Raw genomic sequence first — 53,473 nt, 5'->3', positions numbered from 1 at the left:
ACGATGCCATCCTCGCGCAGGGTGTAGGCCCGGGTGGTCTTGCTGGGGCCTGGGAACAGCTGGCCGATGCCCTTGAGCAGGGCCAGCAGCGGCGTGTAGGGAGCGAAGCTCACGATCAGGTGCCGCTCCGCCATCGAGGCCAGGTGGCGCACCATCTCCTCGGCCGGGGCCTGGGGGTAGTGGATGAACACGTCCAGGCAGATCACCGTGTCGTAGCGACCCTCCAGGCTCTCTAGATCGGAGGCCAGGAAGCTGATCTGGCCGGGCTTGACGCCCAGATCAGCAGCGCGGCGCTGCGCTTCTTGCACCATCGCAGCAGAGAGGTCGGAGGCGGCGATGGATCCCGCACCCAGCTGGGCCAAGGGCAGGGTCAGGCTGCCTACGCCGCAGCCGGCATCACAGAAGCTGCGGCTCTCAAGTCCGCCCTGCTCCTGCAGCCAGGCCAGCACGTTGTCCACCGTCTTCTGGTGGCCAATGCGGATGTTGCGCTGCACCCGGTTGACGTCGTCGCTGTCGCTGTAGATGCGATTCCAGCGCTCAAAGCCGGTGGTTTCGAAGTAGCCCTTCACCTCAAGTTTTTCGGCCTGGTTGGCTTCCAGTAGCTGGTCGGGGGGCATGGGGATATCCGGTCGTGGCGCGGATCCTAGGGAGTGACTTCTGCTCCGGGTCGCTGCCAGCTGAGTCCGGCGGGCCCCTCCTGCCAGCGCAGGGTTTCCGCCAGGGGCATGCCCAGCAACATCTGGTCGAGGCTGCGGTCATCGCCCAGCACCCGCCGGGGCAGCACGGTGGCCGCGGCGATGGCCCGGGCCGGCTCACCGGTCCACTGGGCCAGGCGCCGCACCCCCTCCAGCAGCTGCAGGGTGACGCCGGCCAGGGTGCCGTCTTCCAGCCGGCAGCTGCCGTCGGCCACGATCAGCAAGCGCTCATCCCAGCGGTGCTGGCCTTCGCCGAGGCCGTAGGGGGCCAGGGCATCGCTCACCAGCACCACCTGCTCAGGCGCCAGCCGCTGCAGCAGCACCGCCATGGTGGGGGCCACGTGCACCCCATCGGCGATCAGGCCGATTGCCACATCCCCTCGTAGGGCGGCAGCCGCCACCGGCCCTGGCGCGCGCCGGTGCATGTCAGGCATGGCGTTGAAGGCGTGGGTGAGCATCGTCACCCCGGCAGCGAAGGCTGCCTGGGCCTGGGTCTCGCTGGCGGCGCTGTGGCCCAGGCTCACCACGATGCCCCGCTCGGCCAGGGCGGTGATTACGGCGCCAGCGCCCTCCAGTTCTGGTGCCAGGGTCACCAGATCGATGTCGCTTTCAAAGCCGTCAATGCGCTGCAGCAGGGCGGCCAGGCTCGGGGCGGCCAGGTGCTGGGAGGGATGGGCGCCCCGGCGACTGGGCTCAAGGAAGGGACCCTCCAGGTGGGCGCCCAGCAGCTGGCAGCGGCCTGGTCGGTGGGCTGCCCGCGCCTCGGCCAGCACGGCCAGGGCCTGGCGCAGGGGTGCAACGCCGCAGGTCACCAGGGTGGGACAGATCGCTTCGACACCATCGCGCCAGAGCAGCTCCAGCAGAGCTTCCAGCTGGGGAAGATCGGCCGGCGTGAGCTCCGGAAAAGCCAGGCCCAGGCCGCCGTTGATCTGCAGATCCACCCCGGCCGGGCTGAGCCAGTCGCCGTGCCAGTCGTCACCGGCGGCCCGGCTGCCGGCGGGCAAAGGCTCCACCAGGCTGATCAGATCGTCGTCGTCAAGGCCGATGCGCCAGCGCTGGTTGGCGCCATGGCTGCAGCGCTTGGCCTGGGGCAGTCGCACATTGCTGAGCCAGCGCATGGGCAGAAGGGCCGCCAGACGGGACAATGCCATTCTCCGCCTGCGCCTGCGTGGTTGCCATCCCCCCTTCCGATTCGCCCGCGGGCCCCGGTGTTCCCAGGGTCGCGGTGGTGATGGGCAGCGACTCAGACCTGCCCACGATGCAGCCGGCGGTGCAGGTGCTGGAGCAGTTTGGGGTGGTGGTAGAGGTGCGGGTGCTCTCTGCTCATCGCACTCCCCTGGAGATGGTGGAATTTGCCCAGATGGCCCGAGGGCGGGGCTTCAAGGTGATCGTCGCCGGCGCCGGCGGCGCCGCCCACCTGCCCGGCATGGTGGCCGCGCTCACCACCCTGCCGGTGATCGGCGTGCCGGTGCAGAGCCGGGCCTTATCGGGTGTGGATTCGCTGCATTCGATCGTGCAGATGCCCGCTGGTATCCCGGTGGCCACGGTGGCGATCGGTAATGGCCTCAATGCTGGCCTGCTAGCGGCGCAGATCCTGGCCACCGCTGATCCCCGCCTCGCCCAGGAGATCTCGGACTACCGCGATGGGCTGCACGGCCAGGTAACGGCCAAGGACACCCGCCTGCAGCAGCTGGGCAGCCGGGCTTATCTGGAGCAGATGGGCTGATGCTGGAACGGCTCGTTCTGCCCCCCTGGCTCAAGGCCGGCCTGGCCCTGCCCTTGCTGGTGCTCAACCTCTGGGTGCTGCGCCAGCTGCTGCTGCCCCTGGCGCCCTTCCCGGCCCTGTTTGTGGCGGCCGCCCTGATCGCCTTCCTGCTGGATTTGCCCAGCCGCTGGCTGATGGGCCGCGGTCTGCCGCGTTGGCTTGCCTACGCCCTGGTGGTGGGAGTGAGTGTGGGCCTGATCGGCCTGGCCGCCGTCTGGCTGGTGCCGCGGCTGGTCGAGCAGTTGGGCGAGCTGATCACGGCCCTGCCGGGCTGGTTGGCCCAGGGGGAAACCCTGTTGCAGCAGCTGCAGGCCTGGGCGGTGGCGCGGGGTCTGCCCACCGATTTTGGCGACCTCAGCAGCGAGCTGCTCACCCGCACCAGCCAGCTGGCCCGCCAATTCAGCCAGCAGCTGCTCAGTCTGTTGGGCACCACCGTGGGCCTCACGGTCAACACTGTGATCGTGCTGGTGCTGGCGGTGTTTCTACTGCTGGGAGGGGAGGGCATCAGTTCCGGCCTGGCCCAGTGGCTTCCCCTACGGGCGCGCAGCCTGGTGGTCACGACTTTGAACCGCACCTTCCGCGGCTACTTCGCCGGCCAGGTGTTGCTGGCCCTGATTCTCAGCGTTGCCCAGATCGTGGTGTTCACCCTGCTGGGCATTCCCTATGGAGTGCTGTTTGCGGTGGCGATTGGCTTCACCACCCTGGTGCCCTACGCCAGTGCCCTCACGATCGTGGCGGTGAGCGTGCTGCTCGCCCTGGATGATCCCCGCACGGGCCTAGAAGTGCTGGCCGCAGCCATCAGCGTTGGTCAGGTGGTGGACCAGGTGATCCAGCCCCGGCTGATGGGCCGAATTGTGGGCCTGCAGCCGGCCTGGCTGCTGATCAGCCTGCCGTTGGGTGCGCGCCTGGGCAGCCTGCTGGGCCTGGGGGATCTGCTCGGCCTGGTGCTGGCGGTGCCGGTGGCCAGCTGCGCCAAGACCTTCCTCGATGCTTGGGGAGAGCAGCTGCGCTCCGGTGAGGTGCCGGTGTTCAGCTCCCCTGCGGGATCACGCCCTGAGCTGCCAGATAGCTGAGCACCACGGCCACCGACTCCTCCAGGTTTTGGCTGCCGGTATCCACCCTTAGCTCGGGCTGCTCGGGGGCCTGGTAGGGGCTGGAGATGCCCGTGAACTCCTTGATTTCGCCGGCCCGAGCCTTGGCATAAAGGCCCTTGGTGTCGCGCCCCTCGCAAACCTCCAGGTCAGCGGCGCAGTGGATTTCGATGAAGTCGCCGGCGTCCACCAGGGCGCGGGCCTTGTCGCGGTCGGCCTTGAAGGGCGACACGAAGGCGGTAAGCACCACCACCCCCGCATCTAGAAAAAGCTTGCTCACCTCGCCAATGCGGCGGATGTTTTCCTCGCGGGCAGCATCGGAGAAGCCCAGGTCCTTGCAGAGGCCGTGGCGGATGTTGTCTCCATCCAGCACGTAGCAGGAGAGCCCCCTCTCAAACAGGGCCGAATTCACGGCGTTGGCCAGCGTGCTCTTGCCCGAGCCGCTGAGGCCGGTGAACCAAAGGATGGCGCTGCGGTGGCCGCGCTGCAGGGCCCGGCCAGAGCGATCCTCCGAGGTGTGGTGCCAGGCGATGTTGGTCGAGGCCCCCTGGTTGGTTAGTTCGCCGTAGGTGGGGTTGGTGGGAGCGGCGGACATCGGCGCAGGGCGTTGGGACGGATGGGGCCATTCTCCCCTGTGCATCGCGTCAGGCCCTTGAGAGGTGCTTTGGTGCCCGGGGGCTGATTTTGATTCTAGAATTGACAACTATAAGTGCTTTCCGCAATGGCTGTCAGCATCAAGAGCCCTCGGGTGGACGCCCTGCTCGAGCAGCTGCGGCAGCTCACGGGCAGGGGGGTCACGGAGATTGTGCGGGATGCCTTGGAGCTGGAGCTGCAGCGGCAGCGGTGGTTGAGCCGGCGCAGGCGCCTCAGTGCCGAGTTACCAGTCCTGCAGGATCAGGCCATTGAGACGGCCAAACCTTTCCATCCCGATTCGCTGTACGACGAGCAGGGTTTGCCATCGTGATTCTGGATACTTCGCTGCTGCTCGCAATTCTTCAGCGAGAGCCGGGGTGGGAGCGACACCAGCAGGAGCTCGGGGAGGCAGAGGTTTTACGCATGTCCGCTGGCACCCTGCAGGAGCTGCTGCTGGTTGCTCACTGCCGTGGTGTGCTCGAACCGATGCAGACCTTGCTGGATCTGATTGACCCCGATCTGGTGCCGGTGGATGCGGATTTGGCAGAGCGCGCTCTCGGCATCTTCCAGCGTTTTGGCAAGGGCCAGGGCCATCCGGCCCAGCTGAACTTCGGGGATTGTTTTGCGGCGGCCCTGGCTGAGCGTGACCAATTGCCCCTTGGCTACATCGGCGACGATTTCACCAAGGCCGGCTTCTGAGGTTCGTGGCGCTTGCCTTTCAGCCCCCCGCCTGTTTGGGCCGGTAGCCCTCCTTCTCCAGGGCCGCGAGCGCCGGAGCCACCTGGTCGCCCTGCAGTTCGATCACCCCTTCTTTGACGGTGCCGCCTGTACCGGCAACGGCCTTGAGCTGCTTGAGCAGCGTTTTCAGCTCGGCTTCCGGCACCTCAAGTCCCGTGATCGCCGTCACCAGTTTTCCGCCCTTGCCTGCCTTGGTGCGCTGCACTCGCACCCGTTGCTGGGCCTTTGGACTGGGTGCGCCCGCCGGGCCGGCCCCAGCGGCGGTGGGTCTGGCCGTGCTTGCGGCGTTGCTGCTGAATTCCTGCCAGCTGCCCTTCTTGGCCATGCCCAATCCTGCAACGCTGGTTCGGATTCTGGTCGGCGCAGCCTTCCCCCGGATTGCAATGCCCCCGCTTCGGCCCTTAACCCAGGGGTCTCGCCACATCCGGGAATGCAACAAGAACAGCGCGGTCTTCCGTGACCAGCGGCACCCCCAGTTGCTGCGCAGCAGCCACAAACTCGCAGTCGTAGGCACTGCAGCGGCTGCTGTGAGCCAGCTGCAAAACCTGTTCGGACCCCACGGGTTCGTCCTGACCGGCCAGCAGCGCCTCTGCTCGTTGCATCAGTGCCACGGCCTGAGAGAGCAGGAGTAGGTCACGCCGTAGGTAAGTGGTGAGCACATTCCGCCACTCACGGCGCCAGAGCGGCGGTGCTGCCCAGCGGGGTTGATCGAGCAACAGAGCTTCTGCCAACTTTGTTTTGGGCCCTGGCAGCAGCAGATAGGCCAGGACGTTGGTGTCGACAACAATCAAGGCCGACCTTCGCGCTTGAAGGCATCGATCTCAGCCGGATCAAAGCTGTGCTGAGCCAGGCTGTCGCGCAGGGTCCGAATCTCTCCTAGCTGCTGCTCTGCGGCCAAGTGGTCATGGCCTAGTCCGGCCTCCAGGCAAACGATCGCTTCATTGTTCAGGCTGCGCCGGTGCCGCTTGGCCGCCGCGGCGAGCCGGGCATGAAGCGCCTCGGGCAGGTTTTTGAGTGTGATGGTTTTGGCCACGGCAGCCAGTGATCTCAAGGCGATACAACCATTATGGATCCGTTCTGGACCCTTGCAGGCCGTGGTTCTGGATCGCCGTGCGTCGTCCAGCGATGCTCGTGTGCTGGAAGCGCTGCTGCCGGCCGCTGGCTTCTTAGGCTTACAAGATCTGATAGCGCCACCGGTGACAAGCACCGTCTCTCCCAGCTCCGCAGCCAGCGGCGTCGATCCAGCGGCCCTGGAGCGCGCAGCCCGCCCCAACAGCCTGGGCCGCTACGGCCAGTTCGGCGGCCAGTACGTGCCCGAAACCCTGATTCCCGCTCTTGCGGAGCTGGAGCAGGCCGCGGCTGAGGCCTGGAAGGATCCGGCCTTCACCGACCGGCTCAACCACCTGCTGCGCACCTATGTGGGGCGCCCCAATCCCCTCTATGAGGCCGAGCGGCTCACGGAGCACTACCGCCGGCCCGAGGGCGGCCCGCGCATCTGGCTGAAGCGGGAAGACCTCAATCACACCGGCGCCCACAAGATCAACAACGCCCTAGGGCAGGCGCTGCTGGCCCTGCGCATGGGCAAAAAGCGGATCATTGCCGAAACAGGAGCTGGCCAGCACGGCGTGGCCACCGCCACCGTGTGCGCCCGCTTCGGGCTGGAGTGCGTCGTTTACATGGGCGCCGAGGACATGCGCCGTCAAGCCCTCAATGTGTTCCGCATGCGGCTGCTGGGGGCAACGGTGCAACCTGTGACTGCCGGCACTGCCACCCTCAAGGACGCCACCAGTGAGGCGATCCGCGACTGGGTCACCAACGTGGAGAGCACCCACTACATCCTCGGTTCGGTGGCGGGCCCCCACCCCTACCCGATGCTGGTGCGCGATTTCCACGCCGTGATCGGCGAGGAAACCAAGCGCCAGTGCCACGAGGCCTTTGGCCGCTTGCCCGACGTGCTGGTGGCCTGCGTGGGCGGTGGCTCCAACGCCATGGGCCTGTTCCATCCCTTCGTGCAGGACACGGCCGTGCGCCTAGTGGGGGTGGAGGCCGCCGGCGATGGCGTGGCCACTGGCCGCCATGCCGCCACCATCACCGAGGGCCGCGTTGGGGTGCTGCACGGCGCCATGAGCCTCCTGCTGCAGGACGAGGAGGGCCAGGTGCAGGAGGCCCACTCGATCAGCGCCGGCCTCGATTACCCCGGCGTGGGCCCCGAGCACAGCTACCTCAAAACCATCGGCCGGGCCGAATACGGCGCCGTGACAGACACCGAGGCGCTGGACGCCCTGCAGCTTCTGTGCCGGCTGGAGGGCATCATCCCGGCCCTGGAAACGGCCCACGCCTTCGCCTGGCTGGAGAAGCTCTGCCCCACCCTGGCCCCCGGCACCGAGGTGGTGCTCAACCTCTCAGGCCGCGGCGATAAGGACGTGAACACCGTGGCAGAGAAGCTCGGCGACAAGATGGGGGGCTGATCCCAGCCCGCTCTGGCATCAGCCCAGGACTGGGAAGTCGAAACGATTGCCGAAAAGTGAAAAGAGCACCTGCCATAGGTTGGGGTGCTCCTTGATCTCATCGGCTGCCTCGCTCTCAATTGTTTGCAGCTGATCGGGGCTCAGCTCGAGGCCGGTGGCAAGACGGGTCAGGATCTCGCGCTCTTGCTCGCAGATGAATTCATCATCCTGCTGGTGTCTTGAGGCGGAAGCCACCATCACGGCGGTTTTCATGGCCAGTTCCCGTTGCTCCGGATTTATAAAAGCTGCCAGCTCCTCGATGCAGGAGGGATCAGATAATTAATCTTCCCAATTAATAATTTTGGCCTGAAGTTTGTATTGTTTGCTCAGAGAGTCCAGGAGGTTCTCTTCTTCAAGAGATACCCCGCCATCTGCAAGGGCAACCAGATTGAGAATTCTCAGGATCACTCCTGCTGATTGGAGGTCCATTAACTGGTTGAGCTGAAGTTTGAAATCAGTTTATCGGCTTTGGCTGTGGAAATAATCCGCGCTGGGATTGATCGCCAACGGCCCGATCTAGCGCAAAAGCCTTTCCAGCGCCTGGGCCACCGAGCCCACGGCGGCTCGGGCCGTGGCATAGGCCATGCGCATCGGCCCCACCAAGGCCACCTGGCCCACGCCGCCGTCGCCGCTGCGGTAATTGGCCTGCACCACGGCGCACTGGTGCAGGGCCCGGTGGGGATGCTCGGCGCCGATCCAAATGCCCGGCTGGGGTAGGAGCTGTTGGGGCGCATCCTCCACCAGCTCCACTAAGGGGCGCAGGCTGAGGGTCTGGCTAAATTCCGGCTGGGCAAGCAGGCCAGCGAGGCCCATGGCTACAGCGCCCTCGCCCTCCAGCTGGCGCGACTGCCCATGACTAGCCAGCGCTTGGCGCAGCACGGCGCCGCTGCTGGTCAGGTGGGAGGGCAGGGCGGACCAGTCGATGCTGCCGCCCTCCAGTTGGACCGCGACCCAGCGCTCCAGGGACGCCAGTTCCGCTACTGCAAGGCAGGGCAGCCGCAAGTTGAGGCTGCTGGCTGTGGAGCCCCCCTCCACCAGGAACACCAGCAGGCGTTCACCACTGGCCACCAGTCGTAGGGCCTGCAGCTGGGACTGCTGGCGTTGGGGCCTGGTGATCAGGCTGAGCAGGCCCGTGAGATCTGCCAGGCGCCGGCTCAGATGCAGCAGCAGATCGTCGAGGGCTGCCCACTGCAGGCTGAGTCCGGTGAGTTCGCGCTCCAGCTGCAGGGCGGCCGCGCCTGGTGCGGGCAGCAGCTGGTCAACGTAGGTGCGGTAGCCCTGCTGGCTGGGGATTCGGCCAGCGGAGGGGTGGGGCTGGGTGAGCAGGCCACGCTGCTCCAGCGCCCCCATGGCTGAGCGCACCGTTGCCGGGCTGGCCTGCAGGCCAAAACGGCGCACCAGGGTCTGGCTGCCCACCGGCTCCATCGTGTCGACGTAGTGGCGCACGGCGAGCTGCAGTACTTCCTGCTGCCGGGCGGGCAAGGGCCTGGGTGAGGCGGACTGCAAGCGGGCGCCGCTGGAGAGATTCGATCGTACGCAGCCCCGCGGGTGTCAGTAGCGGGGTACGGCCGGATCGACCTCCACACTCCAGGCGTCGATGCCCCCTTGCACATTCCAGACGGCATCAAAGCCGTGTTCCTGCATCAGCCAGCAGCCCAGATGCCAGCTGCGCACGCCGGCGTGGCACAGCACGGCCACAGGGCGGTCGCGGTCGAGCAGCTGGTTGAGTTGGCCAATCCACTCGTTAGATCGGCCCAGGGGCAGATGCACCACGGCATGGGGCAGGCGGGCCAATTCCAGTTCGGTTTCTTCGCGCACGTCCACCAGCTGGATCGCCTCGCCCCGCTCCAGCCGCTCTTGCAGGTCGCGGGCCCGGATTGTCTGCGGTGTCGTCTCGATAGGTGCCATGGCGGGCAGACGGGGTGGCTTGGGGTCAAGATGGACCCATCCTGCGTGGGGCGCATGAAGGCCCGCCCGTTTTTGGCGGTCGTGCTGGCGGTGGCATTGCTGTTGCTGAGCCTGGCGGTGGGTGGCTGGTGGTTGGTGCTGCAGCACTCCCCCCTGCAACTTCAGCACCAGCAGCTGGTGTCGCCCCGGGCGGCCCGCTTTGTGCCCCGTCAAGCCGCCCTGAGTCTCTATTTGCTCAGCGATGGCGAGCAGCCGGTGGGCTACGCCAGGGCGGTGGCTCCCCCCCGCCAGCGGCGCCAGGCGGCTGAGGCGGTCGCAGGTCTTAGGGATGGTGCTTTCGCCGCCGCCGGCCTCGACTATCCCGGCGAGCTGGCCCCTTGGTTGGGCCGCGAACTCGGCTTTGCCCTACTGGCCTCAGAGCCCGGGGCGGCGCCCGATGGCTGGTTGCTGGCCCTGCGCAGTCGCGACGCTGACGGCGCCCGCCGCTTTCTGCAGCGCTTCTGGCAGACCCGCAGTCTTGCTGGCACCGACCTGCAGATCAGCAGCTATCGTGGCATGGGCTTGATCAGTGGCCGTGGTGCTCTGGTGGGCACCAGCCCGGTGCCAATAGCTACGGCGCTGATCGACGACGACCTGGTGTTGATCGCGTCGGGCCGGGGGGTGCTGGAGCAGGCCCTCGACGTCTCCCAGATTGATGAGCTCAACCAAGCGGCCAGCCCCCGCTTTAAGCAGGCGGTTCAACGCCTTGACCAGGGGGCGCTGCTGCTAACAGCCCGTCCAGAAACCCTGGGGCCCTGGTTGGGGTTGCCGGGTGAGTTCACGGCGCCTGGGGTCGTGCAGGAGCTGGTGGCCAGCCTGCGCCCCGACAACCGCTCCTTGGAGCTGGATGCCCTTCTGCAGTTCGCTGCAGATGCCGCAGTGCCGGCTCCCTCTGCGGATGGCATTGGGGAAATTGACTCCACGGGAGCCGCTCTACTAGCGGCCCTGCAGGGCCGCTCAGAGAGCTTGGCCCTGGTACAGCGCCCCGCCGCTTGGCCGGCCTACTGGCAGCCCCTGCTGGCGGCAGTGCTGCAGGCCGAGCCGGGATCGTTCCCGGCCCTGGTGACTGCCGCCGCCGATGGCCCGCTGCTGCGCAGTGAGGCAACTCAGGGCTGGCTGCTCGGCACTGGCGCCGACCAACCGCAGCCGGAGGCCCTCGCTGGGGTGCTGGCCGTCGAGGGATTGATCGCCGCGCCGCTGCCGGTGGAAGGCGATCCCGATCTGCGGGTGTGGACCAGGCTGGAGGCTGGCCAGGCTGGAGGCCGATTCGCCCGCGGCGATGCCAACCAGCTGCAGGCCAGCCTGGAGGGCGCCCGCTCCAGCCAGGGCCGCCTGGCCTGGTGGGGTCAGACCCTCACGGTGCTGCAGGAGCAGCGTGACTCCCGCAAGCCGCCCCGGCTGCGGCTGGAGCAGCTCGCCGGCCTCGATCTACCCCAGGCTCCCCTGCAGTGGGCTATGGCGGCGGGCCGGGCCCAGCCCTTGCTGCAGCGCTGGAGCACCTGGCAGCTTTTGTCCGCCCTGGCCGGCCAGCCCCTGGCCCCGGCCGTGCAGAGCCTGAGCCTGGGCTGGGAAGCGCAGCCTGATGCCAACCTGCACCTCAAGGCCCGCCTTGAATTCGGTTGATGGCTAGAGCTGAGCGCGAACCGGTTGAGAGTGAACTGGTTGCGAGTGAACCAGTCGAGCGCGAACTGCTGCTCTGGCGCCATGGCATCGCCGAAGATCGCCACCCCGATCGCCCTGATCAGGAGCGGGCCCTTACGGCTCAAGGCCGTCAGCGCACTGCGGCCGTGGCGGCGGAGTTGTGCCGCTTGCAGCTCCACTGTGATCGCCTGCTGAGCAGCCCCCTGCGGCGGGCGCTGCAGACCGCTGAAATTGGCGTGGCGGCTGGTCTAGCGCCGGCGCTGGAGTTGGAGGATCGCCTGGCGCCGGGTGGTGATCGGCTGCCGCTGCTCCAGGAGGGCACTTGGCAGCGCCTTGGCCTGGTGGGCCATGAGCCAGACCTGGGCGAGCTGGCCTCGAGCTTGCTGGGGTTGCCGGCGGGCACAATTTCTCTGCGCAAGGCAGGCATCGTGCTGCTGCGCCTGGGCCCAACCGGGGCCAGCCTGGAGGCCCTAATTGGCCCACGGTTGCTGCGGCTACGGCGGGATGGCCAGCGGCAGCCGTAAGTTCGCCTTAGTGAGTGCGGTGGAGAAGCTTGGTAGTAACAGGAGCGGCTACCCCAGCCCCATTTCGGCCGGGTTTGGAAGGGGTGCCGGCTACCCAGTCGTCGATCTGCGACATCGATGGCCAGCGGGGGGTGCTCACCTATCGCGGTTACCCCGTAGACCAGCTGGCATCCAGCAGCTCCTTCCTGGAGACGGCCTACCTACTGATCTGGGGCGAGCTACCCACTACTGAGCAGCTGCAGGAGTTTGAGCAGGAGGTGCAGATGCACCGCCGGGTCAGCTTCCGCATTCGGGACATGATGAAGTGCTTCCCCTCCGGGGGGCATCCGATGGATGCGCTGCAGAGCAGCGCCGCCTCCCTGGGCCTTTTTTATTCCCGTCGAGCCCTAGACAACCCCGAATACATCGTTTCGGCGGTGGTGCGGCTGATCGCCAAGATCCCCACGATGGTGGCGGCCTTCCAGCTGATCAGGAAGGGTCAAGATCCGATCCAGCCCCGCGACGACCTGGCCTACGCCGCCAATTTTCTCTACATGCTCACGGAGCGGGAGCCCGATCCGCTGGCGGCCCGCATCTTTGACGCTTGTCTGATCCTGCACGCTGAGCACAGCCTCAACGCCAGTACTTTCAGCGCCCGGGTGACGGCCAGCACCCTCACCGACCCCTATGCCGTGGTGGCGTCAGCGGTTGGCACCCTGGCGGGCCCCCTGCACGGCGGTGCCAATGAAGATGTGCTGGAGATGCTCGGCCAGATCGGCAGCCCAGATCAGGTGGCGCCCTGGCTGGATCGGGCGATTGCCGGCAAGCAAAAAATCATGGGTTTTGGCCACCGGGAATACAAGGTCAAGGACCCCCGGGCTGTGATTCTCCAAACCCTGGCGGAGCAGCTCTTCGACCAGTTCGGTCACGATCCGATGTACGACCTAGCCCGCAAGCTGGAGGAGGTCGCGGCCGAGCGCCTGGGGCCTAAGGGAATTTTCCCCAACGTCGACTTCTATTCAGGCCTGGTGTACCGCAAGCTCGGCATCCCTGAAGACCTCTTCACGCCCATTTTTGCTATCGCCCGCACGGCTGGCTGGCTGGCCCATTGGAAGGAGCAGCTGGGGGCTAATCGCATCTACCGGCCCTCCCAGATCTATACCGGTCAGCCCTCCCGTGACTGGCAACCCGTGGGGGCCCGCTAAGTTGCCCTCATCTGAGCTGCCGCCATGCTGACCACTACGGCTCCGGGCCTGGATCTAGAGGCCAGTTTTGAGCAGGCCCTGCAGGGCTTCGGCCTTAGTCCTGCCGCCGCCCACCTGTTGTGGCTACCCCTGCCCATGGTGCTGGTGCTGGTGGCGGCCGTGGTGGGCGTGCTGGTCAACGTCTGGCTGGAGCGCAAGATCTCAGCAGCGGTGCAGCAGCGCATCGGTCCTGAATATGCCGGCGCCCTCGGCGTTCTCCAGCCGATGGCCGATGGCCTCAAGCTGGTGTTTAAGGAAGACATCATTCCGGCCCGGGCTGACGGCCTGCTGTTCACGCTCGGCCCAGTGCTGGTGCTGATTCCGGTGATCCTCAGCTGGTTGGTGGTGCCCTTCGGCCAGCACCTGCTGATCAGCAATGTGGGGATCGGTATTTTCCTTTGGATCTCCCTGAGCAGCATTCAGCCGATCGGCCTGCTGATGAGCGGCTACGCCTCCAACAACAAGTATTCGCTGCTGGGCGGTCTGCGGGCGGCGGCCCAGTCGATCAGCTACGAGATTCCCCTGGCCCTGGCTGTGCTGGCCGTGGTGATGATGAGCAACTCGCTCAGCACCGTTGACATCGTCAACCAGCAGACCGGCGCTGGCATCCTCAGCTGGAACATCTGGCGTCAGCCGGTGGGCTTCGTGATCTTCTGGATCTGCGCCCTGGCCGAATGTGAGCGCCTGCCTTTCGACCTCCCCGAGGCGGAAGAGGAGCTGGTGGCTGGCTACCAGACCGAGTATTCGGGCATGAAGTTCGCCCTCTTCTATCTGGGAAGCTACATCAACCTGGTGCTCTCGGCCCTGCTGGTGTCGGTGCTTTACCTAGGCGGCTGGGGGTTCCCCATCCCCGTTGAGTGGCTGGCCAGCTGGCTGCACCAGCCGATCGATGCACCCTTAGTGCAGCTGATCACCGGCTCCGTAGGCATCGTCATGACGGTGCTCAAGGCCTACCTGCTGGTGTTTCTGGCGATCCTGCTGCGCTGGACCACGCCTCGGGTGCGCATCGACCAGCTGCTCGATCTGGGCTGGAAGTTTCTGCTGCCGATTGCCCTGGTCAACCTGCTGATCACGGCAGCGCTCAAGCTTGCCTTCCCGGCTGTGTTTGGCGGCTGACCGCGCCTGAACCCAGCTTTTCTCCAGACCAGCCATCATGGGCTGACCCACTCAGACCGCCTCCCCCCAGAGCCAACTCCATGTTCGGGTTTCTCAAGAAAGTCGGTGACTACACCCGCGATGCGGTGGGTGCGGCCAACTACCTGACCCAGGGTCTGGCGGTGACCTTTGATCACCTGCGGCGTCGGCCGATCACCGTTCAGTACCCCTACGAGAAGCTGATCCCCTCGGAGCGCTATCGGGGCCGTATCCACTATGAATTCGACAAGTGCATCGCCTGTGAGGTGTGTGTGCGGGTCTGCCCGATCAACCTGCCGGTGGTGGATTGGGTGATGAACAAAGCCACCAAGAAAAAGGAGCTGCGCAACTACTCGATTGACTTCGGGGTGTGCATTTTCTGTGGCAACTGCGTGGAGTACTGCCCCACCAACTGCCTGTCGATGACCGAGGAATACGAGCTGGCAGCTTTTGATCGCCACAGCCTCAACTTCGACAACATCGCCCTTGGTCGCCTGCCTACCAGTGTCACCAGCGATCCGGCCGTAGTTCCCCTGCGTGAGTTGGTCTACCTGCCCAAGGGAGTACTCGATCCTCACGATGTGCCGGATACGGCGCCGCGGGTGGGCAAACTGCCCGAGCAGGTGCTCGAATCCCTGCCTAGCGGAGACGCGTCATGACTATCTCCTCCATTACCCAGCTGATCTGCTTCGTTGCTCTCTCCGCCACCTTGGTGCTGGGAGCCCTCGGGGTGGTGTTGCTGCCCAACATTGTTTATTCGGCCTTCCTGCTGGGCGGAGTATTTCTTTCGGTGGCGGGTCTCTACCTGCTGCTAAATGCCAGTTTCGTGGCAGCGGCCCAAGTGCTCGTCTATGTGGGCGCCGTCAACGTGCTGATCCTGTTCGCGATCATGCTCGTCAATAAAAAGGAAAATCTGGCGGCCATTCCCGGGCTTGGTCTGCGGCGTCTGCTCTCCGGCGCTGTCTGCGGTGGCTTGTTTTTGCTGCTGATTCGGGTGGCCTTCACTACCCCTTGGCCCCTACCTGGCCCAGAACCCGTGGGCGAGGAGGCCACGATTCGCATTGGCGAGCACCTCTTCAGTGACTATCTCCTGCCCTTTGAGCTGGCTTCGGTGCTGCTGCTGATGTCGATGATCGGCGCCATCGTTTTGGCCCGCCGCGATGTGCTCAGCAGCGATGTGATCACAGGTGAGGCAGTCGATCAGGGCCTGATCGAGAAGGAGCGCACCCCCCTGTTGCTGGAAAACTCTCCTCGCTAGCGGGCGTTTCAGCGCCCTCTCAGCCTCACTGCCACCCTCATCATTGCCACCGCCATCATTGCCACCGCCATGGAGTTCACCATCCCCACCACCATCCCCCTGCAGGCCTACCTGGCCCTGGCGGCGGTGTTGTTTTGCACCGGTGTCTGGGGATTGATCAACAGCCGCAATGCTGTGCGCGTGTTGATGAGCATTGAGCTGATGCTTAATGCCGTCAACATCAACCTGATGGCTTTCTCCAACTATCTCGATGGCCAGCTGATCCGCGGCCAAGTGTTTGCCATCTTCGTGATCACCGTGGCCGCGGCTGAGGCGGCCGTTGGTCTGGCGATCCTGCTCTCCCTTTATCGCAACCGCGAAACGGTTGATATGGAGCGCTTCAACCTGTTGCGCTGGTAGCCGGTCCTTTAGCGATGCGGCTTGAGCGGGTCTGGCTGATTTCTAGGTCTGGCAGCCAGGCGGCCCACCGCCAGGCCAAGCGCTGCGCAGAAGATCTGGCGGCCCAGGGAGTGCATGTGGTGGTGGCCTCAAGTGGCCTGGCTCGCAATCCCTTTCCCGGTTTGCTGGCCACGGAAGCCGAGCTGCCCGATCTAGCCCTGGTGCTGGGGGGCGATGGCACCGTGCTCGGTGCGGCCCGCCATCTGGCCCCCCTCGATGTGCCGATCCTCAGTTTCAACGTGGGCGGCCACCTCGGCTTTCTCACCCACGATCGTCGTCTGCTGCGCCTGAGCACCGACGCCCTCAAGAGCGAGGAGGAGAGCCTCTGGGACCGGCTGCGTCAAGACCGCTTTGCCCTGGAGCGGCGCATGATGTTGCAGGCCCATATCGACCGGGGCGACGGCGTTGATGGCTCAGAAATTGCCCATCTGGCTCTCAACGACTTCTATTTCCGGCCCTGCCTCGATGAGGTGTCCCCCACCTGCGTGCTGGAGCTGGAGATCGATGGTGAGGTAGTGGATCAATACCGCGGCGACGGACTGATCATCGCCACTCCCACCGGCTCTACTGGCTACGCCATGGCTGCCGGTGGGCCGATCCTGCACCCGGGCATCGAAGCGATCGTGGTTAATCCGATCTGCCCGATGAGCCTCTCGAGCCGGGCCGTGGTGGTGCCGCCCAGGGCCCAGCTTTCGGTGTGGCCCCTGGGCGAAACCAGTCGCCGGGTCAAGCTTTGGAAAGATGGCGCCCACGCCACCGTGCTGGAACCAGGCGATCGGGCCCTGGTGGAGCGCAGCCCCCACCCGGCCCTGCAGGTGCTTCTTGAGCAAAGCCCCTCCTACTACCGCACTCTCACCCACAAGCTGCATTGGGCTGGCAGCCTCACCGCCATCGAGCCGTCCCACAACTAACCCCCCTGCCCCCCCGCCCCAAATCGCCCCATGGCCCTGGAAATTGAACGCCGCTTTCTGGTGCAGGGGCTGGACTGGCGCCGCCATATCTGCTGGCAAGCCCAGCTGCAGCAGGGCTACCTGGTGGCGAGCGCCGATGGCTTCACCGTGCGGGTGCGCCGTGCCAGAGGTGAAGAGGCCGTAGCCGGTGCCTGGCTCACCCTCAAGGCCCGCAGCGAGCAGCCTCTTGAAGCCCCGGGCCTGCTGCCGGAGGGATTGGTGCGCCAGGAATTCGAATACGCCATTCCAGAGGCGGATGCTGCTGCCCTGCTGGCGTTGGCGCCCCAGGGCCTTTGCAAAGTGCGCTATGGCCTTGATCTGCCAGGTGGGGAGTGGGTGCTCGACGTATTTGAGGGTGCGAATGCACCGCTGGTAGTAGCCGAGGTGGAACTGGAGCCACAGGGGCTGGAGCAAGGCCTGGCCCTCCAGCCGCCCGCCTGGTGCGGGCGTGAGCTAACCGGGCGCCATGAGCTAAGCAATGCGGCCCTGGCCCGCCGGCCCCTGGTTCTCTGGCCAGAAGCGGAGCGCTTGGCCCTGTTCGAGCCTGCAGCTAGCTAAGACTTGCCGGGTTCAATCGAGCAGCAGTTGAAGCCGTCACGGCAGATTTTGCCGTGGTCCATGGCCCAATTCAGCAGGGCTACCCGGTTCTTGGCGCCTGTTTTGGTGAAGACGTTGCTCACGTGGTTGTCCACGGTGCGCTTGCTGATCGTCAGCGATTCGGCGATCTCCTGGTTGGTTAGGCCCTTGGCCACCAATTCAATTATCTCAATTTCCCGCTCCGACAGCTCATGGCGTACCTGGCCGAGGGAGCCTCCCGTGGCGTGATTGGAATCCATGGGCCCAAGCCGAGCGCTTGCTAGCACTGTAGGCAGGGCGCTGTTCCATGATGGTCCTAAGTGGCGCGATTGGTTTGTTGCTTCAACGGGCCCTTGCTAGCGGGCAGCCAGCGCTCACCGCAGAGGTGATGCCACCTAGGGGAGGGGATCCCTCGCGCTCATTGGCGGCCGCAGGGTCCCTGCGGGGCTGGGTCCATGCGGTAAACGTCACTGATGGCAGCCGCGCCGTGATGCGCATGAGCAGCCTGGCCCTATGCCGCCTGCTGCTTGATGCCGGCATCGAGCCGGTGCTGCAGCTGGCCTGCCGCGATCGCAACCGCATTGCCCTGCAGGCCGAATTACTCGGTGCCCATGCCTTGGGCGTGCGCAACCTGCTCTGCCTCACCGGCGATCCCGTGCGGGCCGGCGACCAGCCCGGGGCCCGCCCGGTGAATGAGCTGGAGGCGGTGCGGTTGTTGCAGCTGGTACAGCACTTCAATGGCGGGCAGGATCCGGTGCAAGGTGAGCTGCCCGATGGACCCACCGACCTATTTGCCGGTGCAGCTGCCGATCCCCAGTCGGCTAGTTGGAGTGGTCTCAAGAGCCGGCTGCTGCGCAAGAAGCAGGCCGGTGCCCGCTTCATTCAAACCCAGATGGTGATGGACGCCGAAGCTCTCAAGCGCTTTGTTGGTGACCTCGCCGCACCGCTTGATCTGCCCGTGCTGGCGGGTGTGTTTTTACTCAAATCGGCCCGCAACGCCGCCTTCATCAACCGGGTGGTGCCCGGCGCCAACATTCCCCAGGCCGTGATCGACCGGCTGGCTGCGGCGCCAGATCCGGCGGCTGAGGGCGTAGCTATCGCCGCGGAACAGGTGGGCGCCTATCTCCAGATTGCCCAGGGGGTACATCTGATGGCCATTAAGGCTGAGGAGCGAATTCCGGCGATCCTGCAGCAGGCTGGCTTGAAGCCCCTAACGCTGGGCTAGTTGGAGTTGCTCAGGGCCAGATCGGTGCCCAGTAGTTCGGCCATCGCCTTCTGCTGCGGCGATGGCGACAACACATCCTGCCGGCGCACATCGGTGATCAGCCAGTCGAGGGCGGCCTCCTGTAGGTCGAAGTGGTCGCCGTTGCGGTCAACGCAGTAGCGGCCAAACACCAGTTTCTCCACCAGACGCACTCCAGCCCCGATGCGGGAGTAGTCAAAGATGATCGAGTTATCGATTGTGGCTCCTTCGCAGATGTGGCAATTGGGGCCAATCATCGCCGGGCCAATGATTGTGGCGCCATTTTCAATGCGAGTCATGCCGCCCACATAAATGGGGCCGGTGGTATTGATCTGATCCCAGTCAGCAGCCACGTTGAGGCCGGCAAATACCCCTGGCCGCACTTCCTTGCCAGGGATCTGCACCTGACGCACCTGACCCTGCAAAACGCTGCGGATTGCCTGCCAGTAATCCGGCACCTTGCCGATATCAACCCATTCAAACTCCATCGGCAGGGCGTAGAAAGCTGCGCCGGCCTGCACCAGTTTGGGAAATAGGTCGGAGCCGATATCGAAGGGCTGGTTGCTTGGCACAAAGTCGAGCACTTCTGGCTCGAAGATATAAATGCCGGTGTTGATCATGTCGCTGGCGGCCTCATCCACCGCCGGCTTTTCCTGGAAGGAACGCACCCTGCCGTCGTCGTCTGTGACGACTACGCCATAACTGCTCACCTGATCCTTGGGAACTCGCTTGGTGATCATGCTGGCCATGGCGCCCTTGGCCTTATGGCGACGTACCGCTTCGCACAGATCAAGGTCGATCAGGGCATCACCGCAAAGCACCACAAAGGTGTCGTCGAAGAAGCGCTGGAAATTCTGGATCTTCTTCAGCCCTCCTGCCGATCCCATCGCGTCGCCGATCAGCTCACCGTCTTCGATGCGGCCTTCAAAGCTGTAGGCGATTTCAACACCGAAGCGCTGACCATCGCGGAAGTAGTTCTCGATCTCCTCAGCCAGGTGAGAGACGTTCACCATGATTTCGGTGAACCCATGCTCCCGCAGCAGCTCCAGCAGAAACTCCATCACGGGTTTCTGCAGGATGGGGATCATCGGCTTGGGGATCGTGTGCGTAATGGGCCGCACCCGAGTTCCCTTGCCAGCAGCCAGGATCATCGCCTTCATGGGCGCCAGCTTAGACGTACTGCTCAAGCCGCCAGCGCCTGCTCCGACGCACTGATGGCTGGCACTAGGGGCAGTTGGCGGGTCTCGCCTGGATGGAGCAGGCGCCGCAGATGCAGAGGGCCAAACAGCCCGCCCTGCTGGTCGAGTTCCACCTTGCCCTGGTGGCAGAGAAACAACAGAGCCCAGAAAACCCCCACCCGGTCCCGGTCCAGCTCGGCGTCTGCAGCCTTGGCTTCCACGTGGGCAGCCCAGTCCTGCACCAGCTTGTTGAAGCCGGCCCAGTCGTGGGCTGGATCCCAGCTAAGTAAAAACTGGCTGAGAGCAGCGGTGGTTTCCGGCAACTTCTCGCGGTGCGCCAGGGCCGCCACCTGCTCAATCGCGGCCCTTTCGCTGTAGCGCTTAGGGCGGTGGCGCGGCCGAATCCGACCCTCGTCCGCTTCGAGTCGCTCGGCGATGTCCTCGAGCTGGCGGATCAATTCCCCCAGGGTCACCGGTCGTTGCAGGGGTGGCGGCGCTACGGGCCGGCGCCAGAGGTGCCTTTCCGGTCGCTGAGGCAGGGCCAGGGCGGGGTTCACCAGCCAGCCTTGGCCATCGGCATCGAAATCAAAGCCGATGTCGTCCTGGTCTGGAGCTTCCTGCGCAAAGGTGGCCGCTTCCAGCACCTCGGCTTTGAGGCTCACCAACACCGAGGCCGCCAAAAAGGCCTCACTGGTTTCAGCCAGGTCCTGTTCGTAGCTGCCGCCCCGGCTTGGAGCGTTTGCTACCACCAGGCGGGGCACCTCAATGCGCTGGCGCAGCTGGTCGAGAAAACCATCCACCACGGCGATCACGTCCACATCCCATGGGTCGATATCGCCCCGCTCTGCCGCATCCTGGAGCAGGCGTATGGCCAATCTTGCGCCTCCTTCAGCCAATGGTGCCCCGAGGCCTCCGCTGAGTCATTGGCCGCACGCTACCGGTGCTGGCCATTTCGCACCAGCACCCCTGCCAAAGCACCACCGCTGGGGTCAGCCAACTGACACGGTCACGGCTTCGTCGGCATCGGGACTGGTAGGAGCCGAGCTTTGCCCGGCCGCTGGCAGCAGCCCCAGCTGGGCATCCAGCGTGGCTCGGTAGCGCTGCAGGTCGTTTTCCAGCTCCTGGATGCGCACCTGTTGGGCGGCGAATTCGCCCTGGCTCTGCACCGCTTCCACCTTGCGCACCACCCCGGTCCACACCGCAAACACCCAGGCAGCGGTGGCGCCGATGCCGCCAACTAGGAGCAGCAGGGCGGCTAGGGGCAGGGTGCCGCTCAGTCCTGGCAGGAAGTGGACCGTGGTGGGGGCTGTGTTCTCCAGGGTGAACATCACCATGGCTAGGCCAAAGCTGAAGATCAGCAGAAAGTTCAGCTGTTTCATCTCAGGAGCGTAATTAGGCCAACCCAGGGGTGAACTCACCGCGGGCTATCTGCACAGTTTTGTTACCCAGGGCGGCGGATCAGGCCGGCAGGGCTGGCGCCGAAAGCAGCGGTTGGCGAATCAGATCGCCCGGCGGCGGCTGAATCACCTTGGCCAGGGCTGTGGTCTCCCGTTGCACAAGGGCCTCGATCGAAGCCCGGTAGGTGTCTGTCATCACCCGGGGGTAGAGGCCGATGCCCACGATCGGCACCAGCAGACAGCTGATCACGTAGATCTCCCGGGGCTCCGCATCCACCAGGTGGGTGTGGGAGGCGAGCTCAGCGTTTTCCTTGCCGAAGAAGATTTCCCGCAGCATCGAGAGCAGGTACACCGGGGTGAGGATCACGCCCACCGCCGCTAGAGCCGCCATCACGATGCGGAAGCTGAGCGAATATGCCTCGCTGGTCACGAAGCCCGTGAACACCATCAGCTCGGACACGAAGCCGCTCATGCCTGGTAGGGCAAGGGAGGCCAGGGAGCAGATAGTCCACAGCGCAAACATCTTGCGCATCTTCTGGCCAACCCCGCCCATGTCGTCGAGCTGGAGGGTGTGGGTGCGGTCGTAGGTGGCGCCCACCAGGAAGAATAGGCTGGCGCCGATCAGGCCGTGGCTGATCATTTGCAACATGGCGCCGCTGGTGCCCAGGGCACTGAAGCTGCCGATGCCGATCAGCACGAAGCCCATGTGGCTGATCGAGCTGTAGGCGATCTTGCGCTTGAGGTTGCGCTGGGCAAACGAGGTGAGAGCGGCGTAGATGATGTTCACCACCCCGAGTACCACCAGCAGCGGCGCAAATTGGGCATGCCCCTCGGGGAGCAGCTGCACGTTGAAGCGCAGCAAGGCGTAGCCCCCCATCTTCAGCAAGATGCCGGCCAGCAGCATGTGCACCGGAGCCGTGGCCTCGCCGTGGGCATCGGGCAGCCAGGTGTGCAGGGGCACGATCGGCAGCTTCACCCCAAAGGCGATCAGCAGGCCTGCGTAGGCGAATAGCTGGAACTTCGTTGAGAAGTCCTTGGCCATCAGGTCCGTGTACTCAAAGCTGGGGGTGCCACCGCCGTAGAAGGCCATCGCCAGGCCCACCACCAAAATGAACAGGGAGCTACCGGCTGTGTAGAGGATGAATTTGGTGGCTGCGTACTGACGCTTTTTGCCGCCCCAGATAGCCAGCAGCAGATACACCGGCAACAGCTCCAGCTCCCAGGCCAGGAAGAACAGCAGCATGTCCTGCACGGCGAACACGGCGATCTGGCCGCCATCCATGAGCAGCAGCAGGAAATAAAAGAGCTTGGGCTTGAAGGTCACCGGCCAGGCCGCCAGAGCCGCCAGGGAGGTGATGAAGCTGGTAAGCAGGATCAGGGGCATCGAGATGCCGTCCGCCCCCAGCGACCAGGCCAGCCCCAGGCTGGGTAGCCACTGAACCCGCTCCACTAGCTGCAGTCCTTCGACCGCCGGGTCATAGCCGTTGAGGTAAGCCCCCACGGTGATCAAGAAGGTGATCAGGGTGATGCCAAGGGCATACCAGCGAATCCGCTTGCCGTCGCCGGCATCGGGAATGAAAGGAATTACCAGGGCCGCTGCGATCGGGAAAAGGATCGACGCGCTCAACCATGGGAAGGGCACGAACCAGGCCTCACCGTTTGCCCGGAGTGTAGAAATGCAGTCGGGCTCGGCACTCTGCTGATGGGGGATGTCACACAGAGTTGTGCGTCCTGCCCCCTGCTTCGCTGATCCGCTGGCACGCGCTTTGCGCTCACGCCAGGGGATCAGCGAAGCGGGGGGCAGGAGCCGGTGCGGCAGGGCGCGGCTTGAGGCTCGCTGGTGCGGCAGGGTATGGGCGCGCGGGGTGAGGCTCGCTCGGCTGAGCGGCCGAGGCCGTGTTGCCCGCGCAGCGGGCGTAACGGCCGAACCGCTCAGCCCAGCGAGCCGAACAGAACCACCAGGGCGATGACACCGCCAAACACGATCAGGGCATAGAACTGGGCCCGGCCGGTTTCGAAGTATTTGAGACCCTCGCCGCTGCCCAGGGTCACCAGGCCGGTGAGGTTTACGACCCCATCAACAACCTTGGAATCAACCTCCAGCACCTGGCGGGCCAGTTTGCGGCTGCCCTGCACGAACAACTTGTCGTTGATCGCATCGAGATACCACTTGTTGGCCAGGAAGGCATTGAGGGCGGGGAAGCGAGCGGCTACGGCTTTGCCCAGATCGATTTTGTGCAGCGCGTAGGCCAGCACAGCAACGGTTATACCGGCGATGGAGATGCCGACTGAGGCTCCGGCTAGGGGCAGGAATTCACTCCAGCTGAAGTGTTCGGCCACCTCGGCCGCCTCCTTGGGGTCGAGCAGGTTGCCAAAGCGGCTATTCCAGGGGGTGCCCAGCAGACCTACCAGCACAGAGGGCACGGCCAGCACGGCCAGGGGCATGGCCATCTGCCAGCCGGATTCATGGGGATGGCTGGCATGGCCATGGTCGTCGCCGTGGCTATCGCCCTGGTCATCAGTGGTTTTGCCTGCTTCAGCCAGCAGCTGGGCCCTCATGGTCTGATCATTGCCGCGAAACTCCCCCTCAAAGGTGAGGAAGTAGAGGCGGAACATATAAAAAGCGGTCATGCCGGCGGTGATGAAGCCAGCCACCCACAGCACGGGGAATGAACCAAACGCCACGCCGAGGATCTCGTCCTTGCTCCAGAAGCCAGCCAAAGGCGGAATGCCGGCGATGGCGACGCAGCCAATCAGGAAGGTGCTGCTGGTGATCGGCATGTGTTTGCGCAGCCCACCCATCAAGCGCATGTCCTGGGCGAGCACGGGCTCATGGCCCACCACCTCTTCCATGGCGTGGATCACCGAGCCGGATCCCAAAAACAGCATCGCCTTGAAGAAGGCGTGGGTCACCAGGTGGAACATGCCGGCCACGGGAGCGCCGCAGCCCATGGCCAGCATCATGTAACCCAGCTGGGAAACGGTGCTGTAGGCCAGGCCCTTCTTGAGATCCATCTGGGTGAGAGCAATCGAGGCCCCCAGCACCAGGGTGATGGTTCCCACCACGGCGATCGTGGCCTGCACAGCAGGGAAGGGTTCGTAAACGGGTTGCAACCGGGCCACCAGGAACACACCGGCGGCCACCATGGTTGCCGCGTGAATCAGGGCAGAAATTGGAGTCGGACCCTCCATGGCATCCGGCAGCCAGACGTGCAGGGGGAATTGGGCCGATTTCGCCATCGGTCCCATGAACACCAGCAGGCACAACAGGATCGCCGCCGCGTTGGAAACGCTGCCGCCGGCCACGGCCTCCTGCAGCCGGCTGCCAATTTCCTCAAAGCCGAAGCTGCCGGTGGCCCAGAACAGACCCAGGATCCCCAGCAGCAGGCCGAAGTCGCCAACCCTGTTCACCACAAAGGCTTTCTGGGCGGCATTGGCGGCGCCATCGCGGTCATACCAGAAGCCCACAAGCAGGTAGGAGCACATGCCTACCAGCTCCCAGAACACATATATCTCCAGCAGGTTGGGGCTGATCACCAGGCCCAGCATTGAGCTGCTGAACAGGGCCAGATAGGTGAAAAAGCGCACGTAGCCCTTGTCGTGGGCCATGTAGCCATCGGAATAAACCATCACCAGCACGGCGATGGTGGTCACCAACGACAGCATCACGGCGCCGAGGGCGTCCACCCGGAAGCCCATCTGCAGGTTGAAGGTGCCGGCGCTGGCCCAGTTGAACAGCACTTCGGTGGGCGGTGCACCCGCCAGTTGCTGGGCCAATACGGCGTAGCTCAGAACTGCAGCCGCTCCCACGCAGCTGATCAGCAACCAGGCCACTGGTTTGCGCAGCCGGTTGACGGTGCGGTTGAAGCTGATCAGCCCCAGCCCGGTAATAGAAGCCCCGACCAGGGGCAGCACCGGAATCAACCAGGCGAGTTCGGCGGCTGACGGCATGCGCTGCAAGCTGGTTGGCGCAAGTGTAGGCAGCCAAACAGGTGCATATCCAGGCCTGTGCGGGCTCGCCCATGGGCGGGGGCTTCGCGGCGAGCCGTACTCAGCCCAGCAGGTGGGCCAAGCCTGTGCGAGCGAAGCTCGTTGCGCCGAGGCCGATGAAGCGATGGGCCCACCAAAACACCCCTACGGCAATGGCAATGCCCAGCTGGGCTGGCCTTAGAAATTCGCTGGGAACCAGCTGCTGGCGGCCGGTCAATATCGCCCTAAAGGGAAGGATCGAGGTGCTAGCTCTCAGCTCCTCAAAGGCGCTACCGAAGCGCTTGGCCAGGCGCCGGTCGCCGTTCCAGATAGCGAAGAGATGGTGGGCTATCAGGCCGGCGCAGGTGGCCACCATGAAGCTGCTGCCGATCCAGAGCAGGTGGGTGGCGCACCAGAGGACCTGGCCCACCGCCTGGGGATGGCGGCTGATGCGGATGATGCCGGTGGCATAGAGCCGCACCTGGGGCTTGAGCACCGCCGGGATTTCCAGCAGGTTGTAGGTGGCTGGATAAAGAAACAAAAAGCTGATAGCGGTGCCGGCCCACACCACGGGCACGATCCAGGGCTGGTCCTGGAGATTCCAGAGGCGCACCCCGTCGTAGCGATGGGCCAGGAAGTAGCCGATCACCACCACGGCTGAGGGGATGCTCACCGCAGCAAACAGCAGCCGCCAGGCCCGTTCGCCAATTTTTGCTGCGCCCCACACCCGCAGCGAGGCACCGCCGCTGTGAACTACGGCGAAAGCCAGCAACAGGGCGAGCATTACCCAGCTGCTGTGGTGCGAAGAGCTGGGGGGCACGGGCCGGATGGGGAGTTGTGAAGCTCTCGATTCTCGCTGCCAGGCTTTCCCCTTAGAGTTTTGAACTCGCCAGCTGGCAGGCTCCGGCCGATCCAGGCAACCCAATGGCAGACCTGCCTTTCACTCTTGATCAGCTCCGCATCCTGCGGGCCATCGCCTCTGAGGGGAGCTTTAAGAAGGCCGCAGATAGCCTTTATGTGACTCAGCCGGCGGTGAGCCTGCAGATTCAGAATCTGGAGAAGCAGCTCAGCGTCAGCCTGTTTGACCGGGGCGGGCGCAAGGCCCAGCTCACCGAGGCCGGCCACCTGCTGCTCAGCTACTGCGACCGAATCCTGAGCCAGTGCCAGGAGGCCTGCCGGGCTCTAGAGGACCTGCACAACCTGCGCGGCGGCTCGCTCATCGTTGGCGCCAGCCAGACCACGGGCACTTATTTAATGCCGCGAATGATTGGTCTGTTTCGGCAGAAGTACCCCGAAGTGGCGGTGCAGTTGCAGGTGCACAGCACCCGCCGCACGGGTTGGAGCGTGGCTAACGGCCAGGTGGATCTGGCGATCATCGGCGGCGAGCTTCCAACGGAGCTTTGTGAGCTGCTGCAGGTGGTGCCCTATGCCAGCGATGAGCTGGCCCTGGTGCTGCCGGTGAAGCATCCGCTGGCCCGCCTGCCCGAGCTCACGAAAGATGACCTCTACCGGCTGGGCTTTGTCTGCCTTGATGCCCAGTCGACCACCCGCAAAATGGTCGATCAGCTGCTGGCCCGCTCCGGGCTGGATGTGGGCCGGCTCAAGATCGAGATGGAGCTCAATTCCTTTGAGGCGATCAAAAACGCCGTTCAGTCGGGTCTTGGGGCTGCCTTCCTGCCGGTGGTCTCAATTGAGCGGGAGCTCTCTGCTGGCAGCCTGCATCGCCCCCAAGTGGCCGACCTGCTCGTGCGCCGCCAGCTGAAGCTGATCACCCATCCAGCCCGCTATTGCTCCCGTGCTGCCGATGCCTTCCGCAAGGAGGTTCTGCCCGTGTTTGCCAGCCCCGATAGCCCCCTGCGCCGGCCGTTGCAGCAGCAGGAGGCCCTCACTCAGAACTGATCTGTTTCAGAATTAATCTGATTCAGATGATTCAGAACTGATCGGCTTCGGGGGTGACGCCCACCGTGTCATCAGCCACGCCCTTGGTAAGGAATTTGTTTTGGCTGGTGTCTGTTTGGTAGACGCAGCGCACGATTGGCTTGTCTTTCACTGAGCCGATGTAGGCGAAGGTGTTCATGCGCTGCTTGCACTGGCGCATCTGTTCGTTGGTTACGGCTCCTTCCTTCTGCAACACGCTCCAGTTTTCACGCCGAATAACGCAGCCGGCCTTGAGCTCCGGCTGGGTCACGAAGCTGGAGCTTGGGTTCATGGTGGTGTAGAGCTCAATGTCCATCACGAAGGCACTGGCGCCCCACTGGCGGCAGAACTCCGGATCGGGCACCGCCATGTCGAGCTGCTGGCTGCTGGCGATGTTGCCCTGGTCGCCCTGGGTGGTGCTGGAGATGGCGGTGCCGATGCCGATTCCTACGACCAGCACCCCAGCCAGGATCGCCAGGGTGCCCACGTTGAACTGAAAGGGGCCTGTGCCGCCAGGACCACTTCCACCAGGGCCACTGCCACTAAGACCGCCTTTATTGCCGCCCCCGGCCGGCCGCCTGGGCTCATTGCGGCGACCACCCCGCTCATAGCCATCCTCTGCGTAACGCCCTCCGGGGGGACGCCCCTCATCAGGGCGCTCACCGGCGTAGCGATCTGAGCTGTAGCGGGAGCGGCTCACAGGCTTTCCGTGCTGCGGGGCAGGCCCATGGAGTAATTGATCACCCGGGCATCGGGGTTGTAGCGAAGCTCGCCGGCTTGGAGCAGCTGGCGAATTAGCCCTTCCAGCTCCGAACCGATCTGGCGCAGGTTGTATTCGGTGAGGTCGGCGCCGGCTTGGGCGGCCACCAGCTCGCGGAAGTGGTCTTGCACCTTGGCCAGCACCGGGGCGTCCCAGAGGAACTCATTATCGGGATCCACATCCATGGTGAGCTGGCTGGGATCAGGCAGCAGGTTGCCGTCCTCCACCCGGGCGGTGAACAGCCGCACATGGCGGGTGGTGGACTTCAGCAAGGTCTCTGCTGGGCGGGATTCGGCAGGGAGTGAGTCGGCCATGGGGAGGGGATTGCGGGCACCCGATGCCTCAACTCTAGAAACCTCCCCCAGCCGCAGGGGTCAGGCGCCCCCTTTAAGGTTGCATCTGGATTTTTGAAAGTTGGTATGCGCGTCGTCATTGCCGGAGCAGGGCTCGCCGGGCTGTCGTGCGCGAAGTACCTCTGTGATGCCGGCCATACGCCGGTGGTGGTGGAAGCCCGCGACGTGCTGGGCGGCAAGGTGGCGGCCTGGCAGGACGAAGACGGCGACTGGTATGAGACCGGCTTGCACATCTTTTTCGGCGCCTACCGCAACATGCGCCAGCTGTTTAAGGAGCTGGATATCGAAGACCGTCTGCAGTGGAAAAGCCACTCGATGATTTTCAACCAAATGGAGACGCCAGGCACCTACAGCCGCTTTGACTTCCCCGACATCCCCGCCCCCTTCAATGGTTTGGCGGCCATTCTCAGCAACAACGACCTGCTCACCTGGCCCGAGAAGATTGCCTTCGGCATGGGCTTGGTGCCGGCAATTTTGCGCGGCCAGCAATATGTAGAAGAGTGCGATAAGTATTCCTGGACCGAGTGGCTGAGGCTGCACAACATTCCCGAGCGGGTCAATGACGAGGTGTTCATCGCCATGGCCAAAGCGCTGAACTTCATCGATCCCGATGAAATTTCCAGCACGGTGGTGCTCACCGCCCTAAATCGCTTCCTGCAGGAGGGTGATGGCTCCAAGATGGCCTTCCTTGATGGCAACCCACCGCAGCGCTTGTGCCAGCCGATCGTCGATTACGTCGAAGCCCGTGGCGGGGAAGTTCACTTGAATTCCCCGTTGCGCCAGATCGAGCTCAATGCCGATGGCACGGTGAAGGCTTTCCAGATTGGTGGCATCAAGGGCCAGGAGCCCCGCACGCTTACGGCCGACGCCTACGTGAGCGCCATGCCGGTAGATCCCTTCAAGCTGCTGCTGCCTGAGGCTTGGAAGGAGATTCCCTATTTCAAGAAGCTCGATGGCCTCAATGGGGTGCCGGTGATCAATATTCACCTCTGGTTTGATCGCAAGCTCACCGATATCGACCACCTGCTGTTCAGCCGTAGCCCGCTGCTGAGCGTCTATGCAGACATGAGCAATACTTGTAAGGAATACGAGGATCCGGAGCGCTCGATGCTGGAGCTGGTGTTTGCCCCAGCCAAAGACTGGATTGGTCGCTCTGACGAGGACATCGTGGCGGCCACCATGGAGGAGCTCAAGCGTCTGTTCCCGATGCACTTCACCGGTGATGATCAGGCCCAGCTGCGCAAGTCGATCGTGGTGAAGACGCCCCTGTCGGTCTACAAGACCGTGCCCGGCTGCCAGCAGCTCCGGCCTGATCAGGCCTCGCCGATCCCCAACTTTTTCCTGGCTGGCTGCTACACGATGCAGCGGTATCTGGCCTCGATGGAGGGGGCGGTGCTTAGCGGTAAACAGTGTGCCCAGGCGATTGGTGCGGCGGTCTAGTCGTGGTGGTGTCCTCGCTCCCAAATTTGGAGGAGGCCTATGAGGCCTGCCGGCAGGAGACGGCCGAGTGGGCTAAGACCTTTTATCTGGGCACCTTGTTGATGCCGCCGGCCAAGCGCCGGGCGATTTGGGCGATTTATGTGTGGTGCCGCCGCACAGATGAGCTGATGGATAGTGCGGAGGCACAGGACCGTCCTGTGGCAGAGCTCGCAGATCGCCTAGATGCCTGGGAGGCGCGCACTAGGGGTCTGTTTGCTGGCGAGGTTTGTGATGGTCTCGATCTAGTTATGCGGGACACGATGGAGCGTTATCCCCAGCCCCTGCAGGCTTACTTAGACATGATCGAGGGGCAGAGGATGGATCTGCGCCTGCACCGTTACCCCACCTTCGAAGATCTAGAGCTCTACTGCTACCGGGTGGCAGGCACCGTTGGCCTGATGACTCAGGAGGTGATGGGATTGGATCCTGCCTATACAAGCGCCCCTTGGAGTGATCGGCCGGATACCTCCCACGCAGCTGTAGCCCTCGGCATCGCCAACCAGCTCACCAACATTCTTCGCGACGTGGGCGAAGATCGCTCTAGAGGGCGTATCTACCTTCCCCAGGAAGATCTGGAGCGATTTGGTTACAGCGAAGCCGAATTGCTTGCGGGCACTGTTAACGATAATTGGCGTGCCCTGATGCGATTTCAGCTGGAGAGAGCTCGAATGTGGTTTGCTCGCTCAGAGGCAGGCGTGCGCTGGCTTGCTCCCGACGCTCGATGGCCCGTATGGGCATCGCTGCGGCTTTATAGGGGCATTCTTGATGTAATAGAGGAGCACCACTACGACGTTTTTAACAAGCGAGCCTTTGTGCCTAGGGCTGGCAAGCTATTCGATCTACCTTTTTCCTATCTGGTCGCTCAGGTGCGCTGAGTAGCGCCGCCTTTAATCCACTCCAGCAGAATTGAATTCACCAGCTCAGGTGCTTCGTCGTGGGGGCAATGTCCAAGCCCTGGCAGCACGCGTAGAACCTGAATGCATGAGTATTGCTCTGCCCAGCGGCGCGCTTCGGCTGGATCCTCCCAGGGATCGGCTTCCCCCCAGATCATGCGCACCGGCAGCGCTGATGTGGCGGCGCTTAGGTCGGCCAGCAGATCGGGGGCCAGGTGGTCGTTAAACAGGTTGACGAAGCCGCGAAAACTTTCCGTGGCACCTGGATCGGTGCTGGGCCGGTGCAGCAGGGCTACCAGCTCGTCGTCGATGTGGGCACCACTCGGGTAGGCCCGCGCCAGCACGCTGCGAATGAAGGCCGGCTGAGCCAGTAGGCGAAACAGGGGTGCGATCACCCAGCGCTGCCGCACCAGCTGCTTCACCAGGGGGCGACTGGCCCGTTCCAAGCCCGGCAGCTGGGCCGCCCGTTTGTCGTCGAGGGTGCGCTGGGCGCAGTCGATCAGGATCACCTGAAAGGGTGGGAAACCCTCTGCCAGTAACAGCCTGGCGGCGGTGAGGGCCACCATCGCGCCGATCGAGTTGCCCACCAGGTGCACGCGGGGCTGGGCTGGGCTGCTGCCAGGTTCGGCCAGAAGTAATTGCCTCACCGCGTCGGCTACCTGGCGGCCCCAGAGGTCGAAGCAGTACTGAACAGCGCCCTGCCTTGGCGGCTCTTGAGCTAATCGCGAAACAGGCTTATCGCTGGCGCCAAAGCCCAGCAGGTCGAGGGCGATCACCCGGGCATGGGGAGCGAGGGCCGGCAGGTTGTGGCGCCAATGGCCCACAGACGCCCCAAAGCCATGGATAAGAACAACCCGGTCGGTGCTGCTCGGCGAGCCCGCTGCAAGCAAGTGGATCCGATGTCCCTGCCAGTTCCAGTCGCTGGGGATCGGATCCGTATCAGTAAGTGCTTGGCTCAGACCGCAGCCTTCTGATTAGCCAGCAGGTCCTTGAGCTTGGCCAGTTCGCCGGCCCAGCGGGGATCGGGAGCTTCGCTGTCGACGTTGTCGGCGTGCACAACCTTATTGACGGCCTTGCGGGCAGCGGTGGGAGCCGCGCCGCCGGGGCGACGCTCGCCGGGGGCAGGGCTGCGGCTGTCCTTGCGCTCAGAGATTTCGATACGCATGGCATTGCCGCCGAAATCCTTGCCGTTCAGCTGCTCGATCACCGTTTCGGCAGTCTTTTGATCTTCGACATTTGCAAAGCCGAAGCCGCGGCAAGCGCCGGTGTCGCGGTCGTTGACGGCCTTGAAACGAACTCCTTCACCCACGGCACTGAACAGAGCCTCGAGCTCCTTGGCATCAAAGGTCTGCGGCAGGTTGCCGACGTAGAGGCGAATGCTCATGGGGAAGGGGGAAGAAAAACTTTCTGCAGGCGAGGAGAAGCCTCTCGAAGCGCCTTTACATCAGAAAGTTAATCACGCCGCCGGTCCTCGCCTCCCTCCCGGGCGTGTTGCTGCCACCAGCTTTGTGCCGCCGCCAGCACTTCTGCGCGGGCTTCAGCATGGGCCTCGGGCCCTGCAACCAGGCGCCCGAAAGCTCGCTCGAGGGTCAGGTGTGCGAGCAGTCGCCCCAGCAGGCGGCCTGGGGGAATCGCCAGCTCCTGCTGCAGGCTGAGGCCATCTAGGGGCGGTGCTGGATGGAATAGGGGGTCGCTTGGCAGGCGCCAGCGCTCCAGCAGGCCCGCCGCCGACTCGGGAAGCAGTAGCAGCAGGGCGGGCAGATCGGCCTCTAATTCGCTGCATAGGGCCAGGCGTCCAGCCTCCGGCAGCCCATCCCAGCCACCCACTGAGCCCAGCTCCTGGCGCCAGTGGCGCAGGGCCCGGCTGCGTTGCTGCAGCCTGCGGCTGCTGCGTAGGCCGGCCAGAGCTTCGGGGGGCAGCAGGGCAGTTAGGCGCGCAAGAGGCAGGGCCCAAGAGATTTCTTCGGCTTCCAGGCCCCGATCCTGGGCTTGATCCAGGCCCAGTGCGCTCAGGGCGGTTGCACCCGTCGCAGTTGTACCCGTGATAGTGGCATCGGCGCCCCAACTTCCTAAAAGGCCGCATTCCAGGGCCAGGGCCAGGCCCGTTTCTCCGTAGGCAGCGCAAGCCAATTTCTCCAGCTCCGCCAGCACCCGTTCGCCGGCTACCTGGGCGAGCTGGTTGGCATGGGATTCAATCCAGCGGCGGCTGGTGGGGTCTAGTTCAAAGTTCAGGCAGCAGGCCAGGCGGATGCCTCGCAGCAGGCGCAGGGGGTCGGCGAGCAGATTTGCTTCGCTCACCGCCACCAGCTGGCGGCTGCCCAGGTGGCTGAGACCGCCGGTGGGGTCCACCAGGGCTGCCGCGGCGGCGCCGGCGGCGGGCAGGGGCAGGGCGATGGCATTGATTGTGTAGTCCCGGCGCCTCAGGTCCGCTTCCAGGCTTGAACCTTCCTGGCGGGCCAGGTCGAGGCTCCAGCCCCCCATGACCAGCCGGGCGATGCTGCGCTCCGCATCCAGCACCACGCAGGTGCCGCCATGGTCCCTGGCCAGCTGGCGGGCCAGGGCTAGGGCATCTCCAGGCACAACTACGTCCAGGTCCGGCTTGCGCTCCAGGCTCCCCAGCAGACCATCGCGCACGGCGCCGCCCACCAGGGCCGTGCCAGGTGGCAGGGCTTCTCGGGGCAGGGGCCAGGGCTCGGCCAGCAGGCGCTGCCACAGCTCTTCTGCCACCTCGCCAGTGGGGCGGTGAGCCGTCACAATGGGTTCCTGGCTCAGCCTGGGCAGCATGTGCATCTGCGTGGATTGCCACTGGGTCGACCGCTGTCAGGCCTACCACGCGGTGGAGCGTCAGCACGGTGCACCCCACCTCTGCCTGGAGCCCGATCTCAGCCCGACCGAGCCACGCATTCACGTGCAGGTGCAGGATCTTCCCGCAGGTGGGGTGGGAGTGGAGTGGGACGTGCGCGCCTGCGGCAGTTTTCAGCGGGATGCGGGCCGCTGGCAGCGTCTCTGCCCAGGCGCAGCTCTGCCGCGATGAGGACAAGCTGATGGCTGCCGTTTTGGCCTTGCACAGCTCCAGTGAGGTGCTCGGTGTAGGAGTTCGCTGGCTTGACGGGCCAAGCGCTCTGGCGGGCCGCACTGTGGTGCGCGCCTTTCCCCTCGGCCGCGAGCTCTCCAATCAGCTGTTCAGCTGCATTGAACAGCTATTGCCCGCTGAGCAGTGGCCCCAGCTCAGCCGCCTGGCGGTAGCCACTGGTCCAGGTGGGTTCACCGGCACCCGGCTCACGGTGGTGCTGGCCCGCACCTTGGCCCAACAGTTGCAGTTGCCCCTCGACGGGGTGGGCAGCTTTTTGCTGGTGGCCCGGCGGCTGGGGATTGGCGAGCCAACCTGGTTGGTGCAGGAGCTGCCGCGCCGCGGTGTGGTGGCTGGGCTTTATGCCCCTGCTGGCCCAGATCGCGCCATCATCGAGTTGCAGGCGCCCCGGCTGTTTGCCCCAGATACGCCCTTGCCGCCGGGTCCCCAGCTCTCCGCCGCGGCCCTGCTGCCCAACGACGTTGAGCAGTTGCTTGAGCTAAGCGTGCAGGCGGCAGATAGGGGCCTGGCAGCCCCCTGGCAGCCCGTGTTGCCCTCCTACCCCACTTCGCCGGTTGCGGGGCTCTGATGGTGTCCCAACCCGATCCGCTGCAGCGCCCTCCCCTTCGCCGTGTTCAGGGGCGCTCCCGCAAGCGGCGCTCTCGCCGGCCTCGCCCCAGCCCCTGGGGGCTGGTGGCGCTGCTGCTGGCTGGTGGTTTTCTTTGGCTGTCGCGCGGTTGGTGGTGGCCGGCGCCCCCGCCAGCCCAGATGATCCTGGTGCTGGGCGGCGATCTGGCGCGGGAGCGGGAGGCGGCGGCTTTGGCGGCCCGCCGGGGGTTGCCGGTGGTGGTCAGTGGCGGCAGTAATCCTGAATATGCCCACTGGTTGTTTGAGCAACGCCAGGGCTTGCCATCCCACCAGGTGCAGCTCGACTACCGAGCTCGCGACACCCTTTCCAATTTCACCTCCCTGGTGGACGATCTGCGCCAAGCCCGCATTCGCCACGCCCTGCTTGTCACCAGCAGTGACCACATGGACCGGGCTCTGCTGGTGGGAAGGATCGTGGCCGGCAGCCGCGGCATCCACCTCACTCCGGTGCCGGTTTCCTGTGGTGATAGATGTCAGCCGGAGGGGTGGCGCAAGGTGTGGGGCGATGGACTCCGGGCTGCCTTGTGGGTGCTGAGTGGCCGAGACCTCAAGGACTGGGCGGCAGCTCGCCTGCCTGGCCAGCTGGGCCCAGCTGGCGGCCATTGATCAAACCCTGGTCGAGCAGAGCATTGATCTGGGCCTGACAGGCGGCCGTGGCGACGTCGAGGTCGGCTCTCCGCCGTGAGGCGGGTGGTGCAATTGGCGTGCCAATGCGGATGTGAATGGGCAGTAGCCGTGCCCCCGCTTGCCCAGGCCCCAGGGCCCGGTGGCTGTTGATGATCGCCACCGGCAGCAGGGGCACGCCGGCTCGGGCCGCCAGCAGGGCGGCGCCAGCCTGGGGATCATTCACCCGGCCATTGCTCTGGCGGGTGCCGTCGATGAATACGCCGGTGGCCCAACCCTCGAGCAGGCGGTTGGTGGCGGTGCGGATGGCCTCGCGGTCGCTGGCACCTCGGGACACCGGGTAGGCGCCGCAGGCCCGGATGATGGCGCCGAGTATCGGCACCCTGAACAGCTCTGCCTTGGCCATGAAGGCCACTGGCCGGCCAAGGGCGTGGCCCAGTAGGGGGGGGTCAAGGTGGGAGCCGTGGTTCGCCACCACCACCAAAGCCCCTTGTCTTGGCACGTTGCCATTGCCAGCGGTGCGGCCGCGAAACAACAAGCGGTAAATCGGAAACACCAGCAGATAGCTGATCAGCCGGTAGGTGAGGCTCGGCGGCGGTGTGCGGATCAGGGCCGGCGGCTGGCTTGATTGGCTCATAGGGCCAGGTCGGCGGCGCTGCTGATCTGGGCGGTTTGGATGCCCGGGCAGCTGCGTTTGATTAGGCCGCTGAGCACGGCTCCAGGTCCAATCTCCACAGCGATATCGATGCCCAGAGCCCCGAACTGCGCCATGGTTTCACGCCAGCGCACGCCGGTGGTCATCTGACGCACAAGGCGGGCCTTGAGCGCGGCGGCGTTGGTTTCGGGGCTGGGATCGGTATTGCTGAGCACGGGGATCGCCGCATCGGCGAAGGCCACCGATTCCAGCTCGGTGGCAAAGGCGGTGGCCGCCGCCGCCATGAAGGGGGAGTGGAAGGCACCGCTAACGGCCAAGGGAATCGCCCGTTTGCACTTCAAGCTGCTGCTGACGGCTGCCACCGCCTCGGCGCTTCCGGAGAGCACCACCTGGGCGTCGCTGTTGTCGTTGGCAACAACCACCCCTTCGGTGGCTGCCACCAGGTCATCCAGTTCGCTCCGCTCGAAGCCCATCACCGCCGTCATGGCGCCGCCGCCGGCAGCGGCCATCAAGGTGCTGCGGCTTTTCATCAGCTGCAGACCGGTGGCGAAGTCGAACACCCCCGCCACATGCAATGCGACCAGCTCGCCCAGGCTGTGGCCAGCTACTAGATGGGGCATTCGTCCCTGGGCCTGCAGGGATTCTGCCAGCAGGCTTTCAATCACAAATAGGGCCGGTTGGGTGTTGCGGGTGTCGTTGAGATCGCTTAGGTCGCCGCCACCCGCCGTGCCTGAGCAGATCGCCAGCAGGTCACGGCCCAGCAGGGCTGAGGCTTGCTCGAAACGCTCCCGGGCGCCAGGCAGCAGCAGCACCGGCTCTGCCATGCCCACTTTCTGCGAGCCCTGGCCAGGAAACACCCAGGCAATGCCCATGCCTTCACCCTCAAACTAAGTCGGCAGGAGATTAGGTCTCAGTCGGTGGGGCCCTGCCAGCGCAGGAGAGCTGCACCCCAGCTAAGGCCGGCGCCGAAGCCGCTGCTGGCCAGCAGATGGCCAGGCTGCACCCGGCCGTCCTTGACGGCTTCATCGAGCATTAATGGAATCGTGGCGGCCGAGGTGTTGCCGTAGAGGGCCAGGTTGCTCAGCACCTGGCTGTGGTCTATGGCGAAGCGGTCGGCAACGGCGTCGAGGATGCGCTGGTTGGCCTGGTGCAGCAGCAGCCAGTCGAGTTGCTCGGGGGCGGTGCCGGTGGCTTCCAGCAACTCGCTGAGGATTGCCGGCACTTCTCGCACCGCAAATTTGTAGACCTCTTGGCCGTTCATCTGGATCGGGGCAAAGCCGCCCCGCTGGGCCGTGAGCTCCCCGAGCAGGGGTGCGTGTTTATCCAGCTGGGCAAGAGTTAGGCAGCCGTTGCGGCTGCCGTCGGAGCGCATGCGGAAACCCAGTAGGCCGTTGTCTTGCGCTCCGCAAGCCTCCACTGCCACGGAGCCGGCACCATCGCCAAACAGCACGCAGGTGCTGCGGTCGTCCCAGTCGACCCAGCGACTGAGCTGGTCGGCGCCGATCACCAGAGCCCGCTTCATGGTGCCGCTGCCCAAATACTGGCTGGCGGTGATCAAGGCAAAGAGAAAGCCGCTGCAGGCGGCGGTGAGATCGAAGGCCACCGCGCGTCTGGCGCCTAAGGTCCCCTGCACCCGCGGCGCCGTGCCGAATAAATCGTCGGGGCTTGAGGTGGCCAGCAGGATCAGGTCGACATCGTCTGGGCTCCAGCCGGCATGGTCGAGGGCGGCTTGGGCGGCGCGGCTGGCTAGGCAGGTGAGGGATTCGCTGGGGCCTGCGATCCGGCGGGCCCTAATGCCAGTGCGGGTGCGGATCCACTCGTCATTTGTGTCAACCCTCTCGCTGAGTTGCTGATTGGTGATGCTGGCGGCTGGCACTGCGCTGCCGCATCCAACTAAGGCCATGCCCAGCAGGCCCGTTGCGTTTAGTTCTGGTGTGTTGACTCCGCCGAGCGACACCGGGAAAGGCCCACAGTTGGCTCAGTCAATCACAGGCGACTGGCGTTTCGGGGCTGCCCGCTTCGCTGAGGGCGTGGAGGTTGGCCATCACACCGTGGCTGGCGGCGGAGTGGGCCAGGCGCAGGGCGCTGAGCACCGAGAGAGCCTTGCTGCTGCCGTGACCGATTACGCATACCCCATTAACCCCGAGCAGTAGGGCGCCGCCATGTTCGGCATGGTCGAGGCGTTTTTTAATGCGGCGCAGGTTGTTGATCAGGAAGGCCGAGCCCACCTTGCCGCGGCGGCCCCTGGGCAGTTCCTCTTTGATTACATCCAGCAGCACGCTGCCCACGGATTCCAGGAACTTCAACAGCACGTTGCCGGTGAAGCCGTCGCACACCACCACGTCGAACTGGCCCGAGAGGATGTCGCGCCCTTCGCAGTTGCCGGCGAAGGTGAAGCGCTCTTCTTCTGCCAGCAGGGGGTAGGTGCGCAGGCAGAGCTCGTTGCCCTTGCACTCCTCTTCGCCGATATTCACCAGGCCGATGCGGGGCTGGGCCACCTGCAACACATCGCGGCTGTAGATGTGCCCAAGCAGCGCCCACTGGTGCAGGTAGGCGGGCTTGCAATCCATGTTGGCGCCCACATCGAGCACCAGTACCTGCTGTTCTGTGTCTTTGGTGGGGAATAGGGCGCCGATGGCCGGGCGATCGATGCTCTTGAGTCTGCCCAGCCGGAATATCGCCGCAGCCATCACGGCGCCGGAGTTGCCAGCGGAATAGACCGCCGTGGCCTCGCCCTGCTTCACCAGATCCATGGCCTTGTTGATGCTGGCGTCGCGCTTCTTGCGCACCACCGTGGCCTCTTCGTTCATGCCCACCGAGGGGCCGCTGGCCACAAGCTCGATCAGGCCGCGAGCCACAGCTTCGTTGAGTTCGTCCTGGAGGCCCATGGCGGTCACAGCGGCCTGTAGCAGGGCCGTTTCGGCCACGAAACGCACCCGCAGGGGCAACAATTCCACGGCCCGCAGGCAGCCCTCCAGAATTGGTCCAGGGGCGTGGTCCCCACCCATGCCATCCACCGCTACCCAGAGGCGGTCGGAGTCGTTGATCGGAGTGTCTTCGCCCGGTCCGCCCAGGCCCCGTTGCAGGCGGCGTAGGGGGTCGAACACCAGCGGCTGCAGCACCGTGTTGGCCATGTTGCCGGCCACGCTGGTGGCGGTGCCAGCCACATTGCCAGCAGTGTTGGCGGCGGAGCTGGCGGCAGAAGTGGCGCTATCCACCAGGCTGGTTACCGCCGCGTTGCGGCGATACCAGATCACCAGCCGGCGGATGGCCCGGCTGGGCTTGGCGCGCTTTTCAGGTCCCTTCGGAGGCAACGGCGTCAACGATGCGTTGGAACAAATAACCGGTGCCGCGAGCTGTGAGGATCAACTCGGGGTTGGCCGGATCATCCTCCAGTTTGGAGCGCAGACGGGAAATGTGGACATCCACCACCCGGGTATCCACGTGACGCTCCGGGGTGTAGCCCCACACATCCTTGAGAATTTCACCCCGGCTAAAGGGTTCGCCGCTGCGACTCACCAGCAGCTCCAGCAGGCTGAATTCCATGCCGGTGAGGCGGATGCGCTCATCACCTCGATACACCTGGCGCTTGTTGGTGTCGATGCGCAGTTCGCCCACCGTGATCACCCCGGAATTGGGAGAACCGGCGATGGAGTCCTTCTCCACCCGGCGCAGCACGCAGCGGATGCGGGCTTCGAGCTCCTTGGGGCTGAAGGGTTTCACCACGTAGTCGTCGGCGCCGAGCTCGAGGCCGGTGATGCGATCTGCCACATCGCCTAGGGCGGTGAGCATGACGATCGGCACATCCGATTCCTTGCGGAGCTCCTGGCAGACGCCATAGCCGTCAAGCTTCGGCATCATCACGTCGAGCACCACCAGATCCGGCTGAGTGGTCTTGAACAATTCCAGGGCCTCGATGCCGTCGCAGGCCGTGATCACCTGATAACCGATCATCGATAGCCGGGTCTCCAGGATCCGCCGGATGCTGGCTTCGTCGTCGACAACAAGGATTATTTCCTTGCCGTGATTGTTCCCGAGGGTGGTGGTTGGGGCGGATGCCGTCATCACTGCAGCCGGGCTGCTACATCAGATAACCCCCACTGAAAAGGCGGGAGGGGGCGAAATTTATTCAATGCCACCTTTCTTCATACAGCCCTCTCTCCTCAGCCCTTAGTTCGTGGCCAAGCCCAGCACTTTTTTTGTTTGCACTAGCTGCGGAGCCCAGGCCCGCCAGTTTTTTGGCAAGTGCGCCAGCTGCGGTAGCTGGAACACCTTGGTGGAGCAAAAAGCTGCTCCGGCGGCCGACAGTCGGCGCCGGCGGCCGGTGGCCGAGGCTGCTGCCGCTGAAGCCGTTGTGGCCGGCCAGCCGCGACGCTCCGAGCCGATCCAAGCGGTGGGCGAGCGGGCCTTGCAGCGGCTTAGCAGCGGCTACGGCGAATTCGATCGGGTGCTGGGCGGAGGCTTAGTGCCCGGCTCCCTGGTGCTGGTGGGCGGCGACCCGGGAATTGGTAAGAGCACCCTGCTGCTGCAGAGCGCCCGCGCTATGGCGGGTCGGGCGTCGGTGCTCTACGTGAGTGCGGAGGAGTCGGCCCAGCAGGTGAAGCTGCGCTGGCGTCGCCTGGCCGAGGCGTCTCCTGCTCAACCAGAAGCTGGTCAACCAGAAGCTGGCGAACCCGAAGCTGGCGAACCCGAAGCTGGCGAATCCAAAGCTGGGGCTGATTTTCAGTTGCTCGCCGAAACCGATCTGGAGCTGGTGCTGCAGGAGCTGGAGGCACTGCGGCCAGCGGTGGCGATTATTGATTCTATTCAGGCCCTCCATGACGCCGAACTGGGCAGCGCCCCTGGTTCGGTGTCCCAGGTGCGGGAATGTGCCGCCGCCCTGGCCCGCATCGCCAAGCGCCAGGACACCGCCCTGCTGCTGGTGGGCCACGTGACCAAGGAGGGCGCCCTGGCGGGCCCGAAGGTGCTCGAGCACCTGGTGGATGCGGTGCTCACCTTTGAGGGCGACCGCTTTGCCAGCCACCGGCTGCTGCGGGCGGTGAAAAACCGCTTCGGCGCCACCCATGAGCTGGGCGTTTTCGAGATGCGTGATCGGGGCCTGGCCGAGGTGACCAACCCCAGCGAGCTATTTCTCGGCGGCGATGAACCCAGCGCCGGCACCGCCACGATCGTGGCCTGCGAGGGCACCAGACCCCTGGTAGTGGAAATGCAGGCCCTGGTGAGCACCACCAGTTACGCCAGCCCGCGCCGCAGCGCCACCGGCATCGCCGTTAATCGCTTGCACCAGATCTTGGCCGTGCTCGAAAAGCACCTGGGCCTGCCCCTGTCGCGCTTTGACTGCTACCTGGCGGTGGCCGGTGGGCTGGAGGTGGAGGAGCCTGCGGCCGATCTCGGCGTGGCCGCGGCGGTGGTGGCTAGCTACCGCGATCTCACCCTGCCGCCCGGCACGGTGCTGGTGGGGGAGCTGGGCCTGGGCGGCCAGCTGCGGCCCGTGGGGCAGCTGGAGCTGCGGCTGCAGGAGGCGGCGCGGCTGGGCTTCACCAGGGCGGTGGTGCCGAGGGGCACGGGCCTGGCTAAGGCGGCCGCTGGGTTTGGTCTGCAGCTACTGGAAGCCGGTGGCGTGGCTGAGGCGCTGGTAGCCGCCCTTGGGGTGAATCCGGCCGACGACCGGGGTTAATCCGGTTTAGAAATACACGTCGACGCTGCCGCGGCCACTGGTTTTGAGCCAGTTCTGGGCTTCGATGTAGTTGTTTGGTGCCAGCCGGATCGCCTTGCCCCAGAAGTCGGCTGCCTGATCGAAACAGCGGTCAGCTTCATCGGCATCGCCGCTCTCTTCGGCGATCGAGCCCAAGTGGTGGTGAATCACCGCCATGTTGTTAAGGGCCTGGGGCATCTTGCTGTTGAGATCCAGGGCCTGGCCGTAGAAGTCAAGCGCTTTGGCATGGTCACCGTTTGAGGCAAACACCAAAGCCATGTTGTAGAAGATGAAAGCCTTGTCGTTGGGGTCGTCCTCGAGGGTTAGCGCCTCCTCGTAGTTCTCAAGGGCTTCTGCGTATTCGCCGTCGGCCTGGGCGCTCATGCCGTCGCGGTAGTAGGCGAAGGCCTCCTTGGCGCGACGGTTGGTGGGGAGCACCTTGAGGATCAAGTCGGCCATCACCGTGAAGCTCTTATCGATGAAGTTGTCGTTGCGCTGACTGCGGGGCACGGGCTGGGTCTGCGGACTTCGTGGGCCCATCCTGGCGGATGTCCCTAGCCTGGGCCGACTCCTTTACCTGCTTGGCCTTGCACTCGCTCCAGGAGCCGCCTCTGCTGGAGCCCCTCCTGCTGGAGATCGAGGGGATGAAGTGCGGTGGCTGCGTGCGGGCCGTGGAGCAGCGCCTGCTGGATCAGCCCGGGGTGCGCCAGGCCAGCGTCAACCTCTTAACCCGCACTGCCTGGGTCGATCTCGCCTCTGCGGAAGCGGATCAAGGGATCCTGGTTGAGGCCTTGGCAGAGCTGGGTTTCCAGGCGCGACTGCGCTCCACTGAAATCGAGTTTTCGAGTCGTCGGGAGCGCCTGCGGGCGCGCAGCTGGTGGCAGCAGTGGCGCCAGCTGGTGGTGGCCCTGCTGCTGCTGGTGGTGTCCGTGCTCGGCCATCTGCCAGGGGCGGGGCTAGGTGACCTCTGGATTCACGCCTTGGTGGCCACTGCAGCTTTGGCAGGGCCCGGGCGGCCAATTTTGGTGCGGGGAATCCAGGGAGCTCTGGCCGGCTTGCCCAGCATGGACACCCTGGTGGGGCTGGGGGTATTCAGTGCCTATGGGGCCAGCTTGGTGGCCTTCCTTTGGCCCCAAACCGGCTGGCCTTGCTTTTTCAATGAGCCGGTGATGCTGCTTGGCTTTGTGCTGCTGGGCCGCTTTTTGGAGGAACGGGCCCGCTTTCGCACCGGCCGTGCCCTCGAGCAGCTCGCTGATCTCCAACCTGACACCGCCCTGCTGCTGCTTGGCGATGGGCCGTCACGTCCGGTGCGGGTTGGCGGCTTGCGCCCCGGTGACCGCGTTCGGTTGCTGCCCGGAGACCGGGTGCCAGTTGATGGCGTGGTGCTGGAGGGCTGCTCGGCGGTGGATGTTTCAGGCCTTACCGGCGAACCGCTTCCGCTGCAGGCCGCTGCCGGCAGCGAGCTCGCCGCCGGCAGCCTTAATTTGGAAGCGCCCCTGGTGCTGGAGGTGAGTCGCCGTGGGGCCGACAGCGCCATTGCCCGGATCATCCATTTGGTGGAGCGGGCCCAGGCGCGCAAGGCGCCAATTCAGGCCCTCGTGGACCGGATCGCCGGGCGCTTCACCCTGGTGGTGCTGGCTTTAGCGGTGGCGACGCTGCTTTTTTGGTGGTTGCTAGGCACCGAGATCTGGCCCCAGGTGCTCAACTCCCCCCATGCCGCCGGTCATGCCGGGGGCCACTCCGGCCATGGGGTGCTCGGCACCAGCGCCGAAACCCCCTTTGCATTGGCCCTGCAATTAGCAATTGCGGTGTTGGTGGTGGCCTGCCCCTGCGCCCTGGGCCTAGCTACCCCCACCGCCATCACGGTGGGCACCGGTAGGGCGGCCCGGGAGGGTTTGCTGTTTCGCGGTGGTGATGCGATTGAAACCGCTGCCCGGCTCCAGGCTGTGCTGTTCGATAAAACCGGCACCCTCACCCTGGGGCGTGCCTTGGTGGCGGCGGTGGAGCCCCTCGCTGATCTTGATGCCGATCGGCTGGTGCAACTGGCTGCCAGCCTTGAAGCTGGCAGTCGCCATCCCCTGGGCCAGGCCTTGCTGCAGGAAGCCCAACGCCGTGATCTGGCGCTGTTTGAGCTGGGTGATTCCCACACCACAGCCGGTGAAGGCGTGGCGGGCTTGGTTGAGGGCAGGCGGTTGCGGGTTGGAAGGCTGGCCTGGGTGGAGCCGGCGCCCTCAGCCCCATTGCTTGCCCGCCAGGCTCTACTCGAGTGTCACGGGGCCAGCGTGCTGGCCGTGGCCGACGACCAGCTGGGCCTGCTCGGATTAGTAGCAATCAATGATCAGCCCCGCCCGGATGCGGCGGCGGTGCTGGCAGCCCTGCGGGGCATGGATCTGGAGCTTGGCCTGCTCAGTGGCGATCGGCGTGAGCCGGTGCAGCAGCTGGGCCGCAGGCTGGGTCTGGCTGAGGCCGAGCTGGCCTGGGAACTGCGGCCCGAGCAGAAACTGGAGCGCATCCTGAAGCATCCGGCCTACGGGGCCCTGGCGATGGTGGGTGATGGCATCAACGACGCCCCTGCCCTGGCTGCGGCAGACCTTGGCATCGCCGTCGGCACGGGCACCCAGATCGCCCAGGACAGTGCCGATTTGGTGGTGATGGGCGAGCAGCTTGACGGCATTGTGCGGGCCCTGCTGCTGGCCCGCCGCACCATGGCCAAGGTGCGCCAAAACCTTGCTTGGGCCTTTGGTTACAACCTGATCGTGCTGCCCCTGGCGGCCGGTGTGTTGCTGCCCGGCTTTGGGCTAATGCTCACCCCGCCGCTGGCTGCCCTGCTGATGGCCCTTAGCTCGATCACGGTGGTGGCAAATGCCCTGTTGTTGCAGGATGGGAGGACCCATGACAGCTGATTTCCAGGTGTCAGAGCCGGCAGTGGCTCCCCAAGGCCGGTTCGTGGTGCTTGAGGGCATCGATGGCTGTGGCAAGAGCACCCAGATCGAGGCTGTACGCCGCTGGTTGCCCACTAGTGGCTTGCTGGCACCTGGGGTGGAGCTGCTGGTGACCCGGGAGCCGGGTGGCACTGCCCTGGGGGCCGCCCTGCGTCAGCTGCTTCTGCACCCCCCGGGTGAGGCGGCGCCGGAGCCAATGGCCGAGCTGCTGCTCTACGCCGCCGATCGGGCCCAGCATGTGGAGCAATGCATTCGGCCGGCTCTGGCGGCCGGCCATTGGGTGCTGAGCGATCGCTACAGCGGCTCTACGGCGGCCTATCAGGGCTATGGCCGCGGCCTCGACCTGGCCCGTATCGCCCAGCTGGAGGAGCTTGCTACGGGAGGCCTGGCCCCCGATCTCACTCTTTGGCTGGAGTTGCCCCTGGCCGAATCCCTGCGCCGCCGCGGTGAGCGCACTGCCGATCGCATCGAGGCCAGCGGCGAGGCTTTTCTGCAGCGGGTTATCGAGGGTTTTGCGGCCCTGGCCGCAGGGCGGGGCTGGCGGCGGGTTGATGCCACCGGGGCACCGGAGCAGGTGGCGGCAGCCTGCTGCGGCTTGCTGGCCGAGCTTGCGGCTGGTTCGCCCCCATGACGGCCCTGTTTGAGGACCTGCTTGGTCAGACCAGGGCCGTAGCCCTGCTCGAGGCCTCCTTGGTTAAGGGGCGGCTGGCGCCGGCCTATCTGTTTGCCGGCCCAGATGGCGTCGGGCGGCGGTTGGCGGCGTTGCGCTTTTTGGAGGGTGTGCTGGCAGGGCTTCAGGGCGATGCCGGTATCCGCCGGCGTCTGCAGGAGGGAAACCACCCGGATCTGCTCTGGGTCGAGCCCACCTATCAGGACAAAGGCCAGTTGGTGCCGGCTTCCAAGGCCGAGGAGCTGGGCTTGGCGCGCCGGGCTGCACCCCAGCTGCGGCTTGAGCAGATTCGCGACGTTTCGCGCTTTTTATCCCGCCGGGCCGTGGAAGCCAGGGGCTGTGTGGTGGTGCTGGAGGACGCCGAGGCGATGGCGGAGGGGGCAGCCAATGCCTTGCTCAAAACCCTGGAGGAGCCCGGCGAGGGCCTGTTGATCCTGATCGCGGCGAAGCCAGAGCAGCTGCTCACCACGATTCGCTCCCGCTGCCAGCAGATCCCCTTCACCCGGCTCAGCTCCGAGCAGCTGGCGGTGGTGCTGGAGCGCTGCGGTGAGCCCGCCCCAACGGCCGATCCACCTGAACTACTGGAGCTGGCTGCAGGTTCGCCGGGGGGCCTGCTGCGTTGCCGCCAGGCCTGGGCAGCCCTGCCTGAGGGGCTGGCGGCAAGGTTGCTGGATTTGGCAGCAGCTGCGGAGCCCCTTCAGGCCCTGGCCCTGGCAAGGGATCTGGCCGAGGCCCTTGATGCTGAACAACAGCTATGGCTGCTTGGCTGGTGGCAGCTGGCTTTATGGAGGCGGCAGGCCCCGGCAGCCCAGCTCCAGCGTCTGGAACGCCTGCGTAGCCAGCTGCGCGCCTACGTGCAGCCGCGGCTGGCCTGGGAAGTGGCCCTGCTGGAGTTGGCGGGGATCTGATCAGCTGGCCTGGGCTTGGCGTTCGCTGGGTAGCTCCAGGCAGTAGCCGGCGCCGTACACCGTTTTGATGAAGCGGGGTTTACGGGGATCGGGCTCGAGCTTGGTGCGTAGGTGGCGCACGTGCACCCTGATGGTCTCGATGTCGTCGTCAGGTTCGTAGCCCCACACCTCCTTGAGGATCAGGGAAGGTGCCACGGTTTGGCCGTGGCGCTGCAGCAGGCAGTGCAGCAGTTCGAATTCCAGGTGGGTGAGGCGCACCGGCTTGTCAAACCAGATGGCTTCAAAGCGCTCCGGCACCAGGGTGATGCAGCCGTAGCTGAGGATTTCGTTGTGCTTGGTGGAGAGGGGGGCATGGTCGCTGCGGCGCAGCAGCGCCTTAACCCGCACCATCAGCTCCTCGAGATCGAAGGGCTTAGGGAGATAGTCGTCGGCGCCGGAATTGAAACCGCTCACCTTGTCTTTGATGCTGCCGAGGGCCGTGAGCATCAGGATCGGGATTTTGGCAGTCCGCTCATCGCGCCGTAGCCGCTGGCAGAGGGTAAGGCCGTCCACCTTGGGCAACATCAGATCCAGCAGGATCAGATCAGGGCTGTATTGAAGAGCAAGGGCCTGGCCCTTGATGCCGTCTTCGGCCCGCTGAACGTCGAAGCCGCCATGCTCCAGGTGGCCTGCCACCAGCTCGCGCATGTCGCTGTCGTCTTCGATCAGCAGGATGCAAGGCTTCATAGAATGAGGTGGTGGAGCAATCGCTACTGCCGCAGCGAACTTCAGCGCATTTTCTCCGTTTTTGCCCGAAAGGGCTAGTTCCGGCCGCTGATAGAAGGTTTGCTGAAACGATTCTTTTGGGCTGATCGCGCCCGTTCACCTGACTCAGGCCAGTGGGGGCAAGCCCTGCAGCTGTCATCTTTGGCCGGATCTTCAGGATTTCTTCCTGGTTTTTTGTTGCGGCGCGGGCAATAAAAAACCGCAACCCAAGGGCTGCGGTTTGGTGAATAAGCTCCCCGGGCGGGATTCGAACCTGCGACCAATCGATTAACAGTCGATCGCTCTACCGCTGAGCTACCGAGGAACAAGCCGGATCAAACCGGTTCGAAGACCTTACCCTTCGGCCCTGCCGCCCTGCAAGGGGGCCAAGCGCTGGGCTAGCTGCTGTCCGTTCTGCCAGCTCCCCACTGAGCCGTGCTCCATCAAGGCGGCGCCATCGCAGTGATGCAGCTCCTCAAGCCGGTGGGTGATCCAAAGGGCAGTGAGTGGGGCTGCGGGCCGGTGGGTGAGCTGCCAGAGCAACTGCAAAACCCCGTTTTGGCTGTCGGGATCTAGCAGGGCGGTTGGTTCATCCAGCAGCACTAGATCGGCGTCGCTGGCAAGGGCGCCGGCTATGGCCAAGCGCTGCTTCTGGCCGCCGCTGAGGGTGTGGATCGGCCGCTCTTCAAAACCGCCTAACCCCACTTGGGCAAGGGATTCGGCCACTCGCGAGCGCCGTTGATCGTCGCCTAAATCTGCTGGCAGGCCTAGTTGCAGGTCGCTGGCGCAGCTGGGCAGCAGCAGCTGGTGGTCTGGGTTTTGAAAAACGAGTGCAGCCTTGCCGGCAGCGCTAATACGGCCGCTGCGGGGCTCCAGCAGGCCGGCGATCAACCGCAGCAATGTGCTTTTGCCGCTGCCATTTGTGCCCACCAGCATCCATAGCCCTGGCCTCGGGATCTGCAGGTTGCAGTGACGCAGGGCTGGGCGGCCATTGGGCCAGGCGAAGCTCAGGCGCTCAACGGTGAGAGGAGTCGTCATGACCGGGTGGCTCCAGCGCGATGCCGTGGCAGCTCAGCTGTCGAAGCTGAAACCGGGGCGCTTGCCGCCGCTACCCATGGCTGATTTCTCGTACAGCTGCACCGCCACCACTTCACTGCAAAGCAAGGTGATCCGCTTTTCCTCCTCCTTCTCGCAAGTGAGTTCCAGCAGTCGGGGGCCATCGCCTTCGAGCACCTGCCGCACCTGGTTGTAGAGGACCTGGGCATCGTTCAACTCCTTGCGCTGAACGGCAACAGGCATGGGGCTGAGCTTGAGGGAGAGCTCGACTACGTACATGGAAGGGGGTTGGGCTGGCCCCACTGTGGCGAATCCCGTCCCCCATGGTGCAAGAAGCGACTTGGGTAAAACGCAACTGGCGGCCCCTAGGTAAATCTGCTCAGCGTTGCGGCGGGTTTGCGCACCTGACGGTTGTGACCCGTAGTATTCCGATGTAACGCTTCATGAAGCCGCTCTCATGACGATCGCCTTAGGCCGCGCGCCGCAGCGGGGATGGTTCGACATCCTCGATGACTGGCTCAAGCGCGACCGCTTCGTATTTGTGGGGTGGTCTGGTCTGCTCCTGTTCCCCACGGCCTATCTGGCCTTGGGTGGCTGGCTCACCGGCACCACCTTTGTCACTTCCTGGTACACCCACGGAATTGCCAGCTCCTATTTAGAGGGCTGCAACTTCCTCACCGCCGCCGTCAGCACCCCTGCTGATGCCATGGGTCACAGCTTGCTGTTGCTCTGGGGCCCAGAAGCCCAAGGCGACTTCGTGCGCTGGTGTCAACTCGGTGGCCTCTGGCCCTTCGTTGCCCTGCACGGCGCCTTCGCCCTGATCGGCTTCATGCTGCGTCAGTTCGAGATTGCCCGCTTGGTTGGCATCCGTCCTTACAACGCCATCGCCTTCTCCGGCCCGATTGCGGTGTTCGTCAGTGTCTTCCTGATGTATCCGCTGGGCCAGAGCAGCTGGTTCTTTGCTCCCTCCTTTGGAGTGGCTGCAATCTTCCGCTTCCTGCTCTTCCTGCAGGGCTTCCACAACTGGACGCTCAACCCCTTCCACATGATGGGAGTGGCCGGCATCCTCGGCGGTGCCCTGCTGTGCGCCATCCACGGCGCCACGGTTGAGAACACCCTGTTTGAGGACTCCGACCAGTCGAACACCTTCAAGGCGTTCGAGCCAACCCAGGAAGAAGAGACCTATTCAATGGTCACCGCCAACCGCTTCTGGAGCCAGATCTTCGGGATCGCCTTCTCCAACAAGCGCTGGCTGCACTTCTTCATGCTGTTTGTGCCGGTGATGGGTCTTTGGACCAGCAGCATCGGCATCATCGGCCTGGCCCTCAACCTGCGCGCCTATGACTTCGTGTCACAGGAGATTCGCGCAGCTGAGGACCCCGAATTTGAAACCTTCTACACCAAGAACATCTTGCTGAATGAAGGTCTGCGTGCCTGGATGGCACCGGCTGACCAGCCGCATGAAAACTTCGTCTTCCCTGAAGAGGTTCTGCCCCGCGGAAACGCTCTTTGATCGAAGCCTGGTTTTGATATCCGAAATCACCCTCAGCGCCCCCACGGGGGCGCTTTTTTATTGGCTAAATTTCGCGAGTTCTGTCAGCAGTGATGTGGCCAAGATCTGGACCTTCGGGTGCTGATCCTGCCGAATGCATCGCCGGCTGGCTCCAATCCCCAGAGGAGGAGGTGCCCGTGAGTTCCAGTTGTTTCACCCAGGGTCTGCTGATCGCGGAGAACGCCGGCTGATTTCGGCGCCTGATTCCTGATCAAACGGTTCCGCGCCATAGCGGACCCGGCGAGAGCCCCCGACGAGCCCAGTGCCCGTCGGGGGCATCGTTTTTGGGGGCGCGTGTCATTGTGCGCAGTGGCACAGGCCCAGGTGCTGCTGCTGTGATAAGGGGTGATTATGGGGTTGGCGCATTGCGCCATCTCGTGTGAGGAACCCATGAAACTCTTTAAGCAACTCCTGGTTGCACCTGCAGCCCTTGGTCTGCTGGCCCCCGTGGCCGCTACCGCAGCTGAGCTCAACTTGGACGGCGTCAACAAGTACGCCTCCGAGGAGCAAGTCACCAGCATCTCCCAGTTCTCTGACGTCAAGCCCACCGACTGGGCTTACCAGGCTCTGTCCAACCTGATTGAGCGCTACGGCTGCGTCGCTGGTTACCCCGACGGCACCTACAAGGGAGCCAAGGCCATGACCCGCTTCGAAGCAGCTGCTCTGCTCAACGCTTGTCTCGACCGCGTCACCGAAGTGACCGACGAGCTCAAGAAGCTGATGGCCGAGTTCGAGAAGGAACTCGCCATCCTCAAGGGTCGCGTTGATGGCCTCGAGGCCAAAGTGGGCGAGCTGGAAGCTAACCAGTTCTCCACCACCACCAAGCTGAAGGGTATCGCCACCTTCACCGTGGGCGGTGCTTCCAACGGTACTGTTAACAACTTCGTTGACTCCGACCTCTCGAATGGTTCGGTCCCCACCCTGGGTGCTCGTTCTATTCAAGCTGAGCGCGTCGCCTTCAACTACGACGTCCGCTTGATTTTCGACACCAGCTTTACCGGTAAGGACCTGCTGCGCACCACCCTGCGCGCCGGTAACTTCGGTAACTCTGTGTTCGGTGGCTCTGGCTCTGCAGCCATGGAAGTCGGCTACCAGGAAGAAGGTGGCACCGACATGGTGGCCATCAACCGCCTGTTCTATCAGTTCCCCATCGGCGAGAACTTCACCGGTACCTTCGGTGCCAAAGTCCGTCAAGACGACATGCTGGCCATGTGGCCCAGCGTTTACCCCGCTGATTCGATCCTGGATCGTTTCACTTACGGTGGTGCTAACGCCGCTTACAACCTGAACCTGGGTGCCGGTGTCGGCCTCTGGTACGAAAAGGACGGCTTCAGCATCAGTGCTAACTACGTTTCTAACGAGTACAGCGCTGGTTCTTCCTCCTACTACAACCTCAACGGCGTGAGCTTCGGCGGCGGCTTTGGGGATGGCAGCACCACCACGGTTCAAGTCGGCTATGCCGCTAAGAACTGGGGTACCGCTTTTGCCTACAACTACACCGAGGCTGCAACGTCCTTCGGTTCGCTTAACGTTGCTTCTGGCCAAATTTTTGGCTATGACGTTAGTGGCACCAACAACTACGGCTTCAGCGCCTATTGGCAGCCTGAGCAGGCTGGTTGGTTGCCTTCGATCAGTGCAGGCGTTGGTGCCAGCCAGTTCAACGGTTCCAACTCCTCCGACGACACCTGGTCCTGGATGGTTGGCCTGCAGTGGGCTGACGCGGTCATCAAGGGCAACGCCTTCGGCATCGGCCTGGGTGAGAACAACACCGACCTCAACCAGTTCGGTCTGGAAGTCTGGTACAAGTTCCAGGTTACCGACAACATCAGCGTGACCCCAGCGATCTTCTGGATCGAGAATGGTGGTGCTAACAACATCAACTTCGCGAACGTGTCCAACGAGGACAGCTTCGGCGCAGTGCTGAAGACCACCTTCAAGTTCTGATCCTCAGAACACAACTGGGCCGGATTCCTCACACACCTCCGGTCCTTTCCTCCTCCACTTCTCAACACACACCTCAATCAACCCCGGCTCACCCCGGGGTTTTTTGTTGGGCAGCCGCAGCGATATCCGCAGGCAGTGGTGCGTGAGTTCCTAAAGTCATCAACAATTCCTTTGCTCGCGGAGGCCTCGCCCTGGCTGCTGCTGAACCCACTGCAGATCCTTATCGCGTGCTGGGTGTTTCACCCACTGCCAGCGGCGCTGAAATCAAGGCCGCCTACCGGGCCCTGGTGAAGCAGCACCACCCGGATGCTGGCGGCGATGACCGCACAATCCTGGCCCTAAACGCAGCCTGGGAGGTATTACGCGATGCCGATCGCCGCCGTCGCTACGACCTCAGCGCGCCCACCTCTTTAGATCCTGCTGGCGCCAGCTTTTCCGTGAAGCGGGCCCGTGCTCAGTCGACACGCAGCGCTGCCACTGATGCCGTGTTGCAGCAGTGGTTGCAGCAGGTGTATGCGCCGATTGATCGGCTTCTGGCTCAAGTGATCAACCCATTCCCAGCCCAGCTCAAGGCCCTCTCCGCCGATCCCTACGACGACACCTTGATGGAGTCATTCTGTGCCTTTCTCGAGCAGGGCCAGGCCCGCATCGACAAGGTTGAGTTGATCTACCGCTCTCAGGTATGTCCACCAGGGGGGCAAGCATTTGCCCTCGATCTTTATCACTGCCTCAGCTTGGTGAAAGACGCTCTCACTGAACTGGAGCGCTACACCATGGGCTACGTGGATTCATATCTGCACGACGGCAGGGAGCTTCTGAAGCAGGCTCGACTGCGCCGTCAGTCATTGCAGTCCCAGCGGCGGGAGTTAGCTGGTTGAGTTAATTTAACTTGGTGTGGGTTCAATTTGCGCGGCAATGACTGCCTCTGGAGAAAAGAGGGCCGCCAAAAAACCTCCTAGTACCATTATCAGGAGGCAGAAGTAAAACGCTGCAAATAAAACGGTGTGGGTTGTTAGTGGGAAAAGCATTACCAGTAATGTTGCTGCATAGGGTGCTGCCATTCTTTGTCTTTCGTGGCATGCCAGCGCAAACCAGCGCCAGCCAAGTGCTATTGCTAGCAGGAGGCCGCCAAGGCCAATTAACCCTGTTTCGGCTGTTAGCTCTAGGTAAATGTTGTGGGCATGGGTGGGCTTGTCTCGATGGCCATGGGGAGTGAGCTGGGCATATAGCGGGTAGGCAGGGCGGAATGCATTGATGCCAACGCCGGTAAGGGGGCGATCTTGAATCATTTTTAGCCCTGCGTCAACAAGAAAAGCTCTGTCGGAGGTGAAGCGGTTTAAAGAATTAAACAGTCGCTTGCTTGATTTGGCATCGCTTGGATTTTCGCGTAGCCCCTGAAGTGAGGCGACCATTTCGCTTCCGGAGGAGATCATCCAGCTCGATCGTTGTTGAAGGGTTGGTGCAAATGGATATACAGCAACTACGGTTGCCACCAATATTGCTAAGCCAATTAGGCGGGTGCGCCTACTCCAGAGACTCGATAGTGCGATCAGGCCTAAGCCCAGTAGTAATAGATTATTGCGTTGGCCCGAGAGAGTCACCGTTATTACAATTCCACTTAGTAGGGCAATGGCCCAGCGCTGGCGTTGTTTTAGAGGCTCCCACAGCACCAGTGGGGTCATTGCTGCCACGATTATGCCGAAAATGCCGTTAGTGGTGAACGGCCCATTAATCATTCCTTCTGCTTTTGGCGTGATTCCAAATACATCTGCGCCGGTGAGAGCTTGCAGTAGGCCATCGCCGATCCAAGCGGCAATCACTATCACTAGACCAGTCTGCAGCCAGCTGTGATCTTGCTGGCGGCGGAGCCCGTAGAGCACGCTCAGGCCGGCCAGCCCAACCAATACAACTGAGGCGATTTCACCCCAGCTTTTGCTAGGAGCTAGTGATGTGGGAATTGATAGCAACCCTGGAATCAGTAAACACAGCAGCAGCAAGCCCAGCCGTTTGGCAGGTTCAGCAACCGCTCGCCATTCGCCGCGCCAGGTAAGGGCTAAGCCCAGCAGGGCTGACCCCACCAGTGGCACTCGGTATTCCCCCGGGAAGGGCTGCCAGGCCACCATCAGAAGCGCAAACAACCGGCAAAGGTTGGTCAGAGTCAACGCTCTACCAAGGTTGCCAAAGGTCACAAGGCTGGAAAGTCTGTTCAAGCAGGAAAGACCTCCAGTTGGTCTAGCCGCAGCCACACATCCGGCACCGGGCGTCGCCAGCGCAGCTGGGCATAGTCACCCTTGATGGCCAGGATTTCGCCGGGGCCTTCTGCCAAGTAAGCCGGCAGTGCATCGCTCGCGTTGGCTTCCAGGCTGCCGATGTAAGCAGCTTTGTCTACCCGCACCAGGCTGCCCTTTTTCAGGGGCGTCTGAGCTTGCGTCTGTACTTGCGGCTGGGCGGCAGGTGCTGGGGCGGCGTCAGCCATGTTTCATTTGTCTGTTGGCTCAGCTTAAGGCGCTTCGGGCAGTCCAGACCAGCTCGTCGGTAGCGCCCCTCCGAGTGGTGTAACTCAGGAGGTCCTGTGACCCTTTCCGGAGGGTGAACAGGAGCAGTCAAGAGATGACTGCTTGGAAGCTGATTGCGCAGCTCCGTTCATCCACTATGA

At 64.1% G+C, this 53,473-nt stretch carries 60 protein-coding genes and 1 tRNA gene (1 of these 61 cut by a window edge); 28 read left to right on the top strand and 33 right to left on the bottom strand.

The genetic code is table 11. The annotated features are described in order from the left end of the window. On the bottom strand, positions 1 to 617 hold the 5' portion of the coding sequence (gene bchM / locus KBY83_RS06855) for a magnesium protoporphyrin IX methyltransferase (RefSeq protein WP_255018879.1). Its footprint begins 97 nt before the window's first position; the window shows 617 of its 714 coding nt (coding positions 1-617); the start codon lies at positions 615 to 617; its stop codon lies beyond the left edge, outside the window. A 26-nt stretch (positions 618 to 643) separates the two neighbouring features. Further along, positions 644 to 1,813: an N-acetylglucosamine-6-phosphate deacetylase gene (locus KBY83_RS06850; protein ID WP_255018929.1), complete on the bottom strand. Its 1,170-nt coding sequence runs from the start codon at positions 1,811 to 1,813 to the stop codon at positions 644 to 646. 50 nt (positions 1,814 to 1,863) lie between these two features. Here KBY83_RS06850 and purE point away from each other — a divergent pair, with 50 nt between their 5' ends. Both purE and KBY83_RS06840 read left to right on the top strand, forming a co-directional pair. Continuing rightward, positions 1,864 to 2,421, top strand: coding sequence for a 5-(carboxyamino)imidazole ribonucleotide mutase (gene purE, locus KBY83_RS06845; RefSeq protein WP_255018878.1), 558 nt, complete (start codon positions 1,864 to 1,866; stop codon positions 2,419 to 2,421). Next, positions 2,421 to 3,533, top strand: a complete 1,113-nt coding sequence (locus KBY83_RS06840) for an AI-2E family transporter (protein ID WP_254962259.1) — start codon at positions 2,421 to 2,423, stop codon at positions 3,531 to 3,533. The genes purE and KBY83_RS06840 overlap by 1 nt, the downstream gene beginning before the upstream one ends. Here the strand turns inward: KBY83_RS06840 and cysC are convergent. After that, complete coding sequence (cysC, locus tag KBY83_RS06835; protein WP_255018877.1) at positions 3,490 to 4,146, bottom strand: adenylyl-sulfate kinase; 657 nt, start codon at positions 4,144 to 4,146, stop codon at positions 3,490 to 3,492. The two genes, KBY83_RS06840 and cysC, sit on opposite strands and share 44 nt — an antisense overlap. Positions 4,147 to 4,272: 126 nt before the next feature. Here cysC and KBY83_RS06830 point away from each other — a divergent pair, with 126 nt between their 5' ends. Continuing rightward, the gene (locus tag KBY83_RS06830; RefSeq protein WP_161956159.1) at positions 4,273 to 4,515 is read left to right on the top strand and encodes a type II toxin-antitoxin system VapB family antitoxin; all 243 of its coding nucleotides are present in this window, start codon (positions 4,273 to 4,275) and stop codon (positions 4,513 to 4,515) included. Next, positions 4,512 to 4,883: a type II toxin-antitoxin system VapC family toxin gene (locus KBY83_RS06825; protein WP_255018876.1), complete on the top strand. Its 372-nt coding sequence runs from the start codon at positions 4,512 to 4,514 to the stop codon at positions 4,881 to 4,883. The genes KBY83_RS06830 and KBY83_RS06825 overlap by 4 nt, the downstream gene beginning before the upstream one ends. Before the next feature lie 19 nt (positions 4,884 to 4,902). Here KBY83_RS06825 and KBY83_RS06820 read toward each other — a convergent pair whose 3' ends face one another. The 3 genes from KBY83_RS06820 to KBY83_RS06810 all read right to left on the bottom strand — a co-directional run bounded on the left by KBY83_RS06820 (position 4,903) and on the right by KBY83_RS06810 (position 5,955). Further along, complete coding sequence (locus KBY83_RS06820) at positions 4,903 to 5,247, bottom strand: translation initiation factor (protein ID WP_255018874.1); 345 nt, start codon at positions 5,245 to 5,247, stop codon at positions 4,903 to 4,905. Positions 5,248 to 5,323: 76 nt separating this feature from the next. Continuing rightward, positions 5,324 to 5,713, bottom strand: coding sequence for a type II toxin-antitoxin system VapC family toxin (locus tag KBY83_RS06815; protein ID WP_255018872.1), 390 nt, complete (start codon positions 5,711 to 5,713; stop codon positions 5,324 to 5,326). Next, positions 5,710 to 5,955, bottom strand: a complete 246-nt coding sequence (locus KBY83_RS06810) for a FitA-like ribbon-helix-helix domain-containing protein (protein ID WP_255018871.1) — start codon at positions 5,953 to 5,955, stop codon at positions 5,710 to 5,712. Before KBY83_RS06810 ends, KBY83_RS06815 begins: the two co-directional genes overlap by 4 nt. Before the next feature lie 163 nt (positions 5,956 to 6,118). Here KBY83_RS06810 and trpB point away from each other — a divergent pair, with 163 nt between their 5' ends. Then, positions 6,119 to 7,390, top strand: a complete 1,272-nt coding sequence (gene trpB, locus KBY83_RS06805) for a tryptophan synthase subunit beta (protein WP_255018928.1) — start codon at positions 6,119 to 6,121, stop codon at positions 7,388 to 7,390. A gap of 18 nt (positions 7,391 to 7,408) precedes the next feature. Here the strand turns inward: trpB and KBY83_RS06800 are convergent, their stop codons facing one another. From KBY83_RS06800 to KBY83_RS06790, 3 genes are all read right to left on the bottom strand, one after another. Continuing rightward, positions 7,409 to 7,642, bottom strand: coding sequence for a hypothetical protein (locus KBY83_RS06800; RefSeq protein ID WP_255018870.1), 234 nt, complete (start codon positions 7,640 to 7,642; stop codon positions 7,409 to 7,411). 303 nt (positions 7,643 to 7,945) lie between these two features. Beyond that, the gene (locus tag KBY83_RS06795) at positions 7,946 to 8,854 is read right to left on the bottom strand and encodes a heat-inducible transcriptional repressor HrcA (protein ID WP_255018926.1); all 909 of its coding nucleotides are present in this window, start codon (positions 8,852 to 8,854) and stop codon (positions 7,946 to 7,948) included. 126 nt (positions 8,855 to 8,980) lie between these two features. Beyond that, on the bottom strand, positions 8,981 to 9,337 hold the full coding sequence (locus KBY83_RS06790; RefSeq protein ID WP_255018869.1) for a rhodanese-like domain-containing protein: 357 nt from the start codon (positions 9,335 to 9,337) through the stop codon (positions 8,981 to 8,983). A 54-nt stretch (positions 9,338 to 9,391) separates the two neighbouring features. Between KBY83_RS06790 and KBY83_RS06785 the strand changes: the two genes are divergently transcribed. The 9 genes from KBY83_RS06785 to KBY83_RS06745 all read left to right on the top strand — a co-directional run bounded on the left by KBY83_RS06785 (position 9,392) and on the right by KBY83_RS06745 (position 17,102). Next, positions 9,392 to 10,999, top strand: coding sequence for a DUF3352 domain-containing protein (locus tag KBY83_RS06785; protein WP_255018868.1), 1,608 nt, complete (start codon positions 9,392 to 9,394; stop codon positions 10,997 to 10,999). Beyond that, entirely contained in the window at positions 10,999 to 11,541 is a 543-nt protein-coding gene (locus KBY83_RS06780; RefSeq protein ID WP_255018867.1) for a histidine phosphatase family protein, read from the top strand. Before KBY83_RS06785 ends, KBY83_RS06780 begins: the two co-directional genes overlap by 1 nt. A gap of 14 nt (positions 11,542 to 11,555) precedes the next feature. Continuing rightward, positions 11,556 to 12,725 (top strand): citrate synthase, encoded by a 1,170-nt coding sequence (locus tag KBY83_RS06775; protein WP_255018866.1) that lies wholly within the window; start codon positions 11,556 to 11,558, stop codon positions 12,723 to 12,725. A 24-nt stretch (positions 12,726 to 12,749) separates the two neighbouring features. Next, positions 12,750 to 13,880, top strand: a complete 1,131-nt coding sequence (nuoH, locus tag KBY83_RS06770) for an NADH-quinone oxidoreductase subunit NuoH (RefSeq protein WP_106632671.1) — start codon at positions 12,750 to 12,752, stop codon at positions 13,878 to 13,880. 80 nt (positions 13,881 to 13,960) lie between these two features. Next, positions 13,961 to 14,557, top strand: a complete 597-nt coding sequence (gene ndhI, locus KBY83_RS06765) for an NAD(P)H-quinone oxidoreductase subunit I (RefSeq protein WP_106632670.1) — start codon at positions 13,961 to 13,963, stop codon at positions 14,555 to 14,557. Beyond that, positions 14,554 to 15,156: an NADH-quinone oxidoreductase subunit J gene (locus KBY83_RS06760; protein ID WP_106632669.1), complete on the top strand. Its 603-nt coding sequence runs from the start codon at positions 14,554 to 14,556 to the stop codon at positions 15,154 to 15,156. Before ndhI ends, KBY83_RS06760 begins: the two co-directional genes overlap by 4 nt. A 69-nt stretch (positions 15,157 to 15,225) precedes the next feature. Then, a complete protein-coding gene (nuoK, locus tag KBY83_RS06755) occupies positions 15,226 to 15,555 on the top strand; it encodes an NADH-quinone oxidoreductase subunit NuoK (RefSeq protein WP_106632668.1) in 330 nt (109 codons plus the stop codon). Positions 15,556 to 15,569: 14 nt separating this feature from the next. Then, positions 15,570 to 16,505: an NAD(+) kinase gene (locus tag KBY83_RS06750; protein ID WP_255018865.1), complete on the top strand. Its 936-nt coding sequence runs from the start codon at positions 15,570 to 15,572 to the stop codon at positions 16,503 to 16,505. A 30-nt stretch (positions 16,506 to 16,535) separates the two neighbouring features. After that, the gene (locus KBY83_RS06745; RefSeq protein ID WP_255018864.1) at positions 16,536 to 17,102 is read left to right on the top strand and encodes an adenylate cyclase; all 567 of its coding nucleotides are present in this window, start codon (positions 16,536 to 16,538) and stop codon (positions 17,100 to 17,102) included. On the opposite strand, the gene KBY83_RS06740 is transcribed toward KBY83_RS06745, so the two are convergent. Then, positions 17,099 to 17,380, bottom strand: a complete 282-nt coding sequence (locus tag KBY83_RS06740; RefSeq protein WP_106632665.1) for a response regulator transcription factor — start codon at positions 17,378 to 17,380, stop codon at positions 17,099 to 17,101. The genes KBY83_RS06745 and KBY83_RS06740 overlap by 4 nt on opposite strands. Before the next feature lie 50 nt (positions 17,381 to 17,430). Between KBY83_RS06740 and KBY83_RS06735 the strand changes: the two genes are divergently transcribed. Beyond that, the gene (locus KBY83_RS06735; RefSeq protein WP_396093598.1) at positions 17,431 to 18,345 is read left to right on the top strand and encodes a methylenetetrahydrofolate reductase; all 915 of its coding nucleotides are present in this window, start codon (positions 17,431 to 17,433) and stop codon (positions 18,343 to 18,345) included. Here the strand turns inward: KBY83_RS06735 and KBY83_RS06730 are convergent. The 6 genes from KBY83_RS06730 to KBY83_RS06705 all read right to left on the bottom strand — a co-directional run bounded on the left by KBY83_RS06730 (position 18,342) and on the right by KBY83_RS06705 (position 25,691). Then, a complete protein-coding gene (locus KBY83_RS06730; RefSeq protein WP_255018862.1) occupies positions 18,342 to 19,523 on the bottom strand; it encodes an NDP-sugar synthase in 1,182 nt (393 codons plus the stop codon). The genes KBY83_RS06735 and KBY83_RS06730 overlap by 4 nt on opposite strands. 23 nt (positions 19,524 to 19,546) lie before the next feature. Then, positions 19,547 to 20,437 (bottom strand): segregation/condensation protein A, encoded by an 891-nt coding sequence (locus tag KBY83_RS06725; RefSeq protein WP_255018861.1) that lies wholly within the window; start codon positions 20,435 to 20,437, stop codon positions 19,547 to 19,549. Between the two features lie 93 nt (positions 20,438 to 20,530). Then, the gene (locus KBY83_RS06720) at positions 20,531 to 20,920 is read right to left on the bottom strand and encodes a lipopolysaccharide assembly protein LapA domain-containing protein (protein ID WP_255018860.1); all 390 of its coding nucleotides are present in this window, start codon (positions 20,918 to 20,920) and stop codon (positions 20,531 to 20,533) included. A gap of 79 nt (positions 20,921 to 20,999) precedes the next feature. Further along, positions 21,000 to 22,580: an NAD(P)H-quinone oxidoreductase subunit 4 gene (locus KBY83_RS06715; protein WP_254999022.1), complete on the bottom strand. Its 1,581-nt coding sequence runs from the start codon at positions 22,578 to 22,580 to the stop codon at positions 21,000 to 21,002. A gap of 290 nt (positions 22,581 to 22,870) precedes the next feature. Next, on the bottom strand, positions 22,871 to 24,889 hold the full coding sequence (locus KBY83_RS06710) for an NAD(P)H-quinone oxidoreductase subunit 5 (RefSeq protein WP_255018859.1): 2,019 nt from the start codon (positions 24,887 to 24,889) through the stop codon (positions 22,871 to 22,873). Between the two features lie 100 nt (positions 24,890 to 24,989). Continuing rightward, positions 24,990 to 25,691, bottom strand: coding sequence for an NnrU family protein (locus KBY83_RS06705; protein WP_254999113.1), 702 nt, complete (start codon positions 25,689 to 25,691; stop codon positions 24,990 to 24,992). Positions 25,692 to 25,831: 140 nt separating this feature from the next. Between KBY83_RS06705 and KBY83_RS06700 the strand changes: the two genes are divergently transcribed. After that, complete coding sequence (locus KBY83_RS06700) at positions 25,832 to 26,806, top strand: LysR family transcriptional regulator (protein WP_254935567.1); 975 nt, start codon at positions 25,832 to 25,834, stop codon at positions 26,804 to 26,806. Positions 26,807 to 26,837: 31 nt separating this feature from the next. Here the strand turns inward: KBY83_RS06700 and KBY83_RS06695 are convergent, their stop codons facing one another. Then, a complete protein-coding gene (locus KBY83_RS06695) occupies positions 26,838 to 27,524 on the bottom strand; it encodes a DUF3172 domain-containing protein (RefSeq protein WP_255018858.1) in 687 nt (228 codons plus the stop codon). Then, positions 27,521 to 27,898 carry an NAD(P)H-quinone oxidoreductase subunit M gene (locus KBY83_RS06690; RefSeq protein WP_255018857.1) on the bottom strand — a complete coding sequence of 126 codons (378 nt, stop codon included), beginning with the start codon at positions 27,896 to 27,898 and terminating at the stop codon, positions 27,521 to 27,523. The genes KBY83_RS06695 and KBY83_RS06690 overlap by 4 nt, the downstream gene beginning before the upstream one ends. 105 nt (positions 27,899 to 28,003) lie before the next feature. On the opposite strand from KBY83_RS06690, the gene pds reads away from it, so the two are divergent. Both pds and KBY83_RS06680 read left to right on the top strand, forming a co-directional pair. Beyond that, entirely contained in the window at positions 28,004 to 29,377 is a 1,374-nt protein-coding gene (gene pds / locus KBY83_RS06685) for a 15-cis-phytoene desaturase (protein ID WP_255018856.1), read from the top strand. A gap of 8 nt (positions 29,378 to 29,385) precedes the next feature. Further along, on the top strand, positions 29,386 to 30,291 hold the full coding sequence (locus KBY83_RS06680) for a phytoene synthase (RefSeq protein WP_396093569.1): 906 nt from the start codon (positions 29,386 to 29,388) through the stop codon (positions 30,289 to 30,291). On the opposite strand, the gene KBY83_RS06675 is transcribed toward KBY83_RS06680, so the two are convergent. The 3 genes from KBY83_RS06675 to KBY83_RS06665 all read right to left on the bottom strand — a co-directional run bounded on the left by KBY83_RS06675 (position 30,279) and on the right by KBY83_RS06665 (position 33,063). After that, on the bottom strand, positions 30,279 to 31,199 hold the full coding sequence (locus KBY83_RS06675; RefSeq protein ID WP_255018854.1) for an alpha/beta fold hydrolase: 921 nt from the start codon (positions 31,197 to 31,199) through the stop codon (positions 30,279 to 30,281). The two genes, KBY83_RS06680 and KBY83_RS06675, sit on opposite strands and share 13 nt — an antisense overlap. A 65-nt stretch (positions 31,200 to 31,264) precedes the next feature. Next, positions 31,265 to 31,693 (bottom strand): RNA-binding protein, encoded by a 429-nt coding sequence (locus tag KBY83_RS06670; protein WP_106632655.1) that lies wholly within the window; start codon positions 31,691 to 31,693, stop codon positions 31,265 to 31,267. A 68-nt stretch (positions 31,694 to 31,761) separates the two neighbouring features. Continuing rightward, complete coding sequence (locus tag KBY83_RS06665; RefSeq protein WP_255018853.1) at positions 31,762 to 33,063, bottom strand: CCA tRNA nucleotidyltransferase; 1,302 nt, start codon at positions 33,061 to 33,063, stop codon at positions 31,762 to 31,764. A gap of 28 nt (positions 33,064 to 33,091) precedes the next feature. Between KBY83_RS06665 and KBY83_RS06660 the strand changes: the two genes are divergently transcribed. The 3 genes from KBY83_RS06660 to KBY83_RS06650 are packed head-to-tail and all read left to right on the top strand — an operon-like array spanning position 33,092 to position 34,633. Then, a complete protein-coding gene (locus KBY83_RS06660; protein WP_254941425.1) occupies positions 33,092 to 33,343 on the top strand; it encodes a Ycf34 family protein in 252 nt (83 codons plus the stop codon). 10 nt (positions 33,344 to 33,353) lie between these two features. After that, on the top strand, positions 33,354 to 33,968 hold the full coding sequence (gene tsaB / locus KBY83_RS06655; RefSeq protein WP_255018852.1) for a tRNA (adenosine(37)-N6)-threonylcarbamoyltransferase complex dimerization subunit type 1 TsaB: 615 nt from the start codon (positions 33,354 to 33,356) through the stop codon (positions 33,966 to 33,968). After that, complete coding sequence (locus tag KBY83_RS06650; protein ID WP_255018851.1) at positions 33,968 to 34,633, top strand: YdcF family protein; 666 nt, start codon at positions 33,968 to 33,970, stop codon at positions 34,631 to 34,633. The genes tsaB and KBY83_RS06650 overlap by 1 nt, the downstream gene beginning before the upstream one ends. On the opposite strand, the gene KBY83_RS06645 is transcribed toward KBY83_RS06650, so the two are convergent. From KBY83_RS06645 to rpaB, 5 genes are all read right to left on the bottom strand, one after another. Next, positions 34,575 to 35,288 (bottom strand): 1-acyl-sn-glycerol-3-phosphate acyltransferase, encoded by a 714-nt coding sequence (locus tag KBY83_RS06645; protein ID WP_255018850.1) that lies wholly within the window; start codon positions 35,286 to 35,288, stop codon positions 34,575 to 34,577. The two genes, KBY83_RS06650 and KBY83_RS06645, sit on opposite strands and share 59 nt — an antisense overlap. Further along, entirely contained in the window at positions 35,285 to 36,178 is an 894-nt protein-coding gene (gene fabD, locus KBY83_RS06640; RefSeq protein ID WP_255018849.1) for an ACP S-malonyltransferase, read from the bottom strand. Before fabD ends, KBY83_RS06645 begins: the two co-directional genes overlap by 4 nt. 38 nt (positions 36,179 to 36,216) lie before the next feature. After that, positions 36,217 to 37,209, bottom strand: a complete 993-nt coding sequence (locus tag KBY83_RS06635; RefSeq protein WP_255018925.1) for a beta-ketoacyl-ACP synthase III — start codon at positions 37,207 to 37,209, stop codon at positions 36,217 to 36,219. 79 nt (positions 37,210 to 37,288) lie between these two features. Beyond that, positions 37,289 to 38,620: a phosphate acyltransferase PlsX gene (gene plsX, locus KBY83_RS06630; RefSeq protein ID WP_255018848.1), complete on the bottom strand. Its 1,332-nt coding sequence runs from the start codon at positions 38,618 to 38,620 to the stop codon at positions 37,289 to 37,291. Then, positions 38,601 to 39,371, bottom strand: a complete 771-nt coding sequence (rpaB, locus tag KBY83_RS06625) for a response regulator transcription factor RpaB (RefSeq protein ID WP_106632647.1) — start codon at positions 39,369 to 39,371, stop codon at positions 38,601 to 38,603. The genes plsX and rpaB overlap by 20 nt, the downstream gene beginning before the upstream one ends. Before the next feature lie 112 nt (positions 39,372 to 39,483). On the opposite strand from rpaB, the gene radA reads away from it, so the two are divergent. Beyond that, on the top strand, positions 39,484 to 40,983 hold the full coding sequence (gene radA / locus KBY83_RS06620; protein WP_255018847.1) for a DNA repair protein RadA: 1,500 nt from the start codon (positions 39,484 to 39,486) through the stop codon (positions 40,981 to 40,983). A 6-nt stretch (positions 40,984 to 40,989) separates the two neighbouring features. On the opposite strand, the gene KBY83_RS06615 is transcribed toward radA, so the two are convergent. Further along, the gene (locus KBY83_RS06615) at positions 40,990 to 41,511 is read right to left on the bottom strand and encodes a photosystem I assembly protein Ycf3 (protein ID WP_255018846.1); all 522 of its coding nucleotides are present in this window, start codon (positions 41,509 to 41,511) and stop codon (positions 40,990 to 40,992) included. A gap of 77 nt (positions 41,512 to 41,588) precedes the next feature. Between KBY83_RS06615 and KBY83_RS06610 the strand changes: the two genes are divergently transcribed. The 3 genes from KBY83_RS06610 to KBY83_RS06600 are packed head-to-tail and all read left to right on the top strand — an operon-like array spanning position 41,589 to position 45,521. Further along, entirely contained in the window at positions 41,589 to 43,904 is a 2,316-nt protein-coding gene (locus tag KBY83_RS06610; protein ID WP_396093564.1) for a heavy metal translocating P-type ATPase, read from the top strand. Continuing rightward, positions 43,894 to 44,574, top strand: a complete 681-nt coding sequence (gene tmk, locus KBY83_RS06605; protein WP_255018845.1) for a dTMP kinase — start codon at positions 43,894 to 43,896, stop codon at positions 44,572 to 44,574. Before KBY83_RS06610 ends, tmk begins: the two co-directional genes overlap by 11 nt. After that, on the top strand, positions 44,571 to 45,521 hold the full coding sequence (locus tag KBY83_RS06600) for a DNA polymerase III subunit delta' (protein ID WP_106632642.1): 951 nt from the start codon (positions 44,571 to 44,573) through the stop codon (positions 45,519 to 45,521). The genes tmk and KBY83_RS06600 overlap by 4 nt, the downstream gene beginning before the upstream one ends. Here the strand turns inward: KBY83_RS06600 and KBY83_RS06595 are convergent, their stop codons facing one another. The 4 genes from KBY83_RS06595 to KBY83_RS06580 all read right to left on the bottom strand — a co-directional run bounded on the left by KBY83_RS06595 (position 45,522) and on the right by KBY83_RS06580 (position 47,600). Beyond that, positions 45,522 to 46,247: a response regulator transcription factor gene (locus KBY83_RS06595; RefSeq protein WP_106632641.1), complete on the bottom strand. Its 726-nt coding sequence runs from the start codon at positions 46,245 to 46,247 to the stop codon at positions 45,522 to 45,524. Positions 46,248 to 46,518: 271 nt separating this feature from the next. Then, a tRNA-Asn gene (locus KBY83_RS06590) sits at positions 46,519 to 46,590 on the bottom strand. 29 nt (positions 46,591 to 46,619) lie between these two features. Then, positions 46,620 to 47,303 carry an ABC transporter ATP-binding protein gene (locus KBY83_RS06585; protein ID WP_255018844.1) on the bottom strand — a complete coding sequence of 228 codons (684 nt, stop codon included), beginning with the start codon at positions 47,301 to 47,303 and terminating at the stop codon, positions 46,620 to 46,622. 33 nt (positions 47,304 to 47,336) lie between these two features. After that, entirely contained in the window at positions 47,337 to 47,600 is a 264-nt protein-coding gene (locus KBY83_RS06580; protein WP_254943121.1) for a hypothetical protein, read from the bottom strand. Positions 47,601 to 47,778: 178 nt separating this feature from the next. On the opposite strand from KBY83_RS06580, the gene psbD reads away from it, so the two are divergent. The 3 genes from psbD to KBY83_RS06565 all read left to right on the top strand — a co-directional run bounded on the left by psbD (position 47,779) and on the right by KBY83_RS06565 (position 51,695). Continuing rightward, on the top strand, positions 47,779 to 48,834 hold the full coding sequence (psbD, locus tag KBY83_RS06575; protein WP_254960822.1) for a photosystem II D2 protein (photosystem q(a) protein): 1,056 nt from the start codon (positions 47,779 to 47,781) through the stop codon (positions 48,832 to 48,834). 429 nt (positions 48,835 to 49,263) lie between these two features. Then, positions 49,264 to 50,817 carry an iron uptake porin gene (locus KBY83_RS06570; protein ID WP_255018843.1) on the top strand — a complete coding sequence of 518 codons (1,554 nt, stop codon included), beginning with the start codon at positions 49,264 to 49,266 and terminating at the stop codon, positions 50,815 to 50,817. 227 nt (positions 50,818 to 51,044) lie between these two features. Continuing rightward, on the top strand, positions 51,045 to 51,695 hold the full coding sequence (locus KBY83_RS06565) for a J domain-containing protein (RefSeq protein ID WP_255018842.1): 651 nt from the start codon (positions 51,045 to 51,047) through the stop codon (positions 51,693 to 51,695). A 6-nt stretch (positions 51,696 to 51,701) separates the two neighbouring features. Here the strand turns inward: KBY83_RS06565 and KBY83_RS06560 are convergent, their stop codons facing one another. Together KBY83_RS06560 and ndhO are read right to left on the bottom strand one after the other, a co-directional pair. After that, on the bottom strand, positions 51,702 to 52,979 hold the full coding sequence (locus KBY83_RS06560) for an O-antigen ligase (protein ID WP_255018841.1): 1,278 nt from the start codon (positions 52,977 to 52,979) through the stop codon (positions 51,702 to 51,704). 44 nt (positions 52,980 to 53,023) lie between these two features. Further along, complete coding sequence (ndhO, locus tag KBY83_RS06555) at positions 53,024 to 53,293, bottom strand: NAD(P)H-quinone oxidoreductase subunit O (protein ID WP_255018840.1); 270 nt, start codon at positions 53,291 to 53,293, stop codon at positions 53,024 to 53,026. Positions 53,294 to 53,473 lie beyond the last annotated feature (180 nt).

It is taken from the genome of Cyanobium sp. WKJ7-Wakatipu, assembly GCF_024345355.1.
GTDB classification, from domain to species: Bacteria; Cyanobacteriota; Cyanobacteriia; order PCC-6307; family Cyanobiaceae; genus Cyanobium_A; species Cyanobium_A usitatum.
The sequence above is the reverse complement of the archived record's forward strand: the minus strand, read 5'-3'. Positions and strand labels throughout refer to the sequence as shown.

Coding starts and splice junctions, on each gene's coding strand:
- KBY83_RS06850 (WP_255018929.1), bottom strand. CDS start 1,813: ATGCGCTGGCTCAGCAATGTGCGACTGCCCCAGGCCAAGCGCTGCAGC.
- KBY83_RS06840 (WP_254962259.1), top strand. CDS start 2,421: ATGCTGGAACGGCTCGTTCTGCCCCCCTGGCTCAAGGCCGGCCTGGCC.
- cysC (WP_255018877.1), bottom strand. CDS start 4,146: ATGTCCGCCGCTCCCACCAACCCCACCTACGGCGAACTAACCAACCAG.
- KBY83_RS06830 (WP_161956159.1), top strand. CDS start 4,273: ATGGCTGTCAGCATCAAGAGCCCTCGGGTGGACGCCCTGCTCGAGCAG.
- KBY83_RS06820 (WP_255018874.1), bottom strand. CDS start 5,247: ATGGCCAAGAAGGGCAGCTGGCAGGAATTCAGCAGCAACGCCGCAAGC.
- KBY83_RS06800 (WP_255018870.1), bottom strand. CDS start 7,642: ATGAAAACCGCCGTGATGGTGGCTTCCGCCTCAAGACACCAGCAGGAT.
- KBY83_RS06795 (WP_255018926.1), bottom strand. CDS start 8,854: ATGGAGCCGGTGGGCAGCCAGACCCTGGTGCGCCGTTTTGGCCTGCAG.
- KBY83_RS06790 (WP_255018869.1), bottom strand. CDS start 9,337: ATGGCACCTATCGAGACGACACCGCAGACAATCCGGGCCCGCGACCTG.
- KBY83_RS06785 (WP_255018868.1), top strand. CDS start 9,392: ATGAAGGCCCGCCCGTTTTTGGCGGTCGTGCTGGCGGTGGCATTGCTG.
- KBY83_RS06780 (WP_255018867.1), top strand. CDS start 10,999: ATGGCTAGAGCTGAGCGCGAACCGGTTGAGAGTGAACTGGTTGCGAGT.
- nuoH (WP_106632671.1), top strand. CDS start 12,750: ATGCTGACCACTACGGCTCCGGGCCTGGATCTAGAGGCCAGTTTTGAG.
- ndhI (WP_106632670.1), top strand. CDS start 13,961: ATGTTCGGGTTTCTCAAGAAAGTCGGTGACTACACCCGCGATGCGGTG.
- KBY83_RS06760 (WP_106632669.1), top strand. CDS start 14,554: ATGACTATCTCCTCCATTACCCAGCTGATCTGCTTCGTTGCTCTCTCC.
- nuoK (WP_106632668.1), top strand. CDS start 15,226: ATGGAGTTCACCATCCCCACCACCATCCCCCTGCAGGCCTACCTGGCC.
- KBY83_RS06750 (WP_255018865.1), top strand. CDS start 15,570: ATGCGGCTTGAGCGGGTCTGGCTGATTTCTAGGTCTGGCAGCCAGGCG.
- KBY83_RS06745 (WP_255018864.1), top strand. CDS start 16,536: ATGGCCCTGGAAATTGAACGCCGCTTTCTGGTGCAGGGGCTGGACTGG.
- KBY83_RS06740 (WP_106632665.1), bottom strand. CDS start 17,380: ATGGATTCCAATCACGCCACGGGAGGCTCCCTCGGCCAGGTACGCCAT.
- KBY83_RS06735 (WP_396093598.1), top strand. CDS start 17,431: ATGGTCCTAAGTGGCGCGATTGGTTTGTTGCTTCAACGGGCCCTTGCT.
- KBY83_RS06730 (WP_255018862.1), bottom strand. CDS start 19,523: ATGAAGGCGATGATCCTGGCTGCTGGCAAGGGAACTCGGGTGCGGCCC.
- KBY83_RS06720 (WP_255018860.1), bottom strand. CDS start 20,920: ATGAAACAGCTGAACTTTCTGCTGATCTTCAGCTTTGGCCTAGCCATG.
- KBY83_RS06710 (WP_255018859.1), bottom strand. CDS start 24,889: ATGCCGTCAGCCGCCGAACTCGCCTGGTTGATTCCGGTGCTGCCCCTG.
- KBY83_RS06705 (WP_254999113.1), bottom strand. CDS start 25,691: ATGCTCGCCCTGTTGCTGGCTTTCGCCGTAGTTCACAGCGGCGGTGCC.
- KBY83_RS06700 (WP_254935567.1), top strand. CDS start 25,832: ATGGCAGACCTGCCTTTCACTCTTGATCAGCTCCGCATCCTGCGGGCC.
- KBY83_RS06690 (WP_255018857.1), bottom strand. CDS start 27,898: ATGGCCGACTCACTCCCTGCCGAATCCCGCCCAGCAGAGACCTTGCTG.
- pds (WP_255018856.1), top strand. CDS start 28,004: ATGCGCGTCGTCATTGCCGGAGCAGGGCTCGCCGGGCTGTCGTGCGCG.
- KBY83_RS06670 (WP_106632655.1), bottom strand. CDS start 31,693: ATGAGCATTCGCCTCTACGTCGGCAACCTGCCGCAGACCTTTGATGCC.
- KBY83_RS06660 (WP_254941425.1), top strand. CDS start 33,092: ATGTGCATCTGCGTGGATTGCCACTGGGTCGACCGCTGTCAGGCCTAC.
- tsaB (WP_255018852.1), top strand. CDS start 33,354: ATGGCTGCCGTTTTGGCCTTGCACAGCTCCAGTGAGGTGCTCGGTGTA.
- KBY83_RS06650 (WP_255018851.1), top strand. CDS start 33,968: ATGGTGTCCCAACCCGATCCGCTGCAGCGCCCTCCCCTTCGCCGTGTT.
- KBY83_RS06645 (WP_255018850.1), bottom strand. CDS start 35,288: ATGAGCCAATCAAGCCAGCCGCCGGCCCTGATCCGCACACCGCCGCCG.
- fabD (WP_255018849.1), bottom strand. CDS start 36,178: ATGGGCATTGCCTGGGTGTTTCCTGGCCAGGGCTCGCAGAAAGTGGGC.
- KBY83_RS06635 (WP_255018925.1), bottom strand. CDS start 37,209: ATGGCCTTAGTTGGATGCGGCAGCGCAGTGCCAGCCGCCAGCATCACC.
- rpaB (WP_106632647.1), bottom strand. CDS start 39,371: ATGACGGCATCCGCCCCAACCACCACCCTCGGGAACAATCACGGCAAG.
- tmk (WP_255018845.1), top strand. CDS start 43,894: ATGACAGCTGATTTCCAGGTGTCAGAGCCGGCAGTGGCTCCCCAAGGC.
- KBY83_RS06600 (WP_106632642.1), top strand. CDS start 44,571: ATGACGGCCCTGTTTGAGGACCTGCTTGGTCAGACCAGGGCCGTAGCC.
- KBY83_RS06595 (WP_106632641.1), bottom strand. CDS start 46,247: ATGAAGCCTTGCATCCTGCTGATCGAAGACGACAGCGACATGCGCGAG.
- KBY83_RS06585 (WP_255018844.1), bottom strand. CDS start 47,303: ATGACGACTCCTCTCACCGTTGAGCGCCTGAGCTTCGCCTGGCCCAAT.
- KBY83_RS06580 (WP_254943121.1), bottom strand. CDS start 47,600: ATGTACGTAGTCGAGCTCTCCCTCAAGCTCAGCCCCATGCCTGTTGCC.
- psbD (WP_254960822.1), top strand. CDS start 47,779: ATGACGATCGCCTTAGGCCGCGCGCCGCAGCGGGGATGGTTCGACATC.
- KBY83_RS06570 (WP_255018843.1), top strand. CDS start 49,264: ATGAAACTCTTTAAGCAACTCCTGGTTGCACCTGCAGCCCTTGGTCTG.
- ndhO (WP_255018840.1), bottom strand. CDS start 53,293: ATGGCTGACGCCGCCCCAGCACCTGCCGCCCAGCCGCAAGTACAGACG.